Origin of the sequence: Limnoraphis robusta BA-68 BA1 (assembly GCF_034932365.1) — a bacterium.
In the GTDB taxonomy this organism is placed as follows: Bacteria; Cyanobacteriota; Cyanobacteriia; order Cyanobacteriales; family Microcoleaceae; genus Capilliphycus; species Capilliphycus robustus.
Genome location: NZ_JAYGHR010000064.1, coordinates 1 through 57671 on the forward strand (window position 1 = coordinate 1; position 57671 = coordinate 57671).

The window sequence follows — 57671 nt, forward strand, 5'->3', positions numbered from 1 at the left end:
GGGGAGAGGATTTTTTTCCGATGAAAAATAGCTTTTTGTTAATAAAAATTCCCCCCATCTCCCCACCTCCCTACCTCCCCACCTCCCCACAAATCAAGTTTTCGGGTTAGAACGAAACGGCCCTGCCGTTAAGATAGGATAGGGGACAGTCAAAAAACCGATAACGGGTAGGGGTAATTGATGAATTACCCCGACAAGACTGATAACAGTGAAGGGCGGGTTTATATCAGTGATCGCTTAGAGAGATAAAACAATGGAGAACCCGCCCCTACGCTCACGGGTGAGTGTGAACTATCTCCCCCGGAAACCTATTGGCTACTTCTTAGCGAATTAACCGTACTGTCAAACTCAGAGGCGGCTGTGTTTTTTGCATCCCTTGGGAGTTACGAGGGCCAAAGAAATAACACAAAGACTCAGCAGCAGATTTTTGTTTAATATTGATCAAGCCAAAAGGGAAAGGTTCTTGATCGACTTGATCGCAGTCGCTCGAAGCAAGCAACAAAGGGGTGCGAACAGAACGCACTTGAGACTGATCTTCGACGAAAAAATTTGACTGAGCGTGCGAAACTGACGAAATCGCAGCGATCGCACCAACCCAAATAATGCACTCCATCCAAGTCCATCGACTCATCATCACCAACACTCCTAAACAGCTAAACCGATTTGACTCAAAGCAACTCCAAACACAACTGAGAGCCAGATGACTGTCGAGAAACTCTATGCACCCGTCTAAGTTGTCGCACAAGAAGAAGCGTTTAATCCTGATTACTCACCGTGTTCGAGGCTTTGGGCGGCGAATTTCAAGGCTTGCTCGGCAGTCGAAATTTGACCTTCAACCTGTGCCAGTTGAATCTTCATCAGCAGTTGACCGATTTTCGGACTCGGAGACAAATTTAATCCAGCCATCAACTCGTTCCCTGTGATCAACAACTGAGGATGAGCCACCCGATCATCAGGGTTCAAGAAACGTTCAATCAGAGGCGATAGACTTTCAATAGACAGTCCCCAAGCAACAGCTTGGACAGCTAAGGCGGGAAATAGCGTTCCGACTTCTTGGAAGAGAAAATACTGCTGTCTGAGAGAGATTTGCGGGGGAGATGTTTGCTGCAATGAAGATAAACCTTTGATCAAAGCGATCGCCGCCCTAATTTCGGTTTTGCTGTATTTTAACTGGGTTAACTCAACTTCGGCGACGGCGGGATCAGGACTCAGTAAACAGGTGAGTTTGGCTAAGGCGAGTAACGAAGTTTTGAGGGTATCGCGGATCGGATGGGATAATCGGAGTGTTAATGTCGGTGATTGTTGGTTCAACCTCTCAGCCACCGGATCAATTTCTAGCAGTCGATCAAAATGTTGAGAGGCGTTTGGAAAGAAACTCGACAACAAACCGTCTTCTATGGCTTGCTTGATCCACAAAGCCTTCCCAGAGACATTTAATAAATATCCCAACTCAGTTTGGACTCGTTCGACGGCGACTTGAGTTAAAAACGGGGCGAGTTGACGGATAGTGGCTTGGGTTTGAGGTTCGAGTTGAAACCCCAGTTGTGCGGCTTGACGGTAGCCCCGTAGGAGTCGCAACGGATCATCGCGGAGGTTTTCAGGGGAAATCATGCGGATCAGTCGTTGTTTCAGGTCGGTTTGGCCTTGGTGGGGATCGATCAGGTCTTGGGTAAAGGGGTTATAGGCGATCGCATTGATGGTAAAATCCCTTCGTTGTAAATCTTGTGATAGACTGCTTCCCTCAGCTTGTGCAAAATCGACGGTTGCTTGGGGAAAAACCACTCGGGCGATTTGACGTTCTGCATCCAATAAGACAAATCCGGCTTTATAATAATTAGCTATATTCTTTGCAGTTGTAATTGCTTCTTCCAGTAAGACAAAATCTAAATCTAAGTATTCGGCTTTGCGGCCAAGCAGTTGATCTCGGACTGCACCTCCCACTAAATAAGCGGGTTGGGGTAGCCATTCTCGGTCAAACGGCCAGGTATCTGTAGACCAAATTGAGTTAAACGGTTTTGACATTGCAACAAAAATCAACCTATTTCTTTGGCCAGTTAATCTTACCTAAGCTACATTAGCTAATAAAGGACTGTCAATTTATTTCAGTCTGCTGAAATGCACAGAGGGTATTTAAAAATGTGTATTTGTGTCAATTGTCACTATGTTGATCGCTGTTTCACCTACCACGCCGTAGAAACACAGCATCAGGAACGTCACCTCACCGAAGATCCTACATTTGACCCGATTGAACCGACAATCAATGTTAACATTCGTTCCCGAGACAACGAGATCGAGATGGAATGGGATGTTGTGGGTTGTCAGAGTTTTAAGGAAGAAATGGGCAAATGGGCGAAGTTGCGCCCCGGTGAATTGATTCCGACCTAATAATAAATGCCGGACTGGAATCAAAGGATCGAGAAAAACGAGGAAACATCATAGCAAGAGGGATCAATTTTCCTGCAATTCCCAGACTCAAATCTTTCTGAATTTCCGATTCTCTATCCTTTTGTCTCCTGTCTGTTCCCTCCTGTTCTTTCTATCGATATTTTCAATTTAAAATCCATGCTTTTGTGCATTCACTATTCCAATGAGTCATTGCTTTAATCCCAATTGCACTCGCCCGCAGAATCCTAACGATGCCGAATTGTGTCAGAATTGCGGTTCTGTTTTGGTATTGAAATCCCCGGATGAAACGACCGAAATTGCCCGTTATCGAGGGATTCAATTGATTGGAGAAGGGGGCTTTGGTCGTACTTTTTTGGCGGTAGATGAGTCTCAACCTCTTCAACCTCGGTGTGCGATTAAGCAGTTTTTTCCTCAAGGAATGAATGGAAAAAAAGCGGCGGAGTTATTTCAGCAAGAAGCGAAACAACTTAAGCATTTAGGACAACATCCTCAAATTCCTCAATGGTTAGGTTATATCGAACAAGAGGGCTATCAATATTTAGTACAAGAATTTATCGAAGGGAAAAACTTAGCCCAAGAATTGTTTGAGAAAGGGGCTTTAAATGAAGATAAAATTCGACAATTATTAAAGGATTTACTCCCGGTTTTAGAGTTTATTCATAGTCATAAAATTGTACATCGTGATCTCAAACCCGAAAATATTATTCGTCGTCGCGCCCTATCAGAAACGGCAGGAAATCTGGTTTTAGTTGATTTTGGGGCGGCTAAATTAATGACGGGTGGGATGCTTCCCAAAACGGGAACAATGATAGGGAGTGCTGCTTATACAGCCCCGGAACAATTGATGGGGAAAGCGGTATTTGCCAGTGATATTTATAGTTTAGGCGTGACTTGTATTCATCTGTTAACGGAAGTTCCGCCCTTTGATTTATTTGATAGTCAAGAAGGAACTTGGGCTTGGCGAGATTATCTGAAAACACCTGTGAGTGATGAACTGGGAAATATTTTAGATAAAATGTTGCAAGGGGCGACAAGCCGACGGTATCATTCTGCGGCTGCGGTTTTGCGACAACTCAATCCTCCTCCGACTTATATCGATGCGTTTCCGGGGTTAAAAATCACTCCTGAAATGGAGTCAAATTCTTTAAATCAAGGGGATAAAAAGGTTATTCCAGCGTTAAAGGATTTACCCCAAAAACCCGTCAAAACATCTCTAAATATAACTCAATCTCAAGCCGAAAAAGTTCAAGTCACGTTACAAGATGCCTTGAGTTCTTATCCGATTAAAGTTCAAGTCAGTTGGGTGAAAAAACATCAACTTACGGTTGTGATTAATCGCCAAAAAGAGACTAGGGTTAATTATGGTTATTTAGCTAAGATCATTAGTTATGAACTCACTCAACTGCAACTCGAGAATGTGCGTCAAGTCAAGTTACTTGGACGAGTTAAAAATAGCAGTGTTCCTGAGTGGAAAAAACTGTTAGTGATTGATCGCAAAACTCAACTTAAAAATCAATTGATTAGACTGCAAACCCATCCGATTTACTTACAAGTCTCTCAAGTGGGTTCTCGAAAGTTCTGGATGAACACGATTCAACGAAAAGGGTTTTGGATCGATGTTTTGATGGGTTCAATGATTGCCTTTATTTTTAGTTCAAATGTAATTATCTTTTCGCCTTTAATGGCGTGGGTTATTGCTTTTGGTTTTATCCAGGTCAAAAGTCGAGTTTCTCAAACCAGTGAAATTGAAACGGGTGTTTTGTTTGGTACAATAGCCACTTTATTTCTGTTATTTGGTTTGTTGGATATAAAGGAGGAAACGCAAGGCATTTTTGGGATTATTTTAGCCGGAATTTTCATTGCTATGCCGATGTTTTACTCCAAAGGAAATTATTGATTTTTGTCAAATCTATCTATTAACAGTGGAAAGTTATAATGCAGTTTGATAGCAAAGAATATGGTTTAGCCCTTCATACGAGTAGCCCTGAACTTGGGTTAGCTGTCAGTAACTTTTCTGGAGAAATTCGTTCTCAAACGTGGAACTTGGGGCGAGATTTATCGGTGCAATTGCATCAATATTTGGCGGAGTTTATTCAACCTCAAACTTGGTCAGACTTGAAATTTATTGCAGTGGCTAAAGGGCCAGGTAGTTTCACGGGAACTCGCATGGGTGTGGTGACAGCAAGAATATTAGCCCAACAGTTAGAGATTCCGTTATTTTCTATTTCCACTCTCGCCGCGATAGCTTGGCAAACTTTTCAGAAAGATTCTATATTATCTGATAATTTAGCCCTCCAAATGCAAGCCCAACGCGGTCAATTTTTTGTGGCGATTTATGGGAAACAAGAGAATTTAATTGAATGTTTACCGGATACTGTGATGTCGCTGGAAACTTGGCAAACTACGTTAGAAACTTGGAAAAATCCCTATAAATTAGTTAAAGTCTCAGGCGGTTTAGGAGACTCAGCAATTAGTTTATTAGAATTAGCAAATCTAAACTTTCAACAAGGAAACTCTCCTCACTGGTCAGAAGCGTTACCCTTTTATGGACAGCATCCTGTTGAGAATTATATCACAAAAAATGAAACTTAGAACTCCTAAAAAGGAGAGATAAAAAAACATAAAGACACAGAGAACACCAAGAGAAAATCTTCGTGTCTTTGTGTCGAGCGTGGTGAGTTTTTCCATCAAAAAAATCTCGGTTTTATTTACTGCAACTTTACCGTTATCGGAGTTGTTACCGGATAATCTTCACCAATAACCAAGACTTTATAAACACCATCTTGGGTGATAGAAGTCAAAACAAACCCTTCTTTTAAATCCAACAATTGACCCGTTGGAGATTGAATCGCGAGGCTGACCGTATTGGCTTTAACGGTGAGAATTTGACCGCTTTTACAGGTAATTTTTAGGGGTTGAATTTGTTGTGAAAAAAGATTGATCTCCATCTGAATTTCACTCTGATTTGTGCCAATTTCAGCACTACGGCTTCCTTTATAGGCATACTCTGATAACCGCCAGTCGGTGAATTGATGATGGGAAGAATTACCACTCAAATTCTGACTCAAATCTACTTTAATCGCCGAGTGAGTTGATTCCTGTTGCGGATAAACTAATACACGATAAATCCCAGATTCCGGTAAAACACCTTTCCACTCACCGGAATAAAGAGTCGTTAATCCTTGACCTGAAGGGGTTAAAAGTTTCGCTCTGGAAGTACCATCAGACACTCCAAGGGTTAAATGTTGTCCCTGTTTTCCTTCAAAAATATAGAGAGTAGGTTGGTTGAGTGTGGCTTTAATTTCACCGAATCGAGAAATTGACTTGATGGGATAATTCATGGTGATGATTTGGGGTAGGGGTTAGCAAGGAGAGGGTGAACATCAATAGACAAGCAGCCTGTTAAGCCAGTAATATTCTTTTATACTAACAGTCTAAAATTTTCTCAGGGTACCTTAAACTTAGCCGTGATACTTGTTGAAGCTTCACATGAAATCTGTAGTTTTACGGAAGATAACTTGTGAAAAATTGTAGACAGTTGAAAAAGTGACACAATACAGGTAAAGTTTTGTTTATTTTTCCTGAATTTGAACGGTAAGCTTTGAAAAAGAAAAATTGAGGGTAGCCTAAATTTATCGATTAACGCTGCTTCTAAGGTTTACGGTGATTGTTTAGGAAAATACGGATAAAAATCGGAGTAGAATCATGGTTTTGGTACCGGATACTGAATTAGGTTTGTGGATGGGGGACAATTCCTCTGAATTGATTACGCTTTTTCCGGGTCAATTAACAAGTTTTCCACTCGGCGTTTTAACTCTGGGTGGTGAAGATACGGTTGAGGGTTCTGTGGATTCTGAATTAATTATTGTGAATCAAGATGATGATTTGGTCTTGGGGGGAAATGGAAATGATACGATATTTGGCGGGAAAGAGAATGATAATCTAGATGGACAGGCGGGTAATGATCTTTTGTTTGGAAATTTTGGTGAAGATACGCTCATCGGTGGTGAAGGGGATGATAGTTTATTTGGGGGTCGAGAAAATGATATTCTCTCTGGCGGAAGTGGAAATGATACGCTTTACGGCGATTTTGGGGCAGATACGTTAACGGGTGGCTCGGGAACGGATCTTTTTGGATTGCGAGAAAATGGTGAGGGTACTGATTTTATTACGGACTTTCAAGACGGTATTGATTTGATGCAACTTCCTGATGGGATTGGGGAAATTCGAGTTCAAAGTAATGGCTCAAATCAAACTGAAATTAGCGTGGTGGCGACTGGCGAAATTATTGCCTTGCTTGATGGAATTCAACCTTCTGCTATTACGCTAGACGATTTTATCAACGCTGAGGTTGCCAGTATTTCTCAGCCTGCTGATCTTCCTGAGAATTTGATTAATCGAGTCGTGGAATTAACGAATGATTTTCGGGCTGAGAATGGTTTATCGGCTTTGAGTCCCAATTCTCAATTGGTAATAGCGGCGGAAAATCACAGCGAAAATATGGCGTTACAGGATTTCTTTAGTCATCAAGGACTGGATGGTTCTGATATTGGCGATCGCGTTTTGAATGTGGGTTATGATTATTCTAGAGCGGGAGAGAATATTGGGGCGGGTTATCAAACGCCTGAAGCGGTTGTTGAGGGATGGATTAATAGTCCAGGACATCGAGAAAATTTACTCAATCCTGATTTTACCGAAATTGGTGTCGGTTATTATTTCCTGGAAAATGATACCGGAAGTGAAAACTGGAATCACTACTGGACTCAGGTTTTTGGAACGCCGTTAAGCTTATAGAAAACAACAATAAAATAGGGGAAGCGATGACTTCCCCCGAACCCAATTGTAGAGTTGAGATTAATCATCGAGAAATTCAGCTTCACAAATGGTTGAGTCTCGATAATTGAGATCTACTTCATCCCATAATCCTTCTAAAAAGGTGGTGTAAAAGTATTCTCCTCCTTGATTGAGTTCAACTTGAGGGGCTTTTCGAGAATAAGTTTCATTATTGGGGGTTCCTCGCTGTGCTTGATAGTAAACATAGGCATCAGCATTGACACACATGACGTGATAAAAGTCTTTATTGGCTCCGACTTGATCGCCAGATTTGTAACGGGCTAGCCCTCGATTGAGATAGGCTTTGATATAGCTGGGATCGATTTGTAAAGCCTGATCAAAATCATCGATAGCGGCTCTCATTTCTTTCAAGCTGTAGTATACACAACCTCGATTATAGTAGGCGTAAACGTTATAAGAGTCTATTTTTAAAGCGGTGTTGTAGTCTTCAATGGCTTGCTGATGTTCTCCAATTTGATGATAACAAAGACCTCGATTAATATAGGCTTTTGTGTACTGGGGAGCAAGTTCTATGGATCGGTTAAAGTCTTGAATGGCTTCTTGTTTTTTACCTGCAATATAAAAAGATCGACCTCGGTTATAATAGGTCTTGTAGTTTTTGGGATTAAACAGTAGGGCTTTGTTATAGTATTTGAAGGATTCTTCGCAATCTCCACTTTGAGCGATCGCTAACCCTAAGTTGTTGTAAATCGCATCACTGGTGGGGTTAAATTTTAAGGCAATTTTTAAGTCTTTAATGGCTTTTTTGTAGTTTCCTAGATGACGCCAAGCATTTCCTCGATTCAGGTAAGCTTCTGACAATTTAGGATTGATTTGCAGAGCGTAATCTAAATCTTTGATAGCCTTTTTGTAGTCTTTTAAATGGTAGTAGAGTAGGGCGCGATTGTTGTAGGCAATAGCATAATTAGGATGACGATTGAGTACCTCAGTTAAATCGTCTAATGCGCCTCTATAGTTTCCTTGACGGGCTTTTGTTAAACCCTGTTGATAGAGTTTGTTATTTTGCATAAAATGACCTCGAAGATGAATCTGGGTCTTTGAACATTAAAGTTGTGATTCCAATTGTGTAAAAGTCAGGAATTCTCTGACCGATCGCTTATGCTTACCGATTTAAATCTTCCTCTCCGGAAAATTGACTGATCAATCGACAGACGGGTAACTGGACTTGGGTTGAAGAGGGAGCTAATTTTCTAGAGAGTCCCCATCCTCTCTATTGTATTCTCTCAAATCTTTTTAGGCATCCCAACTTGACTGTACAGACTGTTCCTCCTGAATCTATAGACTATTGCCTATAATAATCATACTGCTTCTATGTTCATCTTTCAACTCAAGTGAGAAGAATGCTTAACTTTTTCTATCTATCAAGGGTATAGAACCCCCTAAAATGAAGCCGATCTATAAGCTTGGTGGGTCTAAGCAAGGGGTGAGACGCATCCAAAAATAATGATTAAATCAACGAGAGCGATCGCTTTTTCTTGATTAAATTTATAGCCAGAGAATAGCTTTGGGATTGCCTTTTTTGACGAGGCGATTTAATCCCCCTCCAACGCGACTAACAAGCACAAAAGAAAGGTTTCAGTCCACTCGACAACCGCCCCGTAAGTATCGCCCGTATGTCCGCCGAGTCGAGTATTAAACCAAGCCCCAATCAGAATCGCAACTGCACCTCCGCCTAAAGCCATTCCGACGGCAACCAGCCAACGACTCGGGTTCAGTATAATTTGTAAACCGCTTAAACTCAAGAGCAACAGAATTCCGGGAATAAAGTCAAAGGGAGTATAAGTCGAATCTTTGTGAAAAGCCCCTTTTCCCACGGCTTTGAGATAGGGATAACGGGCAATTGCCACTAACTGTCCCCAGCGTCCCCAACCCGCAACAGCCATCAACGCCAAAGCGCGATATTCATCGAGATCCCTCAAGGCGGTCGTTTTGAGTAAAATAATCGAGATGGCTGCCATCACCCCAAAGGCACCGGTAACGCTATCTGCCATCACCTCGAGTCGGCGGTTCGGGTCAGTCACGGCTAACCCATCGGCTGTATCCATCGCCCCGTCAAGATGCAATCCCCCCGTAATGGCGATACCCCCCACGACGACTAAAGCCGAACGCAGGAGGGGTGGACACCCTAAGAGGTGTAACCCTGCATCCATCAGTCCGAGTAGGGCGCCTATCATTAAACCGATCAAGGGGGCGAGTCGGGCAATTCCGCGAAATTCTAGCGTCCAGGAGAGGGGTACAGGTAAGCAGGTATAAAAAGCGATCGCGGCGGCGAAGGCGGTACTCTGCTGTTGCCAAAATTGTTTGATAGACTCAATTTGTCTGTCGAGTGCCATAGAAACATCAGGGTCGGGTCGATTTTCTCTACTTTACCTGATATTTTTCCCGTCTCTGTGATGGGTTTTGAGGGAGTCTCCAGCATTTTCTCAGAAGATCGGATGAATATTTTCTCAGCTATGCCACAATTTAAATAATACCCCTCTATCGTTTGCTCTCGTTTGGGAGTTGTCAGATTTTCCTCTCTCCAAAGGGTGCTAATTCGATCAATTTTGTGAAATTCTATCCCGATTTTCTCATTAGCATGGAAGTTGTTGCGATCACCGCAGCCAAAGCAGAGTAATCCAATTCATTGATTAGATTTCTCTGTCTGAGCTTTGCTACAATTAGGGCATTGGCTGTACTGTTATCACCAGTAACACCCAGTCAAACTCTCTAAGCCTAAATTCTGTATAGATTTTAGGCAGCGCTCTAAAGGAGGAAGGGATGATTATTTTTCGGACTGAAAAAAATAAATTCAGTCTGAAGTAAAGATAACTTCCGTAACAATGACCTACAGAAGCAGTATTTTGCAACTGCGACTCAAGATAGACAACTTTTATCTCAATTCGGATATACTTAAGTGTGGGAAAAAATTTCATGTTAAATCTTTTTCCACAATGCTGAATTGGACTAGATAGAGTTGCCACAAGGGGAACTTATCACACCAGAGGCTTTTGCTCCATGAGTTACGATCATTTGAATTGCAGGGTGTCTGCTCCGTGTATCATTGATACAGGCATAGTTGTTAACAAGCTTGATATGCAAAAACTGCTTGTTGATCTCGGCCGCGTCCGTTATCTTCATATCCAAGATGGACAGGTGTGTAGCGAGGCAGAAGGCTATGTCTTAGAGGTGTTCTCCTCGGAGCAGCAAGCAACTTTAGTGGCAAATCATGCCCTCTACTTAAATGTCAACAGTTTCGACTACCTCGAACTGAAACAATCTCCTGAGAAAGAAACCTATTTCGATCTCGTGGAAGATGGCCGTTTACTCCGCTTAATTCCGCTTTCTAGCCCCCTAGAAGAACACGCCAGTCGCACGTTCAATGCCGCCGCACTTGATGCCGTCATGGATCAAGTATTGTCGGGAAGCTGGGATAGTCAGCTTGATGATGACTGCCCTTTTTAGAGACAATGAGGAATGAGAAATTAGAAGGAAACCCGGAAAAGAAAGGCAAATTTTAGTTTTTTTGACCCTCCATCCTCTCTAATTGCTAGTCCCTCATCTGTTATTCGATGTCAGAACCTTTCTCTTTTCAGATTCAAGCTCGCTGTAGTCAAACGCAAGCGCGAGCAGGTGTTTTCTCGACTCCACACGGATTAGTCGAAACGCCGCGATTTATGCCAGTCGGGACGTTAGCCAACGTTAAAACCCTGACTCCAGCTCACTTGGAAGCGGCAGGCGCTCAAATGGTGTTGTCAAACACCTATCACCTGCATCTGCAACCGGGCGAGAAAATTGTTGCCAACGCAGGCGGGTTGCATCGATTTATGGCATGGAACGGGCCGATTTTAACTGATTCTGGTGGATTTCAAGTTTTTAGTCTCAGCGAAATTCGCACCATTAACGAAGAGGGCGTGATCTTCCGTTCGCCTCACGATGGTCTAATGATTAACTTCACGCCCGAGCGCTCTATTCACATTCAAAATGAATTGGGCGCTGATGTGATCATGGCGTTTGATGAATGTCCTCCCTACCCCGCTAGTCGAGAACAGGTACTCAACGCCACAGAACGCACTTATCGCTGGTTAGAACGCTGTATAACGGCTCATCAACGCTCTGATCAAGCTTTATTTGGCATTGTGCAAGGGGGTGTTTATCCTGACTTGCGACAAAACGCTGCAAAACAACTCGTGAAACTCGATCTCCCCGGTTACGCTATCGGGGGGGTGAGTGTGGGAGAACCCTCCGAACTCATTGAAAAAATCGTTCAAGTGACGACGCCTTTTCTTCCTCCCGATAAACCCCGCTATTTGATGGGGGTGGGAACTTATCGGGAAATGGCGCAAGCGATCGCTTCGGGAGTAGACTTATTTGATTGTGTGATACCGACTCGTTTGGCGCGTCATGGGGCGGCGCTAGTTCAAGGAGAACGTTGGAACCTGAAAAATGCACAGTTTCGAGAAGATTTTCAACCCCTTGACGAAACTTGTCCGTGCTACACTTGTCAAAACTTTAGTCGTGCTTACCTGAGTCATTTAGTTCGAGCAAAAGAACTCTTGGCTTATACATTGCTTTCCATTCATAATGTGACTGAATTAATTCGGTTTACTCAACGCATTCGAGATGCTATTTTTCGCGATCGCTTTTCTGAAGAATTTGCCGAATGGATAAAGCCTTCTGAATCCTCTACTCACACTTTAGAAGAAGTGGGTTTTTCTCGTCAAGATGATCCGTAATTTTGAAACACGATGACTCTAACAACTCCAACTTTAACAACTCCTCCCCTCGAAAGCGGTGACTCTCTGACTCGTGCAGAATTTGAACGGCGTTATCAGGCGATGTCGGATATTAAGAAAGCGGAATTAATAGAAGGAGTTGTTTACATGGCTTCACCTTTACGTTATCGTAATCATGGAGTACCTCACGCTCAAATTATGGGTTGGCTACTCACCTATGTCGCAAATACGCCTGGTGTTGGTATTGCTGATAATACAACAGTTCGCCTCGATGCGGATAACGAACCCCAACCCGATGCACTACTTAGAATTGAAGTTGGGGGACAGTCGAGAATTAGCGAAGATGACTATGTAGAAGGTGCGCCGGAATTAATTGTAGAAATAGCCGCCAGTAGTGCATCAATTGATTTACATGATAAACTCAAAGCGTACCGTCGCAATCAAGTTCAAGAGTATTTAGTTTGGCGAGTGTATGACGGTGAATTTGACTGGTATCGTTTAACGGAGGGAGAATACAAACTTCTAAACGTTAATGCTGACGGGATTTTGTGTAGTCAAGTTTTTCCGGGGTTATGGTTAGATGTTTCGGCGTTGTTAACGGGGAATTTAGCGCAGGTGTTGGCAGTTTGTCAACAGGGCTTAACAACAGTTGAACATCAGCAGTTTATTGAACAGTTATCTGATTAATTTCTGCTTGCAATAGACTTTTTTTGCTCATAATAATCGGTGTCTTCTAACTTAAACAAAGACAATTCAACTCCATAATATTCATTCGTTAAGCCTAACGGTTTCATTCCCAGTCGTTGGGTAACGTTAATTGAACGTCTATTTTCAGGCTTAACAACCGCATAAATAACAGGTAAACGTAAAATCGTAAAGCCATAACCCAGAATTTTTTGAGCGGCTTCTGTAGCGTAACCTTTTCCCCAACTCGCTTTGCGAAAATGCCAACCAATCTCGTAATTTGTGGTAGGAATTCCATCATTATCCGGGAGAGAAACCAGCAAAATAGCGCCCACAATTTCTTCTGTTTCTTTGTCAATAACAGCCCAAGAACCTGTTACATTTTTGCGAATATTATCCTGTTCAACTCTTTCTTGTAGGCGAGAACGAACCATTTCTACCGTTTCTAAAGGCGGGCTAATAAAATACATAACCTCTGGATCACCATAAATTTCAAAAGCTTGAGAGGCGTCTTGTTCCGGTTCCCAGTTGCGGATAATTAAACGATCAGTTTGAAATAAAATACTCATGTTATCTTAAGCAGAAAAACAACTAGATTCTGACCTCTCCCCGTCCTATCGGACACCCCTCTCCTAGCAGGAGAGGGGAAGGGGGAGAGGTTTTTGATGCTGATAGAAAATATTTGATTTTTAAACATAATGGCTGGCTTGACGGTTGAACATTTGATAATATTGTTGACCGAGTTCCATGAGTTGAGCATGAGTTCCGGTTTCTATAATTTTACCTTGTTCTAACACAATAATCACATCTGCATTTCTAGCGAGGGCGAGTCGATGGGTTACAACAACTGCGGTTTTATTTTGAGAAATATCGGCAAATAGTTTATAAATTTCATCTTCTGTTTTGGGATCGAGGGCGGCTGTCGGTTCATCGAAAATCAATAATTCTGCTTGGGGTTGACGCATCAATGAACGTGCGATCGCAATTCTTTGCCATTGTCCACCTGAGAGATCAACGCCTCCTTCTAACTGCTTTCCGAGGGGGGTATCAAGTTGTTTAGGTAGACTGTGAATTTTACGAGTCATTCCTGCTTTTTCAATGGCTGTTAAAAGTGCGCTATCGCAGTTTAATTGTTCTAAGTTTCCAAAGGCGATGTTTTCACGAACCGTTAGAGGAAAACGAGCGTAATCTTGTAAAACAACAGCAATTTTTTGACGTAAATCATCTAATTCAAAACCTCGTAAATCTTCACCATTCCAAAGTATTTTACCACAATCAGGATCATAAAGCCGACATAAGAGTTTAGCAAGGGTGGTTTTTCCGGCTCCATTTTCACCGACTAATGCTACAGTTTGACCGGGATAAAGGGTTAGACTGACCCTATTTAAACTGGTAAAGTTGCTGTTAGGATAGGTAAACGAAACATTTTCAAGTTGAATTTTTGCGGAGGTTTTAGGAGAAGATAAAGTTAGAGGAGATGAAGAGTTTGATAAAGATTGAATTGTATTTAATTGCAGTTTAGATTCTAATTCTAAGAGTTGAAAGAGGGGAACCGTTCCTAAAGCAACATCATACAGTTGAGATAAGTTACCCATGAGAAAATTTAGACCTCGACGTAACTGTATGACTAATCCTGCATAAAGGGCTAAATCACCAATGGTGTAGGTTCGATCCAGAGTACCAAGAATTACATAAATGTAAGGAATAGCGGCTCCAAATTCACCAAAAATAGACCAAAATAAAACTTGGCTTGTTCCTTTGATTCGCATTTTTTCCATCTGCTTAAAAGTGTTATGAAATAAATTAAACCACCGACCCAGTAATAAATTTTGCAACCCAAATAAACGTAACTCTTTGGCATATTCCGGCGCGATTAGCATTTGTTTATAGAGTTGCATTTCCCGATGAGCAGAGGCTTGAGTTTTTTCAATATCCCAACTTTTGCGAACATAATAAAGCTTGACATAAATCGCAGGTGCGGATGCGAATAAAACAATTAATGGAACCCACCAAACAATCGTAAAAGAAACAGCAACCGCAGGAATCAGCATAAAAATTCCCATCAAACCGATGCCCAAAAGCATCGTCAGAGTTTGCAACCGTTCAACGGCTTTTTCTGCCAGTTGAACAAGATTGAGAAGTTCGGGGTTTTCAAACAGAGAAATATCGGCGAATGTAGCGACTTTATTAAAAAATTTATGCTGAAAATAACCTTTAACTCGTTGTTCTAACCCTGAAAAAATAATATTGGTAATCGTAGAAAGGGCATCAATAGACAAATTTAAAACAATGACACTGATGATACTCCCTAAAAGTAGGGTATTTGAGAGTAATGCTGTTAAAACTTGCTCGGTTGAAATCGTTCCCGTTTGTAATAAACGAGTAATTTCATCAATGATCGTTTTATCAAGAAATAAAACCAGTGTTGGGCTGCCATTTTGTAGTAAACTGAGTAGAATAAAGAAAAAAATCGCTTTCGGTGCCGCTTGTACGACAGACCAACTACTGCGTAAGATTGCTTGCAAAGGTGAAAGCTGAAGCGTTGTCATGGTGTCACCCTGGCTGAAAGGATCAGTGTTTATAGGTTAACCGGGAAGTAGACCCTGTGAATAGTCCCATATTTGAGTGACATTGAATTGCCAAAGCTGAAGTCGATATTGCCGCCAGCCAAGTGAGAGAAAAAGTTCCAAGCAACTGCATGATCAAACTATATCTAGACACCAGTGTTTATAACCGTCCATTTGATGATCAAACTCAGCCTAAAATTTTTCTAGAGTCACAAGCTGTTGTCATCATTTTGCAAATGGTAGAGGCAAAGATAATTGATTTGGTTAGTTCGTCAGTGCTGGACTATGAAAACAGTCGTAATCCCTATTTTATAAAGCAGGAAGCCATGACTTTTTATCTTCAGATGGCTAAATCAAAACAAACAGTAGATGAAGCAATCCGACAGAGAGCCGAGCAATTGGAACATAATGGACTTAAGGCAATTGATGCGTTACACGTTGCTTGTGCTGAAGCAGCGAATAGCGACTATTTCATTACCTGTGACAAACGGCTAATCAATCAATGTTCAGGGTTAGTGTTGAAAGTGGTGAATCCAGTCGATTTCGTGTTGGAGATAAACAGTGATGATTCAAGTCAAGAGTGAGCAAGAAGTTTTACATGAAGGGTTGCGGATTCTTTTGTCGAACATGGAACCGTCGAAGGTTGCTCGATTCTGGGCGGCTTGTAACTTGGGTAGCGGAGATTACCTGAAACTTAAAGATCAGCTTTTTGAGCAAGAATCGGTGGCAAGTTTATACTCTGAGGTTTTAGAGTTTCAGGAGTCAAAGCGTAAAACCTAAGCATCGCATGGGAACAGAGGATGTTAAGACGTTGTTGAGCATGACAGTTCCAAAACGGGGTTGAGGGGTCAAGTCCTGTTCGCTAGAGAAAATTCAGTGAGAAGATGATCCTCATGTTAAAATACGTGAAAATTATGAAAATAAAGTTAGTGAGGTAGACTGATTCATGGAAGCAGCGTTGCTGTTGGCTAAACTGCCGGAAGCTTATTCAATCTTTAGCCCGGTTGTTGACATTTTGCCTGTGATCCCCGTGTTTTTCCTGCTGTTGGCTTTTGTTTGGCAAGCGTCAGTCGGATTTAGATAGAGACAAAAAAGCTATCAGCGTGATTATTCAGGTGACTGGCTGATTGACTCGCTTCGGCTGAGGATAACCAGTTGTTTGAATAAAACGCTGATAGCTCAAGTTAGATTTTTGAGATTTTAGGTGTTGCGAGCGCCAATTGTTTTTTGGAAGGCGGGTCGTTCACAAACGCGCTTTGTGTAGTCGATAACAGCCGGGTACGCGCTTAAATCAAGCTTTAACATCATCGGAATATAGGCTAAAATCGACCCAACAGCCACATCCGCGACATTAAATTCATCTCCCATAATATAGGGTTGTTTTTGGAAAATATCGTTAAGCGCAGTCATCAAACGAGGGGTTTCTTTTTCCCGGTTTGCTTCTAGAAAAATACCATTAGCAAGAGTGGAATTCGCAAACAAAACCCATTGATAAATTTCACCTCGTTTTTCGGCAGAATCAGGAATATTACCATATTTGTCTGCCAAATAGAGCAGAATTCCTCCTGATTCCCATAATTTAACGTCTCCATCGACAATAGCAGGAACCTTTCCGATGGGGTTAATGGTCAGATAATCGGGTTCAAGATGAGCGCCTGCTTTCATGTCCAGCATGACAAACTCATAGGGAACACTGATTTCTTCTAAGTACCATTGAACAATTGATGCGCGGCTAAAAGCGCCACCGTATAGTTTTAGCATCATTCGACTCCTGTAGTGATGTGTTTCATAAAACCCTCAAGAAATCAATTTCTCGGCTGATCGCCTAAATCGCCAGAAACCAACGGATAGCTATTTTCTTTCTTGGCGTCCACAGAGCCGATTAATACTCTGCACTAGATTATCATAATCTATAATCGGCTTGGGATAAAAGTCATCTGCTTTAGAAATATTCAGCAGAGATTGACGCTCACTTTCACCCGCATAAGCCGTGACTAAAATAATCGGAATTTTAGCGGTTTGAGGATTGCTCTTGAGGAAGCGAGAGATATCAACGCCACTCACATTATTCTTCTCGTAATGAGCCTCCGGTAGATGAATATCCATGATAATCAAATCGACTTCTTTGCCCTGACAAAGTTGAAAAACCTCATCTAACTTGTCAGTAATGCTTACTCTGAAACCGCTCAGGCGTTGAATTAACTTCGCCATTCCCTTGGCTAAAAAGTAGTCATCTTCAACGATTAAAATTCTTAAATTATCCTTTTTTAAATTCACAATCTGCCAATCTTGAGCAACATTGCTGACTCGATCATTGCTGATAAAAGCCGAGACATAGGTTATGTGTTAACACATACGACGGAGAACTTCAACCCACCTCGGCCATGAACAGACTGATGTTCATCAGCTATTCTGTTGGGGAAGGGAGTGATTGCCCCTCTTGAATAATCGCCCAACTTTAGAAATTGAGACAGCCCCATGAAAGGCCACCAGGTGTTGCAGCTTTATGCCCAAGGTCGTAGAGACTTTCGAGGTCAAAACCTCCGTCGTCAATCCTTACAAGGTCAAAATTTGTCCGGTGCAGACTTTAGCTATGCCGATATCCAAGGGACGAATTTCCAAGGCGCAACTTTGTCTGAGGCGAAGTTTCGAGGCGTGAAAGCTGGACTTCCCAAAGTTTGGATGATCATCGTTTCGGGAGTGGCGTGGTTGTTGTTGGTTCTGTTGGGACTGGCTTTGGTGCTAGTGGGTTATTTTGTCTTGGTGTTTTTCAATATGTCTACTCCCGAAGACTCTAACACGGGTTGGGCGGCTCTGGCCTTAATGCTGGTACTGGTTTTGATTGCGGGGCGTCGGGGAATTGAACGGGGTTGGGGAGCGTTTGTTGATGCGATCGAAATTGCCGTTGTCGGGATTATTATCGGGGTGGTGTCTGGACTAGCGAATGTCGTCACCTTGCTGGGTACATTGGCAATTGCGGGGGTGTTAGCGGGGTTTGCGGGGGCGATTCTGTTTGCGTCAGCCGTCGCTTTTGGGGTGATTTTTGTGATTGCTGAACGTATAGCCTGGGTGATGAGTGTGGCGAAAGTATTGATGGTGGCGGCGATTGCGAGTGCCATTGCGGGTTATATTTCGGGAGGGGTGAGTGCGATGGCGATCGCAATATCTGTTTTAGTAACGTTTTGGTTTGATTATATCGGTTGGCGGGGGATTCAAGGGGATCAAAAATATGTTTTAATTCACAACTTGGCGGTTAATTTAGCAGCGACGGGCGGAACAAATTTTCGCAATACGGATTTAACGGATGCTAGTTTTACCAATGCTATCTTGAAAAGTGCTGATTTTCGCCAAGCTAAATTGACGCGCACACGTTGGCGGGGGGCGAAGCAACTGGATCAGGTACGATGCGGAAATACTTATTTAGAAAATACTCAAATTCGGGAATTGTTGCAAACAGGTCTAGGCGAAAACCAGAATTTTGATTATCAAGATTTGCGGGGACTGAACTTACAAAATGCTAATTTAACAAAGGCGAGTTTTATTGGGGCTAATCTCAGTTCGACTAATTTAAAAGGGGTTGATTTATCCAAAGCTAAACTGGTGAGAACGAAATTAAGTCAAGCCAATCTGAATGGTTCAACGTTAACGGGGGCTTTTATTCAAGATTGGGGTATTACGTTAACGACTCAACTGAGAAATATTACTTGTGATTATTTGTTTTTGCGTCTTCCGGCTGAAAATAGTGATGATCCAAATCCCTATCGTCAACCAACTGATTGGAGTAAAACTTTAAAACCCCAGCAATTTACAGCTATTATTCGTTCGTTCTTGCAAAGTAAACAAAGTTGGTACTCGACGATTTTAGATTCCGAAGATAACCCTTCAGAATTTTCAGGAACAATTGTTCAAGTTTCTCTCAAAGGAGAAAGAGATATTCTAGAAGCTGAAAATCGCGACAATTCTCTCAATTCGACAAGGGTTGATCATTCACCAAAAGAAGCCCCGGAAACTCCTAATAAACTGCCTACTAATTTAGCGGCTATTGTGTCAGTGATTGAACAGTTTATCCAAGAAATAGAAGCGGTTTATCCGATTAATACCACGTCTGAACAGATGAAAGCGGCGGCGGAGATTGTCGAACAACTCGAAAGTGATCCGGTTTTAAAACAAAGTTTGATTGAGACTTTAACTTCAGAAAATTGTCAAAAGATTGAACAAGCAATTAATCGCCCGATTGGTCATTTTATTATCACTGCAATTGAGTCTTGGGGAACGTTTAATATTAACAATTCTCACAATTCTTCTAATTCTCCTCAGTAGTAGGGTGCATCAAATCACGTAAATCTTGATGGAGTTTAACAACAATAACCCGTTTGATGCACCCTACTGATTTAATCTTAAAGGACTTGATGAGTATAAGCGTGCTGTTTAACGTTATCTTCTGTGCTGATAATTCGCTCTGAATTTAAAATGCGTTTGCGTTCTAAGGAATAGTTTAAGTCTTTAAAAACTGTCCCTAAAGCAATATGAGATTGAGCGTTTGGACGACTTTTATAAGTTCGGGCGGCAGCGAAAACCCGTTGGTTAAAATCATCAGCTAACTGCACCTCGGGTGGAAACTCAGCAGGAATTTGGGCAGTCTCGCCTGTGAGAACCGCTCCGACTGTTGTGGCACAAGCCATTTCATAAGACGTGGGAATTCCTTTGAGTAAAGCTTCGAGGGCGGCTGAGGGAATGGGTTCAATAATTTGAACTTGATGAACTTCCCCTTCTTGTTTGATGAAACAAGTTGCTAAACCAATGATCACATAGTCATCAGCGCAAAGATCAGGAGCGTTAGGATATGCAGCGCTTGAGGTCATAGGGGTTTAATGAAATTTCCGACGAATTTAATCTCGATGAATTTATTTAATCGTGTGTGCGATCGCTAAACTCACAAACTGCATTTTACCAAGTTCTGATCATCTGCGTGAACGGGAGAATAGATAGCCTTTCAGGAGTCTAAAAATCCTCAAAGCAGTCACTAGACTCAAGTTTGATCATTTCTTTGGCCTGGAAACAGCCCCAATGATTTTGATAAATCTTAATAGAAGGGGAAGCGGGGGAGAAACTGATAACTGTTCACTGATAACTGTCTTCACTGTTCACTGATAACTGTCTTCACTGGTCACTGGTCACTGTTCACTGGTCACTGTCTTCACTGGTCACTGTTAACTGGTCACTGTTAACTGGTCACTGTTAACTGGTCACTGGTCACTGTTCACTGATAACTGTCTTCACTGGTCACTGGTCACTGGTCACTGGTCACTGATAACTGGTCACTGTTAACTGTTCACTGATAACTGTAATAACGCTTCTAAGTCTAAACTAGCGAGTTTGTCGTAAGCTTGTTCAATCACTCGTTTCCCGCGTAACGCTCCGGTATTGGCTCCCGGACAGAGAAATTGTAGCGTTTGTGGGGAAAATCGCTCAATTAACAGTTTGACATTCTGAACTTGTCGTGGCCAGTGAAAGGTTTTCGCTGTTCTTAACGGGACGGGTTCACCCTGAAGATTGGGTAACAAATGACGTCCACTAAACAACAGGCCTCCATTTAAGCTAGAGTAGAAACAGGACGAACCAGGAGAGTGACCGGGAGTCCAAATCATTTGGCTGTGAGGACTGAGGGTAAACTCCTGTTGAAAGGAAGTAACAGTTGCTTCCGGGAGCAGATAAGCCTCCTGTTCTTGGATGAGAAGATGACATTCTGTTGAGTGCTGAATCTCCCGTGCTTGACCAATATTTCCGCGATGGGTAATGACTAACCACTGAACTCCCCCCTGTTGTTCGATAAAATTCCGGTTCACCTCGTCCCAAGCGGGAGTATCGATCAGAATATTAGTTTGATTTTCGACCATCAAGTAGGCTGTTCCCCCTAATGTCTCTCGGTTGGGAGAAAAAGCCCAAATATTTTCGAGTACAGGCTTTGGAGGTTGAGAAACGGGTCGGGGTTGCACCATAGAAAGGTTTGAGGGGTTAATTTAAAGATTGTCATCTTGAGCTAACAGTTTCATCGGCTACAGGTTTTGCTCAGTGTGGGATAATAGCATAGCAGAGAATTTAGTCTAAGCATCAGTTTGAGTCGATGGCTTCTGTTATTTGTTAGTTATACTCATTTCAATTTTTGATTTTAGACTGGGTTTTTAGTCGCAGTGAAATTTTAGATCATGCTTCTTTGGTTGTGGTTGCTCCTATTAGGTTTTATAACGTACTGGATTTTGCGACGGGGTGTCGCTCGCATTACCCGTACACCGATTTGGATATTATGGCTGGTGATGATGACACCTGCGTTGATTTGGAGTACCTGGCAGCTTGTCTACGGTGAACAGAGGCGTATTCCACCTGAACTGATCATTATCCCTTTTATTCTTTGTCCTTGTGTTTACTGGTTGCTGGTTCAACTCGGACGCCAAATGCCGCCAGAAATGATCGATTCGTCTACGACATCTCTCTCAAGCATGACCCCGGAAACAACACCGAAACCGCCTCCTCCCCGAGTGATTACCCCTTCGGAGGAAAACAAACTGCGTGAGTGTTTCCCTTGGTCGGTTTTTCCCTTACAAAAACTTGAACATCGCCCCCAAGCGGTGATTTGTCGGGGCCAAATCCGGTCTAACCCGGAGACAGTCTATCAAACGATTCGAGATAAAATTGAGGCGCAATTTGGCGATCGCTTTATTGTCGTTTTTCAAACGGATTTGAATGATAAACCTTTCTTTGCGTTGGTTCCTAATCCCTACATTGAAACCGCTAAAAAGGGGACTGACAATGACCCTATAACGCGACCCCTGTTAGCGTTGGCATTGTTGGTGATTACCTTATTTACAACGACGTTAGCGGGTGTAGCGATGGCAGATGTGCCTCCTGAAACTTGGCAATCTGATCCGAATTTATTGCGCCAAGGATTGCCTTATGCGCTGGCTTTGATGGCAATTTTGGGGATTCACGAATCGGCTCATTATCTGGCGGCCAGATGTTATCGCATTCGCACAACTTTACCTTATTTTATGCCCGTGCCGTTTTTCCTCGGGACTTTGGGCGCTTTTATCCAAATGCGATCGCCGCTTCCCAACCGCAAAGCTTTATTTGATGTTAGTGTGGCTGGCCCCTGGGCGGGATTTATCGTCACGTTACCGATTTTGATGTGGGGATTGGCTCATTCAACGGTGATTTCGGCGCCCCCTGATGGCGTGGGAATTTTAGATTTTGATGCGATTAATCCCAGTTTTTCTCTATTGTTAACGGTGTTGAGTAAGTTAACCTTGGGAACGGAATTAACCGCTACTGATGCGATTGATTTTCATCCGGTTGCGATCGCTGGATATTTAGGTTTAATTGTCACTGCGTTTAATTTACTTCCGGTTGGTCAACTTGATGGCGGTCACATGATTCATGCGATGATGGGTCAACGCACGAGCATGGCAATTGGTCAAGTTTCTCGCTTTTTAATTCTGATTTTGGCGTTGACTCGACAGGAGTTTTTGATCTTAGCGGTTTTGCTGTTCGTCTTACCCCTCAATGATGAACCCGCCTTAAATGATGTCAGCGAATTGGATAATATTAGAGACTTTGTAGGATTGCTGACGCTGTGTTTATTATTGGTGATTCTTTTACCTGTTCCTCAGATGGTGGCTCAGTGGTTAAATTTTTAGAAAAAGCCGGAAATTCAACACCTAAATTCAGCTAAAAGCGGCGAAGTGAGTTGATCTTCTCTTAAAAGAGTTGCAACTAATCGACTCAGACCAAGTATCAAGGATGAATCTAATAAGATTTTAATTCAAAAATCGAGTTAAATCAAATTCTTGATCGGGTTCGGGTTGATTATAGCGATCGCGTTCCGACATCAACAGTAATAAGATTCGATCTGAATAATCGACTGCTCCTCGACATTCTTCGAGTAATACTTCTAAACCCCCATTGGCATACTCTTCAAAAATTTCCGCCCGTTTTTCTTCGGATTCCGCATCAAAAGGGGATAGAATTTGCGGGTCATTCACTTCCACAAAAGCCATGAGTTTTATCACTAAATCATAGCCGCGAGAAATAAAAACTTCTAAGGAAATGGGCGAAGGTTCTCGTTTAGAAATGGCTTCTAGAGGCACTCGTTTTTTGCGCCCCATTCCTAATGTTGCGGCAAATACCATCACATCTGCATAGGTTTGAAACGGCCCTGTTTTGCCTTCTGATTCGGTTAAGGCTTTGACAAAATCTGCTTTATCTTTTGCGACTCGAATTCGATTAAACGCCATAATCAATCAATATACTTTTACTTTTAAAGGCTAATTCCCATTATAATTTACATGAACTTTACACGCAATCGATTAAATTTTACAGAAATCACTTGTTCAAACAAGCCGGAAACTGTAAAATCAGTTCTCAAAGACTAAAATTCAAGGATTGGGTGTCTAATTTTATGTATGACTTTGCAATTATTGGGGGCGGAATTGTCGGTTTATCAACGGGAATGGCGTTAGCTGAACGTTATCCTGATGCAAAAATTCTGCTTTTAGAAAAAGAAAACCGTTTTGCCCCTCATCAAACGGGAAACAATAGCGGTGTGATTCATTCAGGGATTTATTATAAACCCGGAAGTTTAAAAGCCAAACTCTGTCGAACAGGCTGTATTTCGATGGTGGAATTTTGCCAAAAATATGGCATTGATTATGATGTCTGTGGGAAAGTCATTGTTGCGACTGAACCGGAAGAATTACCGCTCTTAGAGAATCTCTATAAACGCGGTTTAGAAAATGGTTTAGACATCCAAAAGATTACCGCCGAACAGGTCAAAGAAGTTGAACCCTATGTACGGTGTTTAGCGGGAATCAAGGTCAATTCTACCGGAATTGTCAACTATACGCAAGTTTCCCAAAAATACGCCGAACTGATTGCCCAACAAGGTGGAAAACTGCAACTCTCGACGAAAGTTGAGAATATTAAAAACACCTCAGATGGTTCAATCCTGGAAACAAACAAAGGCGAATTTCAAGCGAAATATTTGATTAACTGTGCAGGATTGTATAGTGACAGAATCACTCAGTTAGGCGGCGTTAAACCCTCAGCAAAAATTGTTCCCTTCCGAGGCGAATACTATGAACTCATCCCCGAAAAACGTTATCTAGTCAAAACCCTAATTTACCCCGTTCCGAACCCCAATTTTCCCTTCTTAGGCGTTCATTTTACCCGGATGATTGATGGCAGTGTTCATGCAGGGCCTAATGCTGTTTTAAGTCTGAAGCGAGAAGGCTACAAAAAGACAGATTTTGACTTAGCAGATACCATTGATACACTGACTTATCCGGGGTTTTGGAAACTCGCCACCAAACACGCAAAAGATGGGATTGAAGAAATTATTCGCTCTTTTAGCAAAGCAGCATTTGTTCACAGTTTACAACGTTTAATTCCTGAAGTTCAGTCAGAAGATTTGATTCCAACTCATGCGGGAGTACGGGCGCAGGCGTTGAAAAATGACGGGAAACTGGTGGATGATTTTTTAATTGTAGAAGGACGTAACGCCATGCACGTTTGTAACGCGCCTTCTCCGGCGGCTACTGCTTCCTTAGAAATTGGTAAAGCCATTGTCGAAAAAGTCGCAAATAGACAGCAATCAACTCTCAAGGTTTAACGAGTGTTTGCTGAGTTGAGGAAAAAAGCTTGACCAAAGGGACGCTAAAATACTAGATTTAGAAAGGATAACATCAAGGAGACATCAAAATCTATGGCTGCTGAAATCATTTATGTTTCAGTCTTGTGCTTTTCTATCGTTTTAGTGGGTTTAGCAGGCGGTTTCCTGTTACTCAAACTTCAAGGCGGCGAATAAGTCAAGTCACTGATCTGAAAACCGGATAAAAAAATGCGATCGCCGTTTTGGTTGGTGCGATCGCTTAATTTTTAAGAAGAAGATTTTCTCTCTTTGTGTCTGGTGTGTCTTAGTGGTGGTTCTTGCTTCTTTCCAACTCTTCGGTATCCCCTCACTCCAACAAATCATAAAAATTACAGTTGAGAAAAATGGTGTTGAAGTAGACGATGAATAAACCGATAACGATCACCCACTTTCTGTAAAAGTAAGCGTTTGGTTGCGACATTTAAAAACTGTTTAGTTTTCCAAGGAAGATAGCCTTTATAAGACAAAAAACCGCGTAAAATAAACTGTTCTATCCAGTCACTAATTGCCAACTTTCGATAGATAAACGCCCAGATACAACCCAGAATTATTCCCCCAAAAACGAGCAAAATTGAACTCAAAATGACCCCGAGAGCAATTAAAGCAATAATTCCCCACCAAATCAACCCGGAAACGAACTTAACCCCAATCTTATATTGATTTTCTTGTTGAGAATCTTGCAACCAACTGGGGGAAATTTCTTGAATCGAAAACTCAGACTGATTTTCTTCTTCCAAACGTTTGGCTAACCATTCTAAGCCCTGTCTAACCTTTTCTAAATTTTGTTCTTCCCAGTTTTTTCGAGAGGTTGACGGTTTGCGATGGGGTGCAATTTGAGTGCGAATATAAGCATTAAATAAATATTGGCGTTGTTCTTCTAACGTCCCTAACCGCTTCCAAGAAGAGATTAAAATTTCTTCATAGGCTAAGGTCATCATACTAAGAAGTAGGGGTTTTTTCGCTAATTTTAATAAATTTTCATCTTTTTCAATATTATTCCAAAGTTCTCGACTGCGAGCATTCATCAAATAAGTTCTAATTTGTTTTTTAGTGAGCGGACGCAGTAAAATAGCCCCATTAAGCTGCAATACTGCTTCACAATTATGATAAGCTTCTACACTGCTACAAACCACTAAATGTAAAGGACAAATCTGACTGGATAAAAATTCATTCAGCTTAAGAATACAGGAATTATGTTGATTTTTTTTGACTTCATCTAACCCATCTAATAACGGTAAAATTTGTAATTTTTCCAGCCAATCTTTCGCTAAATCTGTAGGAATATCATATTTAATATTGAGTTGATCAATCATCCAACTGTCAATCGATTGTTCACTATCCGTCCAACTTGCTAAATTTAATAATATCGGTATGGGTTCTCCCTGATCGCGTAACGCTCGTTTAACCAATACCTTCGTTAACCCGATTAACGTTGTTGTTTTTCCTGCCCCGGTTCCTCCAAGAATCAACAACTTTCCGCCGATGCGATCAAAAACCGGAATAATCCCACACTCAGGCGATAATCGAAAACTCGGACGATTTCCCACCTTGGCTTCGATATCCCAAATTCGCCGCATTTTTAACGGGGGAGTTTCCTGGGCTAAATGGGTTAATACAGCTCTGTGAGGTGATTGTAACCGATATTGCTTAACTTCGTTTTTGACGTGCTGAAGCAGTTGATAACGTTTCTGATGCGGGAGTCGATTGGAATTAAATCGTAACATAGAAGTATAGGATATTGGCGATCAATTAAAGCCAGCTCAAGTTTAATTTAAAATATACAGGGTAGACGAACATTTAAAATCTGGATGTCAAATTTCCCGAGAAAGTCCTGAAGTTTCAGGTACTATCCCGAAACTGCTTACACGAAATTGCTACGATCAATTTTTCCTGAGAAACGAGGTCTATACTGATGTCCTTCAAACCTAGCCAGTTGATGATTGCAGGGGCAGCCGGACTCGCCACAGCCGTAATAGTCGCTTATATTACGGCGATGCCCTCTTCTCAACCTCCGACTGAGGAGACTTTAAACTCCCAGAGTCCACCGCCAACGACGCCTTCTCCGGTCGCTGCTGCACCCGCTAACGCCCCGATTTCCCCGCCGTCTTCTGAAACTAACCCGGTGGTGATTCGACCGCCTGTAGAGAATTGTCGGATTAATATGGCGGTGGTTAATGATCCAGAAGCACCTCTGAATGTCCGTTCATCCCCTGAAGTCAAGGATGATAATATTGTCGCTCAACTTGATAATAATACGTTTATTTCTGTTGTTAGTGAACAGCTTGGTTGGTTACAAATTAGTAGCCCCGTAGAAGGATGGGTGGCTAAAAATCGCACCAAAAGCAGTTGTGCCAATGTAGAGAAACCGATTAACTTTTTACCGGGGGGAAATTCGGCGATTATTAAAGGTGAAATTATTGGCGGGGGAAGTCATCGTTATCTTCTCAATGCAGAAGCAGGTCAAACCCTAACGGTTGAAAGTCGCGAACAGGTTTTTCCGCGTATTGTTACCCCAGACGGGCAACTTTTAGCCGGAGATCCTTATACTGATAGCCGCAGTGAATGGACGGGAGAACTTCCCACAACCGGACAATATACTTTAGAATTGGATTCTAACTTTCGGGGATATCCATATGAATTTTTGGTGAAAGTTGAATAACCGTTAAAATCTTAAATAAAACTTCAGATGTAGAGAGGTGATTTCCTAATTCTCTACAATAGAATTGATGAAGTAGGCATCACACTTTGTTGTTGGGCGGAGAGTCCAAAGCCTATCATGCTAAAGCACAACAGCGAACTGAATTATTTTTCTGCGCCTACTTCAATACATTTTAAATGGATTTACCATGAACAACTTAATTTTTAATCCTCCCGCTTTATTGGCAGAAATTCCCCCCGGATATCTGAATATTATGGGTTATGTTGATGAATCTGAAGTCAATGGCCCCGGTTGTCGGGCGGTGGTTTGGGTACAAGGCTGTCAACGAGAATGTGGGGGATGTTTTAATACTCCCTCTTGGTCTTTTGAAGCCAATCAATTAATCAAAGTTGAAGAATTAGCAGATAAAATTGTGAGTCATTCTCGCAACCAAGGCGTCACATTTTCCGGCGGAGAACCCTTTTGGCAAGCCCCCGCTTTAACTCAACTGGCAAAACTTTTAAAAGCAAAGGGTTTTAATGTAATGTCATTTACGGGGTTTACCTTAGAAGAATTGCGATCGCCCAAAGCCCCTCCAGGTTCTCAAGACTTGTTAGATCAGTTAGATTTGTTAATTGATGGGCCGTTTGTCGAATCTTTAGCCATTCATTCACCGGATTCTTTGGTGTCTTCCCGGAATCAAAAAGTGCGGGTTTTTAATCCCGATTTTGCGGATAAACTGACTTGGGCGAGTGATCAAATAGAAATTCATGTTCTCAAAGATGGCAGTCGAATTGTTACCGGATTTTGGGGTCAAATGAATTTAGGGGAATAAGCCAGTCACGGAACCCGATCAAGTTGTACATCTAAGAGGGAATATTGATTCCAACCTACCGCATCAAAATGCCACCATTCGGTAATTAAAGAACTAAAACCGTATTGTTTCATTTTGTATTCTAATAAGTCACTATTGCGGCGAACTTGTGGGGAATTATGGGGATAATCTCGGGCGGCTTTATCGGTAAAATCATCAAAATCAGTGGGCATTTCTAGTTCTTTTCCGTTGCGTAAATCAACTAAGGTTAAATCTACCGCCGCCCCCCGATTATGACGAGAACCTCTTTGGGGGTTTGCAACATAACGGTTATCGGGTAAAATTTCCCACATTTGTTTGGTGACAGACCAAGGACGATAGCAGTCAAAAACTTTCAATCCTAAGCCCATTCCTTCGAGATCTTGCTGCACTTTTGAGAGGGATTGTGCAACATCAGCCCGCAACAAACAGCGAGGAACAGAATAGAGTTTTCGTTTTAAAAAGTTCTGGGTTGTTGCGTAACGAATATCCAGTTTTATATTGGGATTAATATCACGAATATCAACTAATTTTTCTCGTTCTTGAACCGGAGAATAAACTTGAATTGGTGGAGACTCGGGAGGATTTTGTGCCATTTCAACCGCAATCGCTTGATTAGAGTTTCCCTGAAGTTCAGCCGAAGGAATAGCCGTTAGATGACATCCCACAATCGACAATAATACCGTAATAAATAAAATCAATTTTCGAGTCATATTCTCATTTTTAGAACTCGATAAGAGTGGAAATAAAATGAGCAAATTGGGGTCAGATGAAAGACGGTGAACAGTTCCCTGTACTGCTAACTGAAACAGCAGTTTCCTGAAGTCTCGCCCAACTCACCCCGAAGATTCTGCGTCAAATTCCTAAGCGTTGATACACTTCTTCTAAATGCCTCAAATGGTATTGAGGATCAAAACAAGCATCAATTTCTGATCGTGAAAGTGTCGCCATTACTCGCTCATCTTGGACAATTAAATCATAGAAATTTCCCCCGGTTGTATTCCAGGCTTGATGGGCGCAAGATTGTACAATCGTGTAAGCTTCTTCACGGCTTAAACCCTTTTCAACCAATGCCAATAAGACACGCTGGCTAAACACAACACCTCCATAGAGATTCATGTTACGGGTCATGTTTTCAGGATAAACTAACAGGTTCTTGACTAAATCGGTGGTTTCCACTAACATAAAATGAGCCAGAGTTGAAGAATCCGGTAAAATCATCCGTTCAACTGAACTGTGAGAAATATCTCGTTCATGCCACAAGGCTACATTTTCTAAAGCGACAACCGCATGACCTCGCAAAATTCTCGCGAGTCCGGTTAAACGTTCACTGCGGATCGGGTTGCGTTTGTGAGGCATTGCTGAAGACCCTTTTTGACCTTTAGAAAAGAATTCTTCAACTTCTAAAACATCGGTCCGTTGCAAGTTGCGAATTTCGACTGCAAATCGTTCGATAGAGGCGCCTAATAATGCTAAAATTTGGGAGTATTCGGCATGGCGATCGCGAGAAATCACCTGAGTCGAAGCGGTATCCGGTTGCAGTCCCAAATTTTGACAGGCGATCGTTTCCACACGCGGATCGATATTGGCATAAGTCCCCACCGCCCCGGAGATTTTACCGACAGCGATATCGTGACGCAGACGCACCAAACGTTCCCGGTTGCGACAGACTTCTGCTAACCATCCGGCGAGTTTGAAGCCAAAGGTAATCGGTTCAGCGTGAATCCCATGCGATCGCCCCACCATAACTGTATTACGATGTTGTTGGGCTTGATAACGTAGGGCTTGACTCAAACATTCAACCCGTTCTAAAAGGATATCGGTACTGGCGACCAATTGCAAGGCTAAAGCCGTATCCAAGACATCGGAACTGGTTAAGCCCAGGTGAATATAGCGTCCTGCATCGCCGACATATTCGTTAACGTTAGTCAGAAAAGCAATCACATCATGGCGGACTTCGGCTTCTATTTCTTGAACTCGTTTCAGGTCAAAATTTGCCTTGGCTTTGATCTGTTCAACAGCTTCCCAGGGAATGTATCCTAATTCGGCTTGGGCTTCACAGACGGCAATTTCAACCTGAAGCCAAGTTTTCAGTTTGTATTCATCTGTCCAAAGATTGCCCATTTCGGGCAGTGTGTAACGTTCAATCATCTTAATTTATTGGAATTTGACCTAATTTTGAAGGATTCAGTGGGTTTACAAGCGCCGAACCGCGAACAGATTATGATCTGTGTATTGGCAAGCACAACCGTTTTATTTTACACTGAATTTTACACTTTGAGCCGCTAGGATGTCTTCTCAAGAATAAGAGTTTTAATTTTAAGTTTGCCAAGAATTCAAGTTTTGTAAATCTTTATTTTACCAGGTTATCTTGTGATCAAACTTGCGTCAAACTCGCCTAAAATGATAGAATAGTTACTGTATGAAGCTTAGAATCAAGCTAGAATATTACCGAAAGTTCTTCGTCTCTATAAAGAAAATACAAAGGTGCTGTTCAGTGTAAATCCGTTGAATTGGTTTCGCCAATCCCTAAAATTAGATGGGGGAGTTGTCAAGACAATTTTACCTCGATCATTGATTTTTGCCAGTTTAGGGATAGGAGTTGCTTATGTTCATGTTGTTCAACCGACATTACAATTAAATGTCGTGGGAAGCTTAACGACGAATGGGGCTTGTAACTTGGTGTTAGGTTTATTGTTAGTTTTTCGGACAAATGCCGCTTATGATCGCTTTTGGCAAGGACGTCAAGCTTGGGGAATGATCACGGTTGAAATTCGGAATTTATCCCGAGAAATTCAGATCACAATTCCCGCCATTGATCAAAAGACTCAGCAGGAAAAAACGGATCTGTTCAAACTCTTAATAGCGTTTGTGATCGCAACCAAACTTCATCTACGACAACAAACCCTTACCACTGAATTAGATCAATGGGTTTCACCTAAAATTTTAGATCAATGTCGTCAAGCTTCAAATCCACCCCTGCAAATTTCATTGTGGATTAGACATTTCCTACAACAATTTAGCCAACGCCATTCTATCACGCCCATACAGCAGATAATCATGCTCAATCAACTCAATAAGCTGGTTGAAGGGTTGACTTATTGTGAACGAATTGCTACCACACCTACACCCCTAGCTTATGTGAGTTTTTTGAGAAAATTAATTCTAATTTACTGTTGTTTGTTACCCTTTCATTTAGTCGCACAATTAAGCTGGTGGGTGGGATTTGCCATGATGGCGATCGCAACGGTTTTGCTGGGACTTGATGAAATTGGTAGTCTGATGGATAATCCTTTTGGGAATGATCCAACAGATCTGCCTTTAGATGCGATTTGCGATAAAATTATTAGTAATGTAGAAAGCACAAAGGCTTTTGTTGCCGAGGATCAAGGCGCCACTTCAGAGACGACCTCTTCTTCGCATTGTTTTGAAGTCGCTGTCTCATCAGAGATCGCTTTCCCACAAGCGAATTCCGCCTAAAATTCCGGTGACGTTGGGAATAATTTCGATAAAGTTGGGTAACTCAAAGTTGATTTTCTTCGTATTGCCCCCTCCGAGATAAATTCGGTCACAATTTAACACCCGATGTAGGGTTTTTAGGGCTTTTTCTAAACGCAGATTCCACCGCTTTTTGCCAATTTTTTCTAAGGTAGCATTTCCGAGCTGTTGTTCGTAGGTTTCACCCTTGCGAAAAGGATGATGTCCGCCTTCTAAATTCGGAACTAAGCGACCATTTAAAAATAAAGCAGTACCAATTCCGGTGCCGAGTGTGATTACAAATTCTACACCATGACCGGAAATCGCCCCTAAACCTTGGATATCCGCATCATTTGCCACTCGCACAGGTTTTCCAAGCTGGTGAGAGAGTTTCCCGGCAAAATCTAAATCTAGCCATTCTGGGTGTAAATTAACGGCAGTTTTTGTGACTCCCCGCACAACAACCCCCGGAAAACCCACAGAAACCCGTTCAAATTCTCCCTGTTGACGGGCTAATTCGCTGACGGCGGCGATCACTAATTCGGGTGTTGCGGGTTGAGGTGTTTCGACTCTAGCTCGTTGAGTTAAAGGTTCACCTACGAGGTTCAACACCATCATTTTAATACCACTCCCCCCGATATCAATGGCTAAGGTTCGAGGCGGTTCAGGACTGTATTCAACCATTTAAGCCTTGCTGAGATCTGACTTTAGTCTTTATCTTACAATAGATTTCGTTTTAAACATCTAAAATAAATCTAAATTGTATTGGATTTCTTGCCAAATTTCTGGTAGAACATCTCCCAAGGTATGATCGCTTTCCAGTTCAACCAGCTTCACCCAAGGACGTGAGGCGGCATAGTTGCGGCTGGCTTGAATGGGGATAATGTCATCCTGTTTTCCATGTAAAATTAACGTCGGCAGAGAACGCTGTAATTGTTGATCATCATACTGCTCAAGGTCTTCGATAAAGTGATAGTTTAAAAGAATCTCGCGTTTTTCTCCGTGATGATAAACCAATAAATCACGTTCAATTTGCCATTTTTTAAGCGGTTCATCTCCTAACTTGGGTAACACATGAATCAGAAATTCAAAGGCAGGTGCCAGTAAAATTAACCGTTCAACTGATGGATTTCGTTGAGCGAGCCAAGTCGAAGTTAAACCGCCAAAACTCGAACCGATGAGAACTTTTTTCTGCTCCGATTTGAGATTCAATTCCGTTTCGATTTGTTGAAGTTGTCGCGTTAGAGTTAAATGATAAAAATCACCCTGATTCAGATCGGGAACTTGTAAATTAATGTGTTTTTCTCGAAAGCGATCGCACAAAAAATCGGCTTTGGCTGATTTCGGACTCGAGGCAAACCCATGTAAATAAATATAAGATTTATTCATTGAACTGAGCAATAACAGGAAAATGATCAGACGGCCAAACGTGATCAATTTGAGTGCGATCAACGCTAACCTGATTTAAGTGTAAACGGCTATCATAATATATCGTATCGACTGCGGCAAACCCTTTTCCGGTAAATTCGTGATAACTCATTTGTTCTTCTAACTCCAGATCAGCCAGTGCATCATAGAGTTGTACACCATTTGTTAGAGGTTGAAGGAGGGTTTTGCGGGCTAGACTTTCAGGTTCGGCGTTAAAATCACCCGTGACAATAAACAAGTATTCATCAGCATTAAACTGACTCAAGCGATCGCCAATTAACTTAGCACTTAACTCTCTAGCTTGCTGACTCTGATAGTCCAAATGGGTATTAAAAATTATAATCGGTTTAGTGTGAGTATTATTAGAAAAAATGCCCCAACTCACCATCCGAGGAACTGGATTTTTCCACTCCGACGTTATACTTCCCACCATTTTGGGCGTTTCACTCAGCCAGAAATCCCCCTGTTGAAGACACTGCCATCGCTGTTGATCATAAAAAATAGCACAATATTCACTCAAGCCATTTCCTTGACGATCAACCCCGACACTCTGATAATTGCTTAAGCGTCGATGCAAATCCAATAATTGATGAGCTTTTCCTTCTTGAGTCCCGATCAGATCCGCATCCCATTGAGCCAGGAGTTGAGCAATCACCGGACGGCGCCACACCCAGGCGTTGTTACCCGGATCAGGTTTATCAAAACGAACGTTAAAAGTAACGATTTTCATCACGCCAAAAAAGCTGAACAGAGAGCGTTATTAGTATAGTAGTCATTGATGAGTTAAGACACTGATTTAAAATGTCTTAATTCCCAATAACTTTTTCTTGCCAGTCAGCTTTTCACCAGAAAGAAATTCTCGCTCTTAGAAGGGAGGCGCCGCCGGAGATCTCGGTTCAACTAAGCAATTCACCACCTGATTGAGAATACAGACAATAGGGGCGCCTTCTGTTCCTTGAAGCAACGCATTCGTTAGATCTGTATTCGACAATTCCGCTTGAGCGATATTGGTGTTGATCAAAATGGCGGCTTGTAGATTAGCGTTAGAGAAATTCGCACCATTAAGGTTGGCTTGGCGAAGATCCGCCCCAAATAGATTGGCATCTTCAAAGTCAGCATCGGCTAAGTTTGCTCTGAAGAAGGTAGATAGTCGCAGATCGGCGTTTTGAAAACTCGCTTCAGTCAGGAAAGCTTCACTGAAGTTGACTTTAAATAGATTAGCATCCCGCAGATCGGCTTTGCGAAGGTTCGCTCTAGCAAAAGACGCTCCCGATAAATCGGCTTGTCGCAGATCGGCACCTTGTAAATCAGCATATCTGAGATTTGCCTCATAAAGATTGGCATCTGCCAGGTTAGCTCGAAATAGATCCGCTTGATAGAGATTGGCGCCGTACAAGTTAGCGCTTCGCAGGTCTGTATCGCGCAGAATAGCCCCTTGTAGTTTAGCATTGAATAGGTTCGCCCCTCGCAGATCGAGTCCTCGGAGGTCAGCGTAGCGTAAATCGCATTCTGGACAGCGATTGGTTGATCGCAAGATGGCGATCGCGTCGTCATCGGCCGCCAGAGTTTCGGTGATCAACCACAGTGGAGAGAGTAGAATTGTGGTTGCTAGAGCTTGCAGTTTCATTATTTTTTTCCCCAATCAGCCAAAACAAATCAATTTAGGAACGCATGAGGGCTTGTGCAACCGATTTTATCATGGGTTACAGCAATTGCAAGGATGATGCAACTTTTGTTGATTTTTGCAAGCCGAAAAGTTAAAGAATGTCTTTCGGTTTGCACCTTGACAGTTTTCTGAAGAAAGACTAAAACGAATCAGCCGTAAAACCCTGATAAATGGACAGTATCTGGTCGATTAAACTATTTCTTGAGCGCCGATTGACAGGAGAGCATTTTCTAAAGTATGTTAAGCCAAGCTAGCTCTAAGTGAAGATGGTGCGATCGCCATCAAAAGTTGTCCAATTTTACCAGGCTGGACAAAAAGTTGTTGAATTCCTGTCTGTCCTTGACTCAAAGTAAAACTTTAGAGTTTGGAGTCAGCCCCCCTGGTCGGAAGTGATTCAAATGCACTATACTTCCTGAGTGGGAATTGGTTCTAGTTCAAGGAGGGGCTAGGAAAAAACGAAGGGTTTAGCATTGAAATTCAAGTCTTTATAGTTAGAGTGGAATGGTGGCGTGAAGCAGAAGGGAATGAGTCAAACGACAGCATTTATGGGAGGGTGTATGTTTACGGTGATGACCGCCCTCTTACTGCTCATTGGGTGGCTATTGTTCGGCGATCTGCCTTCTAGCAACTCAAAAGATGCTTCTGAATCTAACAGTAATAATCAGCCTTATGGAGTGTTACCTTTCAGTCCTCCTCAACCGAATCAGCCATTTGGTACGCTTCCATTTAGCCCAATACAACCCAATCAACCTTACAATTCATTCCAACTTCCACCTCCGCCGCCTCTAACTGCGACACCGACTAATCCCAACGACTCTCCAAATTCGGACTCGCAGCTTCAAAACCAACTTCAGCAGCAGCAAAGCGCAACCCAACAGCTCACCACTCAACTTGAGCGCCATCGGATGCAGATTGAGCAGTTGACGACGCAAACGGAACGTCAGCGAATGCAAATCGAGCAGTTGACCTCTCAAACGGAGCAGCAACGCATCAAGAATGAGCAACTGTTGATGCAAATCAATGAACAGCAACGGATGATGGCCTGGACTTCTGGCCCGTCTAAAGCGTTTCCGGTTCAGTCTGTTGCCGGAAGCAGCTCTAACATTCAAGCGGCTGTACTTTGGGTTTTGGTGGGGATTGTTGTCGCTCTATTTTTAGGCGGTAGTATTTTTATCTTGAGTTTGATTTTTGTTCTGACTCAACCCCAGCGACGTTCCTCCAGCGTGAAAAAGTATCCCATGCAACCCATTAACTTTGCTTGGCCCTATGCTTTCTATGATGAGCAAACGGACTTTCTTCCGCCCCAAGTGAAAACGAGACGCAATCGTTAACTTCTCTGCAATTTTCAATGGGCATTCGGCGCATCTGGACTCGATTGAGTCAACCTTTTTCTGACTCTCCTTTACTGCGGAATTTGGCGAAAGGTGCGGGAATTGCCTTTTTAGTGCAGGTTTCAGGGGTTGGACTGACAACTTATATTGTGCAGATTTTTCTGGCTCGTTGGTTAGGAACGGCAGAATTTGGGATTTATGAATATGTTATTTCCCTAACATTATTACTGGCAATTTTCGGTGGGCTGGGTTTACCGACTGCGGTATTGCGGTTTATTGTTGAATATCAAGTGACTCAACAATCGCAAAAATTAAGGGGTTTAATTCGAGGGACTTGGCGGTTAACTGGGGTTGTTAGTATTGTCCTAACGTTAGGAACAACTGTTTTAATTTTCATCTTTCAAGATTCCCGTTGGATCTATTTTACTCCTCTGTTAATTGGAGTTTGGCTAGTCCCTTTTATTGCTTTAGCAAAACTGCAATTAGAAATTGCTCGGGCTTTTAATAAAATTCTTTTAGCCTATGCTCCTTTTCATTTAATCGAACCCTGCTTAGTATTTTTAGGAGCTTTTATCCTCTGGAAAATTAACCCCGATTTAACCAGCGAGTGGGTTTTGAGTCTATCTGTTTTCTCTCTGATGATTGTTGTGGGAAGTCAGTGGTATTTTCTACAACATCAACTCAAGCGTGAATATCAGTTACCAACTCCAGATTATCAGACCCTTGAATGGTTGCAGGTGGCTTTTCCTTTGTTACTACAAGGGGTATTTTCTATTGTTCTCAAGCAAACTGATATTTTGATGATTGGAACAATGGTTAGCCCGGAAGCAGTGGGAATTTACAGTGCAGCCGCGAAAACTTCAGTTTGGACAGAGTTTGTTTTACAAGCGGTTAATACCGTTGTTGCACCTGTTTTTACCACGCTTTACACCCAAAATGATCGCTTAGGTTTACAATCATTAGTGACAACTGTTGCTCATTGGATTTTTTGGCCGTCTTTAATTCTTTCTATTGCGATTATAGCCTTTGCTAACCCGATTTTAAGCTTATTTGGTTCAGAATTTTTAGCCGCTCGTATACCCATGACCCTTTTAATTTTAGGACAGTTGGTAAATGTCGGTTCGGGTTCGGTGGGGTATTTGATGGTGATGACAGGACATCAAAATAAATCGGCTATTATTTTTGGATGCAGTGCCGTAATGAACGTTATTTTAAATGCCATCACCATCCCCTTATTTGGAATTGTCGGTGCTGCCATTTCCACAGCCTTAACGATGGCATTGTGGAATATTTTACTGCATATTTTAGTTGTTCGCTATTTGAACGTTTACCCTTCGATTGTTTACGCTATCTTTGCTAAACCGAACCCCAATTAAGCCTAAAAGTTAGTTTCTATTCCAAGGTTCTTGCTGAACACTTTGAGGTTGCAGACGCAAAGAAGAACGCAGGATAAACCGCCACAAAACTAACAGAATTAAAAAGATCAGCTTAAAAAACAGTTGAATGGATTCAGGAGTTATCGTCAAAAACAACAGGAAGAAAAATAACCCCATCGAAATTAGGGCAATGCGATGAACATCATCTTTTGTCTTAAAACCTGCCCACGTCGTCACCAGAGCAATTATTAACCAAATTAAGTAGATCCCAGACATGAAAGGTAGAATAAGTGAGTAAGTTTCCAAATACGGTCTGAGAACTTGAGTACGTCTCTGATTAAATTATATCACAAATCCCCGACAGATGAGTTATGAAAGGGTTATCAACTGCTTAACTTTTGGTAATATTAACCCATCTGATCAAGAATCAATTCCGGTTGAGTCACTTCATCAGACATCTCTAAAATAGCACGCAAAACAGGCTTGATTTCAGAAGCATTCGGGTTATCAAAATCTTCATAACGAAATCGTTTCGCCCGTTTCGCAATTTGCACCGTAATCTGATAACGACTACTCGAACCATTCATTAATGTCTCTGCCAAACGGTTAATTTCACCTGCATTCACGGGGGAGATTTTGTTATACATGACAACTCCGTTCTCTCTACGGTTCCATCCTAAAGAACTCAGGTAAAATTGCTGTTAATAATAGGATAAATTCATGTGATCCTTGCAAATCTTCGTGTCTTTGTGTCTTCGTGGTGACATTCCCCATAAAAAAAGAGAGATTAAACATCTCTCCCTGATAATTACCGCAAAATTTTAGGCGATTCTAATTGTCAGAATAAGCCTCCATGGGTAAACAAGAACAAACGAAATTGCGATCGCCATAAGCATTATCAATTCGTCCAACACTAGGCCAAAACTTATGGTTTCGCAACCAAGGCGCCGGATAAGCCGCCTGTTCACGGGAATAGGGATGATTCCACTCGCCCACAATTAGCGATTCTGCGGTGTGTGGCGCGTTCTTTAAGGCGTTGTTTTCGCCGTCCATGTCTCCCGACTCAATCGCTGAAATTTCACGCCGAATCGCAATCATCGCTTCACAGAAACGGTCTAATTCTGCCTTGGACTCGCTTTCAGTCGGTTCTACCATCATGGTTCCCGGTACTGGCCAAGAAACCGTCGGCGCGTGGAACCCATAATCCATTAACCGTTTAGCGATATCATCGACCTCAATATTCGCAGATTTTTTCACGCCTCGCAAGTCTAAAATACATTCATGGGCAACTAAATCATTTTTACCCTTATATAAAATCGGGTAAGAATCCTGTAAACGATGGGCGATATAATTAGCATTTAAAATCGCTACTTTTGTCGCTTCGGTTAACCCTTCCGCCCCCATCATGGCGATATACATCCAAGATATTACCAAAATACTCGGACTTCCCCAAGGTGCCGCAGAAACAGCCCCTAAAGATTGAGAATTTTCATCCTGCATTGGGACAACTGAATGTCCGGGTAAAAAGGGAATTAAATGAGATTTAACGCCAATTGGCCCCATTCCAGGCCCACCGCCACCGTGAGGAATACAGAAAGTTTTGTGTAAGTTTAAATGGCAAACATCCGCCCCAAAATCAGCCGGACGACACAAACCGACTTGGGCATTCATATTTGCCCCATCCATATAAACTTGACCACCATTGTTGTGAATAATATCACAAATTTCCTGAATTCCTTCTTCAAAAACGCCGTGAGTCGAAGGATATGTTACCATCAACGCGGCTAAATTTTTACCGTGTTTTTCGGCTTTGATTTTGAGGTCATCAATATCAATATTTCCCTCAGAATCACATTTCACCGGAACCACTTTTAAGCCACACATTACCGCACTAGCCGGGTTTGTACCATGTGCAGATTCAGGAATTAAACAAATATTGCGGTTGGTTTCGCCTCGTTCTTCATGGTAACGACGAATCACTAATAAACCCGCATATTCGCCTTGAGAACCTGCATTTGGTTGTAAAGAAATGCCATCAAATCCAGTAATTTCTGCTAACCAATGTTCGAGTTGTTGGAACAGAATTTGATAACCTGTGGTTTGATATTTCGGGGCAAAGGGATGAATTTTCCCAAATTCCGGCCAAGTTACAGGTAACATTTCTGCTGCCGCGTTTAATTTCATCGTACAGGAACCCAAGGGAATCATCGAAGTGGTTAACGATAAATCTTTGGCTTGTAAACGATGGATATACCGCAAGAGTTCGGTTTCGGAATGATAACGATTAAAAGCGGGATGGGTGAGATATTCACTCGTGCGTTTTAAAACATCTGGTAGCGTTGAATTCACCGAAAGTTCATCAATTCGGAAGGGCAATTCATCGGTTTCTGAGAAGATTTCCCACAAGTCAATTAAATCTTGAATGGTTGTGGTTTCATCTAAACTAATGCCAACAGTATTTTCATCAAGGGTTCGCAGGTTAATTTGATGAACTTTGGCTGCATCGAGAATCTCTTGTAACGGTTGAGAACCTAAGTTAACTCGCAGGGTATCAAAATAGGCTTCACTGCTGATTTCATAGCCTAAGCGTTGTAATCCTGCGGCTAATAATGTGGTTAACTGATGGATAGTTTCAGCAATTTGTTTTAACCCATTCGGCCCATGATAGACGGCATACATTCCCGCAATAACCGCTAACAAAACTTGGGCGGTACAAATATTACTGGTGGCTTTATCGCGGCGAATATGTTGTTCACGGGTTTGCAAAGCTAAACGCAAAGCCGGGTTTCCATTGGCATCTTTTGACACCCCAACTAAACGTCCGGGGACTTGGCGTTTATAGTCTTCTTTGGTGGCAAAATAAGCCGCATGAGGGCCGCCATAGCCGAGAGGAACCCCAAACCGTTGCGTATTTCCCACGACAATATCTGCCCCAAATTCACCAGGAGGCGTTAACAGCGTTAAGCTTAAAATATCAGCCGCTACTGTTACTAATGCGTTGTGTTTGTGGGCGGTTTCGATAAATTCTCGGTAGTCGTAAATTGCCCCATCAGTTGCGGGATATTGTAGCAACGCCCCAAAAATAGGAGTCTGAAAATCAAAGGTTTTAAAATCTCCGACAAGAATTTCAATCCCTAACGGTAAAGCCCGAGTTTTCACCACATCAATCGTTTGAGGATGACAATCTTCAGAGACAAAAAACACATCCGATTTCGCTTTGGAAACGCCATAACTCATACTCATCGCTTCCGCCGCAGCCGTCGCTTCATCAAGTAGAGAAGCATTGGCAATTTCCATCCCCGTCAGATCAATAATCATCGTTTGAAAGTTTAACAATGCTTCCAAACGACCTTGGGCAATTTCCGCTTGATAGGGCGTATAAGCGGTGTACCAACCCGGATTTTCGAGAATATTGCGTTGAATCACCGGAGGCGTGATACAGTTAGAATATCCCATCCCAATAAACGAGCGAAAGATTTGATTTTTTGAGGCTATTTCTTTCAGTTGGGCGAGGGCTGCATATTCACTTTTAGCCCCAGGTAATTTCAGGGAACGGTTGAGGCGAATATTAGCGGGAACGGTGCGATCAATTAGTTCATTGAGATCAGAAAATCCCAACGTTTCTAACATCTGTTTGATCGCGTTGGAGTCGGGGCCTATATGCCGTTTTGAAAAAAGATCAGTTAAGGTAGTCAATTGTTGCTCATCCTTAGAAGCTGAAGAAGTTGAAGAAAATTGATGAGTTTCCGTTGAGACAGAGGGACAATTCGGATCTTCTGTTTTGGACATCGAATGAAAATCTAACATGAAATTTTGGTAAAATCCAAAAGGTTAATAGTATGCGGTTGATCTCTCAGAGTCAGAACGATGCACATTAAAATAACTTCTTAATCAACTGGAAGAGTACACCTCACCCAATATTTCTGAACCCTGTTACATGGTGATGGACTACCCCAGATTAGAAGTACAACTTCTTTATTCATTTGTAACAAATTCTATCATTCAGGGACTAGGAACAGTTACTTATGATACACTCAACCCAGATGACGGCTAATAGATGGTACTCTGTTCATCGTTTCCGAAATTAGGGGTCAGGAATTGTCATCGATGCTTTGCCGTTCCTAGTCCTGATCGCTTAAGTCCTACTCCCCTTCAACAAGCTGACGATACTCCTCGGCTGACAAAGATTCATCCAAGTCATTGATTTCATCAATACGGACTTTGATGAGCCATCCCTCGCCATAGGGATCATCAGCCAGGTCTTCAGGAGAATCTACAACAGCGTCGTTACATTCGATGACAGTACCGCTAACTGGGGCTTTCAAATCTTCTACGGCTTTAACAGACTCTACAGTGCCAAAAGATTCGCCTTTTTCAACGGCATCGTTGACACCCGGCAATTCTAGAAACACAATATCCCCAAGTTGGCTAATTGCAAAACTGCTAATGCCAATCGTTGCAATTTCGCCATCAAGTCTCACATACTCGTGAGTATCAGTATATCTTAGATCTTCAGGATATTCAATCGCCATTATCGTTCCTCACAAATTGAAAAAAATTCAGCCTAACACTGCAAACTGAGTTATCTAATGATCCCAGCAGAATTAGCCAGAATAATGAACAAAGTAACTCTCAAACGCCTCATTATAGGAGAATTTTCTGTGAGCCGCTTGCTAAAATCAACCTTGATCATCTATGCTCTGGTTGGTATTTGGGCTATCTTCGGGACTGATCGCCTGATTTTTCTTCCGCCATCTGCTAGTTACACCCAGTCTGATGATTTTATCCAACTTCGGGCTACAAATGGCGATCAGATTACAGCCCTCTACTTACCAAACGCTCAAGCCCAGTATACAATCCTCTACAGTCATGGCAATGCTGAAGACTTAGGACTGACTCGCCGACGCTTACCAAAAAGTTGGGTTTAAAGCCTCGCCCTTGCAGGCCGACTTTTAATATGTTATACTATTTTGCGTGGGACTTGTTCACGCAAATGATAGTTTTAGAATTTAAAGTACAAGGCAAAACATCTCAATATACGGCTATTGATGAGGCGATAAGAACGGCTCAATTTGTCCGCAATAAAGCTATCTGTTTTTGGATGGATAACAAAGGTGTAGGGCAAAAAGAGTTGTATCGTCTGAGTAAAGATATCAGACGTGAGTTTGCTTTTGCTAACGCTTTAAATTCTAGTGCTTGCCAAGCTGCCATAGAAAGAGCGTATAGCTCAATATCTCGTTTTTATGAGAATTGCAAGAAGGGTATTCCCGGGAAGAAAGGTTATCCAAAATTCAAGAAAAATAACCGTTCGGTGGAATATAAAACCTCGGGTTGGAAGTTATCAGAAACGAGAAAGCAGATCACTTTCACCGATAAGAAAGGAATTGGCAAGTTAAAACTAAAAGGAACATGGGACTTAAATTTCTACCCAATAGAACAGATAAAACGGGTTAGATTGGTACGTCGTGCTGACGGATATTATACCCAATTCTTAATTAGTGTAGACAACAAAGTAGAAACACAACCAACGGGTAAAATTGTGGGTTTAGATGTTGGACTTAAAGAGTTCTACACAGATAGTAATGGGTATAGTGAACCTAATCCTAGATTTTATCGAACAGGAGAAAAACGATTAAAGTTTTATCAACGTCGTGTTTCTCGCAAGAAAAAAGGCTCTATCAACCGTAAGAAAGCCGTTAATAGATTAGGTCGAGTACACCTCAAAATAAGTAGGCAACGTGAAGAACACGCTCTTAGAGTGGCGCGTTGCGTAATCCAATCTAACGATTTGGTAGCCTACGAAGATTTGAGGATCAAGAATTTAGTTAAAAATCACTGTCTCGCTAAATCTATTAATGATGTTGGCTGGTATCAATTCAGAAAATGGTTGGAGTATTTTGGTGTTAAGTTTGGCAAGATAACCGTAGCCGTTAATCCTGCTTATACTTCTCAACAATGCTCTAATTGTGGTGCAGTAGTCAAAAAATCTCTATCTACAAGAACCCATGTTTGTGAATGTGGTTTTGAGATGGATAGAGATTGGAATGCCGCAATTAATATTCTGAAATTAGCCTTGAGTACGGTAGGGCATACCGGAACTTGGATCTTAAATCCTCACGCTTTGGGAGATTCGACCTCTACTCAAGTTGGAGAAATCCTGCCTGAGCAAGTTGGGTCTGTGAACAAAGAATCACCGTGCTTCTAGCGCGGTGAGTGTCAAAACAGCTACAAAAAATGGGTTTTTCTGTCTTAGCTTATGACTATCCCGGTTATGGGATGAGTACCGGAAAACCAACGGTAAAAGGAACCTATCACGCCATTAACGCCGCCTACGACTACCTCACCCAAACGTTAAATAGACCTCCCCATAACATTATCGTTTATGGTCGTTCTGTGGGGGGAAGGCCGTCTGTTGATTTGGCTTCTCGTCAACCCGTTGGCGGGTTAATTTTGGAAAGTTCGTTTGTCAGTATTTTTCGCGTTGTTACTCGTATTCCCCTGTTTCCCTTTGACAAATTTCCCAATCTCGCCAAAATTCAACAAGTTCGTAGTCCTGTATTAATCCTGCACGGAAATCACGATCAAGTCATCCCCTTTTGGCATGGACAACAACTTTACGCCAAAGCCAATCAACCTAAAATAGCATTTTGGGTAGAAGGGGCGGATCATAACGATTTATTAGAAGTCGCCGGACAAGGTTATCAAGAAACCCTACAAAAGTTTACCGAAATATTAGCAAAATATCATAGATCAAACTAACCCATTCAGTGTATAATCAGTCCATCTTTGAAGTTCAGTGCGGGTGCATTTACCGTGTTCACATAACACGAGGACGCTTGCACCATGAAACCTATTCAATTTTTGGGAAAATCCCTGCTGATTTTGACGGGAATTTCCCTGACTTCGGTTCCCCAATTTTCCGCCATTGCTACCCTAACCCCTGTTAACCGCACCTCGGAAACTGGACTCAACTCGATACATCTACCTGAAGCCGAATATCAACTCGCCAATATTCGCACTTGTTCCGTTGCCGATCCCACAAATACCCCTCTAAATGTGCGTTCAACTCCCAATGGTAAAATTATCGGCAGTTTACCCGATGGCGTGAAAGTCGAATGGCTGAAAACTTCCGACAACAACAAATGGGCATTTGTTCGGACTTCTATCATGGAAGGTTACGTTTGGGCTGCCTATCTCAAATGTTAATTCATTTCTGCTAACGTCTCACTTCTAATCAACTTTAATTATACTGGAGTTTAGAGTATGTCTTGCTGGTATAGTCCGCATTGCTCTATGCTCCAGTATTTATTGCTAAATTTTATTACACACAATACTAGCAATTGAATATAATAATAGATGTCTCAAGCCCAATCATGTCAAAATTAAAAAAATCATTATATGAGCTTGCCATCCTTAGATCATTTTAGCAACCGAACCGATTTGCAGAAATATGGCACAGATGCTTTACCTCTATTTGCACTACAACTTAGATTTCAGATAGAAGATATTGATACTGTAGCAACAACTTCATTAACTGATAAAGCAACCAAGGGAGATGACAAAAAATGTGATTTGATTTACGTGGATAAAGATTTAGGTCATATTGTTGTTATTCAAGCCTACTTTGCTAACAACCCTAATAAAAATGTTGCACCCTCCAATAAAGCCGCTGATCTAAACACTGCTGCTGCTTGGTTATTCAACTCTCCAATCAACGACTTACCTGAAGGACTTCAATCTGCTGTCGAAGAGGTTCGATCAGCTTTGGAAGAAAATTGTATTAATTTTGTGCAATTTTGGTATGTCCATAACTTGCAGGAGTCTAAAAATGTAAAAAATGAGCTTTCAATGGTTGCGCAAACCGTTAATAACTTTTTAAAAACAAAGTTTCCTCAAACTAATGTTGAAAGCATAGTTGCTCTTGAGGTTGGTCAACAAACCCTAGACGAATGGTATAAATCTTTAGAATCTCCTATCTTGGTAACAGACAGCTTTACGATTCCAATAGCTAACGGTTATACGATTTCAGGGAATGAATGGGATGCTTTTGTCACTGCTGTTCCTTTGAGTTGGTTGCATGAAGTTTTTAAAAAATACGATACCAAACTATTTTCAGCTAATATAAGAGGATATTTGGGGAGCAGAAAAAGTGACAGCAATATTAACAACGGGATTAAAGAAACTGCACAAGCTTCTCCCGATAATTTTTGGGTATATAATAACGGTATCACAGCTCTTGTCTCTCATTTTGAAGAAGTTTTAGATAATGAAAAACCCAGTAATTCAGAGAGTAAATGCTTGCAAATCCAAGGAATTTCTATTGTTAATGGGGCGCAAACAACTGGAGCAATTGGTAGCTTGAAGCATCAGCCAACATCAACTGGAAAAGTCCAAGCTCGATTTGTCAGGTGTAATAATATTAATACTATACGAAGCATAATTGAATATAATAACAGACAAAACGAGATAGAAGCTTCTGACTTTCGTAGTAATGATCCTATTCAGCGTCGTCTGCGTCAGGAATTTGATCAAATTCCTGAAACAAGCTATTCTGGCGGGAGAAGGGGTGGTAGCGAAGATATAATTCGTCGTCCATCTAACTTATTACCTTCTGATACTATTGCTCAATCTCTTGCTGCATTTCATCAAGACCCTGTACTAGCCTATAATAAAAAGTCTGATATTTGGAAAATTGATAAAACCTATGCAAAATACTTTAATGAGCAAACAACGGCTGAACATATAGTCTTTACATATTCTTTGCTTCGAGCCATTGAATCAAAGAACCGTAGCTTAACAGATAAGCAAAAAGAAAATAGGTTATCTGAATTGGAGGAAGAACAGTTAAATTTTTTTCGTAAACGAGGATCTCATTTCTTACTGGAATCGGCTATAGCTAAATGTTTAGAAATATTTTTAGATTGTTCAATCCCTAGCACTTTTAAAGTTTCATTTGGAAAAATATCCCCTCAAAAAGCAGAAGATATCTGGCATGAAATTGTTGATATTACTATACCTTTTTCTAGCTATTTGACTTCTGCTGTTAGCAAAAGCTTAAGTAATAGTGATGAAGCTACGAAAGCAATCAATGCTTTTAGAAATATAGTGGAATCCACAAAAAGATATCACTCAGAGACCACTTTTAGATCCTTCGCTTCTCATGTCAAGTTTTCTTCTTAAATTATTATGAATTTTTAGTATAAACAAAGAAATGATTTGATCTAATTTCCCTGACCAAATACTTAGTCTGGTGTTCAATTTAGAAAAACACGCGATAAATTAAGGAGGGAGATTTCTTTCTCCGCATCTACCCAACCCAACCGCTTATGTCAATTATTGTCGTCCAACAGTTGAGTAAAGTCTTTCCCGTCGCCGTCAAAGAACCGGGGTTAAAAGGAACCCTGCGTCACTTTTTCAGCCGCACTTATCGCCAAGTTCAAGCCGTGCGTGAGGTTTCCTTTACCCTAGAAGCCGGAGAAGTTGTCGGGTTTTTGGGTGCAAATGGGGCGGGAAAAACCACCACCTTAAAAATGCTGACTGGACTCATTCATCCCTCTAGCGGCTTAGTCAAAGTTGCAGGTCATACCCCTTTTAAGCGAGAATCTTCCTTCTTACATAAGATTACCCTAATTATGGGTCAAAAGCAACAGTTAATTTGGGATTTACCCGCCTTAGACTCTTTAAGAATTAATGCAGCCGTTTATGGAATTTCCGACTCAGAATTTCGCTCTCGTTTGGGTGAGTTGAGCGAGATGCTTTCCCTCAAAGAACAGTTAAAACAACCTGTGCGAAAGTTGTCTTTAGGGGAACGGATGAAAGCGGAATTATTAGCAGCCTTATTACATCGACCCCAAGTGTTATTTTTAGATGAACCGACATTAGGTTTAGATGTAAACGCTCAAGTAGCAGTCAGGGAGTTTTTAGCCGAATATAATCAACGGTATCATGCAACAATTCTGCTCACCAGTCATTATATGGCAGATATTACAGCCTTGTGTAAACGGGTGATTTTCATTCATCAGGGTGAGTTAATCTATGATGGCAGTTTAGAAGGATTATTAGAACAATTTTCCCCCTATCGAGAGGTCAAAATAGAGTTAGCAAATCATTCCCCAGAACAGCCGGAAATCTTCCAAAAAATATTAGCAAAATCAGGAGAAATAGAATCCATTCAAGGACAATCTGTGCGGTTGTTGGTTCAACGAGATGCCCTAACAAATACCGTTGCTCAAATTTTAGCGCAAATGGATGTATTAGATTTAACCATCAGTGATCCTCCCATTGAAGAAGTCATTGGTCGTGTTTTTACTGCGGGAACGGTGAATTAAAATGATAATTATTTTCATTGTATTTTTTTAAAAACTTCCCAAAGATAGAGAACAACAACCCTCAGTCGAGCTACAGTATTGATAAAAAGAGTTATAAGTAATAGTTTCTAGAAATTCGTCACTATGAAAGCCAATCAAAAAACTTTATCTGTTCTACTGGGATTGTTGTTGATGCTCATCGTTGTGAGTTGTGATCAGGTTGGCAATTTTCAATCCACTCCCCAAACCAACAATAATGATCAAATTGTAGCAGTTGCTAATATCAAAAGCACAGCCGATTCTAATCTCTCAGGAATCGTCACTTTAATTCAAAATCAATCCTCAAAAATCTTACCTACGGTAGAAGTCAAAGCCGAAGTTACAGGTTTACCACCCAATAGTAAACATGGATTTCATATTCATCAAACTGCAAGATGTGAACCCGATTTTGGGGCGGCAGGCGGACATTTTGATCCGGGTCCTTTTGGAGATACTGACCCCGACGCCAATCATCCTTTTCACATGGGAGACTTACCCAATTTAGTCGCTGATGCCCAAGGAAATGCTGTTTTAACCTATCTTAGCAATCGCGTCACACTCTCACCTGGGCCGTTAAGTTTATTCGATGAAGATGGTAGTGCTTTTATCGTACACGTCGATGAAGATCAAGGCACAACAGGAGTTAAAGGCGGAGCAGGCGGCGATCGCTTAGGGTGCGGTATTATTGAGAAACAAGCCTAAAACAGTTCCCGTTTTTTACCGTGAACTAAAGGCAATGCACCCAAAAATAGGGAGAATTCAATTAATTTTACCAAAAAACGAGCGGAAAGCCCCTAGCTTCAGCTATGGGGATGAACGCGGCAGTGGCTTTAGCCACAAACGAGGCAATCAAGTCACAAAACTAATGTTGCCATTATATGGCGTAGAGCTATACAATAATTTCCCTGAGTAAAAAGTTCAAGTAAAACAGCAAGATCACCTATTCTTGTAAGTCTCAAAAAAATGTCTAAATATGGCTGTCAACAAAATTTAATTCACTTAAGTAAAGACCTTGGAGCAATACTTGAATATATTTGTTCTGAGTCGGCAAAGCTAAGTAATTGCGGTATTTATTATTCGAGGCAATTCTTTTTTCAGACTGGCAAAATTCCGAGTCAGTTTGATTTGCATAAAAAAATCAGAGACAGCCCGCATTTCAAGGCACTACAGTCTCAGGTGGCACAGCAAACTTTAACAACAGTAGCAGAATCCTTTAAATCTTTTATGGGATTATTGAAAGCATTTAACGCATGTGTCATCGCTGATCGTCCCCGACTGCCAAAATATCGTAAAAAAGGACTCGCTCTAGTCACCTATCCATCTCAAGCGATTCAACTCAAAGATGGAATACTTCGATTTCCCTTGGGTAAAAAAGTCAAAGCATGGTTTGGAATAGATGCTTTTTATTTGCCCATGCCAAGCCATCTAGAATACTCAACTATTAAAGAATACAGAATACTCCCCAGAAATGGCTGTTTTTATCTTGAGTTGATCTACAAAAAAGAATCAATTCATTCTTTTTTTGACCCCAAGAAAGTGCTAGGTATTGATCATGGAATTGATAACTGGTTAACTTGTGTAAGCAATACTGGAACGTCCTTTATTGTAGACGGAAAGCATCTTAAGTCCTTGAACCAATGGTTCAATAAACGAATATCAGTTCTCAAGGAAAATCAACCACAAGGTTTTTGGTCTAAGCAACTAGCAAATCTTACAGAAAAGCGAAATAGACAAGTCAGAGATGCGATCAACAAAGCAGCTAGATTGGTGATCAACCATTGTATCAATAACCAAATCGGGACTCTCGTTTTTGGTTGGAACAAAAGACAAAAAGATTCTGCTAACATGGGAGCTAAGACTAATCAAAAATTTGTTCAAATTCCAACGGCAAGATTGAAAGATAGAATCGCTCAATTATGCGAACAATATGGTGTCAATTTTGTAGAAACCGAAGAATCCTATACCTCCAAAGCTTCTTTTATTGATTCCGATCCTCTACCTGCATTTGGCGAAAAACCTAAAGGGTGGAAAGAATCGGGAAAAAGAGTTAAGCGTGGCTTGTATAGAACGGCAAACAATTGGTACATCAATAGTGATTGCAATGGAGCCGCAAATATAATCAGAAAAGTAGCGACAACACTTGGATTAAGTCTAAGTGGAGTTGGTAGAGGCGCATTGACTACGCCATTAAGAGTCCGCATTTGGACTGCTTAAGAATCCCTCGGCTTTAGCCGTAGGGAGTGTCAAATCGCCTCTAACCTTCAGCTTATGTTTCTATTTTCGCACTAAAAATTCTCTTTGCGATAACCAAATCCATACTCGTGACACAGCTTATTCAACTGTTGAGAAAGCCCAGGAGAACCGCAGAAAAACACATCTACTTTCTCCGGTTTATGGGTTTGGGAAACTGAACGAAAAATCTCATCCCAATCCGGGCGTCCGGTATGAGTAGGACTTTTTAAGCCCGTAATCAGGTCAACTTGACTACGGGAGTGTACCATATCCATCGCCATAAAAAGGGTTGAAGACTTCATATCTGACTTTTTCTGCGCCCCAGTTAAATAGAGATTGAGATCAAACAAGTTTTCAGTATCTTCTTGTTCGAGTCTAGATAGAATTTCGATAAACCATTCAAAGGACTTTTGATCTCGATTTAGCCAGTAAAAATACACTTTTTTCAAACGCATATTTTTAGAACCCTGCTTTTGACGTTCCAAAATACTTCTGAGAATTGAAGCAAAAGGAGTCACCCCAATTCCTGCCGCAACGAGCATCACATATTTAGACTCAAAAATGTGGGTACTGGGTGTACCGTAGGGGCCATCAATATACACTTGGAGACCGACTTCTGGTTTAGAAGAACCGGAGCGAATCCATTCTTCTCGTCTTTCTTTAAACAGTTGATAAAGGCGACCCGTCCAACTCCCAACCGCTCGGATATGTACAGATAAAACATCGGGTTGTTCAGGAGCGCTACTAATCGTAAAAGGATGCCATTCAAAATTTGAAAGACTCGGGCATTTGAGAAACAAATAGTCACCCGGTTGATAATTCATTGAGGGGGGACGTTCAATCGTTAAACCCAGAACTTTTGAAGGTAACAAAGACGCATTCAAAATCGAGGTGGGTTCTTTGGTTTTTACCCAGCGCAAAACCTGTTCAACCGCATATCCAATAATCGGAACTAATGCCCATTTCCAAAACACAGGGCCATGAATTAACGCTAGGATAAACCACAGCACATAAGCCATATGAGCCATGTAGAAGAGGGCAAATTTACCGCCTTTGCGAATGGGTTCCTGTGCAGTTACCCACATCAGACCAAAAACAATCAGCAATAGTAAACCCGAAAAACCTGCTTTGGTTCCAAAAAGACTTTGTAAGAAAGGAACAGGTAAAGTCGTGTAGTTGAAAAAATGAGCAATCGTATGTACAATTGCTGAGGCAAACATCACTTGACCAATCAGCTTGTGAAACTCAATATGTTCATCGAGGGGAAGATAATTATTCAGAGGGCCTTTGCGTAACCAAGTGATAAAATGGCGCATGACAGGGATTAAAATCAAAGCACCATTGAAGTTGAGAGTCGCCCCACAACCTCGCGCAATTTGAACATAAAAATTTGCGCCATTATTTCCATATCGGATAAAAGCCTCAAAAAACAGAAAGAGATTAATCCCAATATACAGCCCCAGAAATGCGAGTGCGACCCAGTTATTCTGAAGATAATGCTTGAACCGGGTTCGTTGTATTTGCTTGAGTTGTTCAGTTGAAAGTAAGTTATCATCGGGTTTGTGAGGTGTTAACCAAGTCACAGGGCTAACCGCCATTGTCTCCATTAAAGCTGGCGATTTTGCCATTAACACTTGAAATTCTTCAAAGGAAATTTCACCATCATCGTTGATATCGGCTTCCAGAAATAAAACATCCACTAACTCTACGACTTGTTCAGGCTGCAAATCTAAATTGTTCTCTTTTAAACTTGATATAATTAATTGATGTAGCTCTCCTTTGGAAATGCCACCATCACCATTATGATCGTGAAGCAGATAGGAAAATTTTAACTTTTCTTCAGTCGTTCCAAAGACGAGATTTTCAACAGAACGAATAAACTCTCTCACACAAACTGTGCCACTTTTATCGGTATCAAATAGTGTAAAAAGGCGATTACTAATATACTCATCTCTGAGTCCTAAACCTTTTTGAAACTCTGATTGATCAATGTTACCAAAAATCGCCGTAAAGCCCCCGGATTTATCTGTGGGGATATAAGGCGAGTGAGCGTAGCGAACAAATCTTGCACTACCCAATGTTTTATCTACATCTTTCTGTGATAAGATAGCAGAATGCTAGTAAGAGAAGCCAAGCTATTGACGGGGCTAAAGGAGCAATACAAAGCTCTTGATGAAGCCATTCGCACCGCACAGTTCATTAGAAACAAGTGCGTTAGGTACTGGATGGATAACCGGGGAGTAGGAAAACCGTCTTTGTATGTTCATTCCAAAGACCTAGCCAAAGAGTTTGATTTTGCTAAAAAACTAAACTCAACAGCCCGTCAAGCCAGTGCAGAGCGTGCTTGGAGTTCTATATCTAGCTTTTATTCTCGTTGCCGTAAAAGTGACAAGAAAAAGGGGTATCCCCAATTCAAAAAACATTGTCGCTCTGTTGAATACAAGCAATCTGGCTGGAAGTTATCTGATGATTGTCTACAAATCACATTCACCGATGGCTTTAAGGCTGGAACATTTTCTGTATTCTGTAACGGAGAAACAAGGGAAGACCTACACCGATTAAAAATTAATCGTGTCAGGGTAGTCCGTCGTGCCGATGGGTATTACGCTCAATTTTTGTTTGATGCAGATCGCAAAGAGGAAGGCGATTTTACCGGAAATGTCATCGGACTAGATCTGGGTTTGAAATATTTTTATAAGGATCAAAATGATAACGCCGTTGAATATCCTAAGTTTTTGCGGAAAGCTGAAAAACGGTTAAAGCGTCAACAGCGACGACTTAGCAAGAGGTTCGTAAAAGGTGCTAAACCTCAATCAAATAACTACCACAAAGCAAGAAAAAGACTGGGTAAATGCCATTTGAAGGTTCAACGCCAACGTAAAGACTGGGCTGTGAAGTTAGCCCGGCGCGTAGTAGCATCTAACGATGTTGTGGTGTACGAAGACCTCAAGATTCAAAATATGGTCAAGAACCATCATTTGGCTAAGTCAATTTCAGATGCGAGTTGGTATCAATTCACTCAATGGTTAGACTATTTTGGAAAAATCTGGGATAAAGCGGTAGTTTCTGTTAGTCCAAATTTCACATCTCAAGATTGTTCTAACTGTGGATTTCGAGTAAAAAAAACACTCAGTACCCGTACTCATAAATGTCCGAAATGTCATACAGAAATTTGTCGAGATACTAATGCGGCACTTAATATTCTGAAGAAGGGCATGAGTATTCTGGGTAGCGAGTATCAACAATACAGTACCCAAGGGCATTGGGAAACTGCCTCAAACGAGGAAACGCTTGGGGAGACTTCCGCCTCTGTTAATGAGGAGAAATCTGAATTAATAAGTGGTGTCACTGAACCAGGAATTAACTGTAGTTAAGAATCCCCTAGCTTTAGCTATGGGGAGTATGTCAACATCTTCTCCAGCGATCTTTGTGAAAACCTCTTGCAGTTCTTGTAGTCGGCTAAATACCTTTTGGGAATCCATAATCAAGATAATGGGGTATACTAATAGAATCTCCTCAAGTTGACATGAGGAGACTCAATAGAATCTATAGCAACATCTATGACTGCTTTCTTTCGGCTTAAAAGGCTATGTAAAGCAATTTTTGCAGCCAAAATATCCCTTGAGGCTGCTGAGATGGTCAGATTATATCACAAAATTATAAAAGAGCAATTTTTTTGTTCTGACTTTTTTCGTAACTTTCTGTGAAGGTTGATACTTCAACACTCTCGCCTCAGTTAAAGGACTGTCCTCTATTTCTTCGGAAAATAGCATCCGTAGCCAAATCTCTGCACATATGCCACTCCACCAAATAAGCCAACATACATAAAAAGATTGAAGCTCTGACTACGTGCTAGCGCACACGCTGCGCGAACGGGTATCTTTATAATAGCGGAAGTTCCGTTTTAGCAATCCAAACTCTCTAATTCAGCCCATAATTTTTTCATATACTCATCGGTATTTTTTAACTCCATTTCACCGAAAGCAGCGACTTCTTCCTTACCATATTTATGATCGCTTTTAATCACTTCTTGAATCCAATAAGGTAAACTAGAGGGGTCTTTCATTAGTTCGCGGCTCATCTCCAAAGAATCCTTCCCTAAATTGTCCCCATCATACTTAGCTGCCAAACAAAGCTTGAGTAATTTAGCGAGATTACTTTCCGGTGGAATAGACAATAAAAAAGCCATGTGTTCTGCTAAGATAGACTGTTTTAATTTCATAGAATCCTCTTCAAAATAACTGACTGGTTTGTGTTTTATCGAGATTAACTTATCTATGGATGTTTGGAACCATCCGGCATAATTGCGCCTTTGAGATAAGCACCCCGCAGGTCAAATTCGCTCACATTTGCACCTTGAAGATTCGCTCCTGTTAGATAAGCGCCATCGAGGTTCGCTCCACTCAGTTGAGCGCCTTGGAGGTCAGCACCGCTCATTTGAGCATTACGCAAATCTGCACAAATTAGATTAGCATGATTTAGATTCGCTAAACTTAAATTGGCATAACTCAACTTGGCAAAACTAAAATTAGCATGGCTGAGGTTTGCACCACTCAAGTCTGCACGCGCCAATAAAGCTTTATCAAAATTCGCTCGACTCAGATTAGCTTCTTTGAGAATTGCTTTGGTTAAATTCGATGAACTTAAATCAGCTTTGGGTAAATTAATCGCAGTTAAATCTGCATCCACAGCATCTAAACCCCGCAAAGGTATCCCATCTTCGTTCAAATCTTGTAACGCCATCATCCGAGCATAACTCACTTTAACCCCCTTGGCTGCATCAATTGTACTCCAAGCTTGGTAGTGAGATTCTTTGCGATTTTCAGGGATTTCTTTAATATATAAAATCAACGCAACGAGAATACTAACAGTTTCAACTTGATCGATAATTTTTGCTAGAATACTGTCTTCATTTTCTTCCACTAATAAAATAAAAGCAATCAGCGCTAAAGCCGAACCCCCCGCAACAACTCCTGTCGGAAGTTCCCAGAAAATATTCAGCAGTTTATTGAGAAAGGCTTTAACTTTTTCATGGATAGATTGGTAACTCTCGGATAGTCGTTTTTTCGGATTAAATCCACCCGTAAAATTCAAGCCTTTTAAAACCTATTTTGACTGTTTTTTCGCTGGCTCTGTAGCTGGTTCTGTTTGTTGTTTCATCTCAGCCGGAGCCGAGACTTGAGTTGCACCTTCCAGCATTAATTGAGTAATAACCTCATAGGTTTCTACCCAAGCCTGTTCGGTTTCTGCTGTCCAGTCTTCTTTTAAATACTGTGCAAATGTTGTTAATAACGCTTGACCAACTGCGGGATAATATTCGGGTAAGGTTCCATAACCTTTGTGTCTGGCTCCCAAGTCTTTTAAAACCGGTTTCAAGACATCCGGTTGACGAATATTTTCCACCAACAAAACCAAAGAATTTAGCAGCTTTTGATGTTGCTTTTTTATATCAGTTTTATTAAAAAGTGGCTCGGTTTCTGGGTTTTCTTTAAAAAGATTATCATAAAAACTGGCGACAAATTCGTTAGCTTCGGGTTTAATTTTCTCAAAGCTACTTTCGACTAATTCAATCCGAGATTGTTCGGAGAGTTGAACAGCAGGAACCGCTACAATTTGGGGTTTAACTTCCGGTTTTTCTAAATAAACAACAACCTTTTCAACTGGAGTAGATACTATTAATTTAACGGTTTCAGGTTGAACAGTTGCTCCCGCTCCTTCTAACATGATTTCAGTAATCACTTGATAAGTTTCTAGCCAAGCTTGTTGAGTTTCGGCTGTCCATTTTTCTTGTAAATACTGTGCAAATGTTGTTAATAAAGCTGACCCGACTGCGGGATAATATTCAGGTAAGGTTCCATAACCTTTGTGTCTGGCTCCCAAGTCTTTTAAAACCGGTTTCAAGACATCCGGTTGACGAATATTTTCGACTAATAAAACTAAAGAGTTGAGCAGCTTTTGTCCTTGCTTGCTCATGTCAGTTTTCTTAAATAAAGGTTGTGCTTCTGGATGAGCTTCAAATAGGTTTTTGTAGAAACTGGCGACAAATTCGTTAGCTTGAGGTTTAATTTTTTCAAAGCTATTTTCAACTAATTCAATTCGAGATTGTTCGGAGAGTTTAACAGCAGGAACAGCTACAATTTGGGGTTTAACTTCCGGTTTTTCTAAATAAACAACAACCTTTTCAACTGGAGTAGATACTATTAATTTAACGGTTTCAGGTTGAACAGTTGCTCCCGCTCCTTCTAACATGATTTCAGTAATCACTTGATAAGTTTCTAGCCAAGCTTGTTGAGTTTCGGCTGTCCATTTTTCTTGTAAATACTGTGCAAATGTTGTTAATAAAGCTGACCCGACTGCGGGATAATATTCAGGTAAGGTTCCATAACCTTTGTGTCTGGCTCCCAAGTCTTTTAAAACCGGTTTCAAGACATCCGGTTGACGAATATTTTCGACTAATAAAACTAAAGAGTTGAGCAGCTTTTGTCCTTGCTTGCTCATGTCAGTTTTCTTAAATAAAGGTTGTGCTTCTGGATGAGCTTCAAATAGGTTTTTGTAGAAACTGGCGACAAATTCGTTAGCTTGAGGTTTAATTTTTTCAAAGCTATTTTCAACTAATTCAATGCGTTTTAATTCATCGGGGGAACGAGCTAAAGACATTTTTTTATAGGAGATGACGATATTAATCAGTATTATAGGCGATGAATCCAGCATATTCTGTAAAAACAGTTTTACCGAAACTTCCGTCTAGGAAGCCGTTTTAATTTTTGGCGCAACGGAAGTTCCGTTTTAAGTTGCAAATAATCTGTGCGATCGCCTCTGTCGTACACCCCAAAAACCCACTTTCTCAGAGAAAGCAGGTTTTTAATCCCCCGTCTTGATCGCAATTTCTCGACTTACCCGACCCCCAAGCCTAAAGACTGAAGATTTATTACTGAATTCCTAACACCTGACCCATATAATCTCTCCACAACTGAGCCGCATTCCCACTACTGCCATTCGTCGCTGAATTATCATCATTTCCCAACCAAACGCCAGTTGTGAAGTTATATTCGGGTACAAACCCAATAAACCAGAGATCAACATTATCATCCGTTGTTCCTGTTTTCCCCGCTTCTCCGACTCCGAGCGACGCACCTTGACCCGTTCCCCCTCTGATCACACCCTGCAATAATTGAGTCATTGTACTGGCAACTAACGGCTGTAAAGCTTGAGGGCGAACCGGGTTTTCACGATCATAAGAATAAATCACCCGACAACTGGTAATATCGTTAATATCCGTACAATCACTACTATCTAAAATGCGTTTAATCGCGTGGGGACGATTGAATATTCCTACATTAGCAATCGTACCAAATGCACCTGTCATTTCTAACAACGTTACTTCACTTTGACCGATGA

General features: G+C 41.5%; 56 protein-coding genes (1 of these 56 running past the window's edge). 28 read left to right on the forward strand and 28 right to left on the reverse strand.

Going from position 1 to position 57671, the window contains the following annotated elements; all coding sequences use genetic code 11:
* Positions 1-322: 322 nt before the first annotated feature.
* Positions 323-634 carry a hypothetical protein gene (locus tag VB836_RS15850; RefSeq protein ID WP_152964917.1) on the reverse strand — a complete coding sequence of 104 codons (312 nt, stop codon included), beginning with the start codon at positions 632-634 and terminating at the stop codon, positions 323-325.
* Between the two features lie 131 nt (positions 635-765).
* Positions 766-2022: a CCA tRNA nucleotidyltransferase gene (locus VB836_RS15855; RefSeq protein WP_323220575.1), complete on the reverse strand. Its 1257-nt coding sequence runs from the start codon at positions 2020-2022 to the stop codon at positions 766-768.
* Between the two features lie 114 nt (positions 2023-2136).
* Between VB836_RS15855 and VB836_RS15860 the strand changes: the two genes are divergently transcribed.
* The 3 genes from VB836_RS15860 to tsaB all read left to right on the forward strand — a co-directional run bounded on the left by VB836_RS15860 (position 2137) and on the right by tsaB (position 4998).
* A complete protein-coding gene (locus tag VB836_RS15860) occupies positions 2137-2385 on the forward strand; it encodes a Ycf34 family protein (RefSeq protein ID WP_046282116.1) in 249 nt (82 codons plus the stop codon).
* A gap of 202 nt (positions 2386-2587) precedes the next feature.
* The gene (locus tag VB836_RS15865) at positions 2588-4303 is read left to right on the forward strand and encodes a serine/threonine-protein kinase (protein WP_323220577.1); all 1716 of its coding nucleotides are present in this window, start codon (positions 2588-2590) and stop codon (positions 4301-4303) included.
* 38 nt (positions 4304-4341) lie between these two features.
* Entirely contained in the window at positions 4342-4998 is a 657-nt protein-coding gene (tsaB, locus tag VB836_RS15870) for a tRNA (adenosine(37)-N6)-threonylcarbamoyltransferase complex dimerization subunit type 1 TsaB (RefSeq protein WP_046282118.1), read from the forward strand.
* A gap of 116 nt (positions 4999-5114) precedes the next feature.
* On the opposite strand, the gene VB836_RS15875 is transcribed toward tsaB, so the two are convergent.
* Positions 5115-5747: a hypothetical protein gene (locus VB836_RS15875; protein WP_046282119.1), complete on the reverse strand. Its 633-nt coding sequence runs from the start codon at positions 5745-5747 to the stop codon at positions 5115-5117.
* A 364-nt stretch (positions 5748-6111) separates the two neighbouring features.
* Between VB836_RS15875 and VB836_RS15880 the strand changes: the two genes are divergently transcribed.
* Entirely contained in the window at positions 6112-7200 is a 1089-nt protein-coding gene (locus VB836_RS15880; protein WP_046282120.1) for a CAP domain-containing protein, read from the forward strand.
* Positions 7201-7260: 60 nt separating this feature from the next.
* Here VB836_RS15880 and VB836_RS15885 read toward each other — a convergent pair whose 3' ends face one another.
* Positions 7261-8268: a tetratricopeptide repeat protein gene (locus VB836_RS15885; RefSeq protein ID WP_323220583.1), complete on the reverse strand. Its 1008-nt coding sequence runs from the start codon at positions 8266-8268 to the stop codon at positions 7261-7263.
* Between the two features lie 524 nt (positions 8269-8792).
* The gene (gene cobS / locus VB836_RS15890; protein WP_323220585.1) at positions 8793-9593 is read right to left on the reverse strand and encodes an adenosylcobinamide-GDP ribazoletransferase; all 801 of its coding nucleotides are present in this window, start codon (positions 9591-9593) and stop codon (positions 8793-8795) included.
* Positions 9594-10257: 664 nt separating this feature from the next.
* Between cobS and VB836_RS15895 the strand changes: the two genes are divergently transcribed.
* From VB836_RS15895 to VB836_RS15905, 3 genes are all read left to right on the forward strand, one after another.
* Positions 10258-10704, forward strand: a complete 447-nt coding sequence (locus VB836_RS15895; RefSeq protein WP_046278744.1) for a hypothetical protein — start codon at positions 10258-10260, stop codon at positions 10702-10704.
* A 107-nt stretch (positions 10705-10811) separates the two neighbouring features.
* Positions 10812-11975 (forward strand): tRNA guanosine(34) transglycosylase Tgt, encoded by a 1164-nt coding sequence (tgt, locus tag VB836_RS15900; protein WP_046278745.1) that lies wholly within the window; start codon positions 10812-10814, stop codon positions 11973-11975.
* A gap of 12 nt (positions 11976-11987) precedes the next feature.
* On the forward strand, positions 11988-12662 hold the full coding sequence (locus VB836_RS15905) for a Uma2 family endonuclease (protein WP_323220588.1): 675 nt from the start codon (positions 11988-11990) through the stop codon (positions 12660-12662).
* Here the strand turns inward: VB836_RS15905 and VB836_RS15910 are convergent.
* Together VB836_RS15910 and VB836_RS15915 are read right to left on the reverse strand one after the other, a co-directional pair.
* The gene (locus VB836_RS15910) at positions 12659-13228 is read right to left on the reverse strand and encodes a GNAT family N-acetyltransferase (RefSeq protein WP_323220590.1); all 570 of its coding nucleotides are present in this window, start codon (positions 13226-13228) and stop codon (positions 12659-12661) included. The genes VB836_RS15905 and VB836_RS15910 overlap by 4 nt on opposite strands.
* 120 nt (positions 13229-13348) lie before the next feature.
* Entirely contained in the window at positions 13349-15208 is a 1860-nt protein-coding gene (locus VB836_RS15915; RefSeq protein WP_323220592.1) for an ABC transporter ATP-binding protein, read from the reverse strand.
* 149 nt (positions 15209-15357) lie between these two features.
* Between VB836_RS15915 and VB836_RS15920 the strand changes: the two genes are divergently transcribed.
* The 3 genes from VB836_RS15920 (at position 15358) to VB836_RS15930 (ending at position 16310) form a co-directional block, all read left to right on the forward strand.
* Positions 15358-15810 carry a PIN domain-containing protein gene (locus VB836_RS15920; RefSeq protein WP_046278749.1) on the forward strand — a complete coding sequence of 151 codons (453 nt, stop codon included), beginning with the start codon at positions 15358-15360 and terminating at the stop codon, positions 15808-15810.
* A complete protein-coding gene (locus VB836_RS15925) occupies positions 15791-16006 on the forward strand; it encodes a hypothetical protein (RefSeq protein ID WP_046278750.1) in 216 nt (71 codons plus the stop codon). Before VB836_RS15920 ends, VB836_RS15925 begins: the two co-directional genes overlap by 20 nt.
* A gap of 166 nt (positions 16007-16172) precedes the next feature.
* A complete protein-coding gene (locus VB836_RS15930; protein ID WP_009787676.1) occupies positions 16173-16310 on the forward strand; it encodes a photosystem II reaction center protein K in 138 nt (45 codons plus the stop codon).
* 116 nt (positions 16311-16426) lie between these two features.
* On the opposite strand, the gene VB836_RS15935 is transcribed toward VB836_RS15930, so the two are convergent.
* Positions 16427-16987 carry a glutathione S-transferase family protein gene (locus VB836_RS15935; protein WP_046278751.1) on the reverse strand — a complete coding sequence of 187 codons (561 nt, stop codon included), beginning with the start codon at positions 16985-16987 and terminating at the stop codon, positions 16427-16429.
* A 90-nt stretch (positions 16988-17077) separates the two neighbouring features.
* On the reverse strand, positions 17078-17503 hold the full coding sequence (locus VB836_RS15940; protein WP_323220595.1) for a response regulator: 426 nt from the start codon (positions 17501-17503) through the stop codon (positions 17078-17080).
* 201 nt (positions 17504-17704) lie between these two features.
* Here VB836_RS15940 and VB836_RS15945 point away from each other — a divergent pair, with 201 nt between their 5' ends.
* Entirely contained in the window at positions 17705-19546 is a 1842-nt protein-coding gene (locus VB836_RS15945) for a pentapeptide repeat-containing protein (protein WP_323220597.1), read from the forward strand.
* A gap of 77 nt (positions 19547-19623) precedes the next feature.
* On the opposite strand, the gene VB836_RS15950 is transcribed toward VB836_RS15945, so the two are convergent.
* Both VB836_RS15950 and VB836_RS15955 read right to left on the reverse strand, forming a co-directional pair.
* Entirely contained in the window at positions 19624-20088 is a 465-nt protein-coding gene (locus tag VB836_RS15950; RefSeq protein WP_046277638.1) for a hypothetical protein, read from the reverse strand.
* Between the two features lie 462 nt (positions 20089-20550).
* Entirely contained in the window at positions 20551-21225 is a 675-nt protein-coding gene (locus VB836_RS15955) for an MBL fold metallo-hydrolase (protein WP_323220599.1), read from the reverse strand.
* Positions 21226-21432: 207 nt separating this feature from the next.
* Between VB836_RS15955 and VB836_RS15960 the strand changes: the two genes are divergently transcribed.
* Positions 21433-22917 carry a site-2 protease family protein gene (locus tag VB836_RS15960; protein WP_323220601.1) on the forward strand — a complete coding sequence of 495 codons (1485 nt, stop codon included), beginning with the start codon at positions 21433-21435 and terminating at the stop codon, positions 22915-22917.
* Positions 22918-23037: 120 nt separating this feature from the next.
* Here the strand turns inward: VB836_RS15960 and VB836_RS15965 are convergent, their stop codons facing one another.
* Entirely contained in the window at positions 23038-23514 is a 477-nt protein-coding gene (locus tag VB836_RS15965; RefSeq protein ID WP_046277635.1) for a DNA phosphorothioation-associated protein 4, read from the reverse strand.
* Positions 23515-23678: 164 nt separating this feature from the next.
* Here VB836_RS15965 and lhgO point away from each other — a divergent pair, with 164 nt between their 5' ends.
* Entirely contained in the window at positions 23679-24887 is a 1209-nt protein-coding gene (gene lhgO / locus VB836_RS15970) for an L-2-hydroxyglutarate oxidase (RefSeq protein ID WP_323220603.1), read from the forward strand.
* A gap of 93 nt (positions 24888-24980) precedes the next feature.
* Entirely contained in the window at positions 24981-25082 is a 102-nt protein-coding gene (petM, locus tag VB836_RS15975; protein WP_046277633.1) for a cytochrome b6-f complex subunit PetM, read from the forward strand.
* A gap of 173 nt (positions 25083-25255) precedes the next feature.
* Here petM and VB836_RS15980 read toward each other — a convergent pair whose 3' ends face one another.
* A complete protein-coding gene (locus VB836_RS15980) occupies positions 25256-26650 on the reverse strand; it encodes an NACHT domain-containing protein (protein ID WP_323220606.1) in 1395 nt (464 codons plus the stop codon).
* Positions 26651-26838: 188 nt separating this feature from the next.
* On the opposite strand from VB836_RS15980, the gene VB836_RS15985 reads away from it, so the two are divergent.
* Together VB836_RS15985 and VB836_RS15990 are read left to right on the forward strand one after the other, a co-directional pair.
* Positions 26839-27585: an SH3 domain-containing protein gene (locus tag VB836_RS15985; protein ID WP_046277631.1), complete on the forward strand. Its 747-nt coding sequence runs from the start codon at positions 26839-26841 to the stop codon at positions 27583-27585.
* Between the two features lie 187 nt (positions 27586-27772).
* Positions 27773-28399, forward strand: a complete 627-nt coding sequence (locus tag VB836_RS15990) for a 4Fe-4S single cluster domain-containing protein (protein ID WP_323220608.1) — start codon at positions 27773-27775, stop codon at positions 28397-28399.
* A gap of 5 nt (positions 28400-28404) precedes the next feature.
* Here VB836_RS15990 and VB836_RS15995 read toward each other — a convergent pair whose 3' ends face one another.
* Both VB836_RS15995 and purB read right to left on the reverse strand, forming a co-directional pair.
* Entirely contained in the window at positions 28405-29130 is a 726-nt protein-coding gene (locus VB836_RS15995; RefSeq protein ID WP_323220610.1) for a M15 family metallopeptidase, read from the reverse strand.
* A 142-nt stretch (positions 29131-29272) separates the two neighbouring features.
* Positions 29273-30568: an adenylosuccinate lyase gene (gene purB, locus VB836_RS16000; RefSeq protein ID WP_323220612.1), complete on the reverse strand. Its 1296-nt coding sequence runs from the start codon at positions 30566-30568 to the stop codon at positions 29273-29275.
* Between the two features lie 336 nt (positions 30569-30904).
* Between purB and VB836_RS16005 the strand changes: the two genes are divergently transcribed.
* Positions 30905-31897, forward strand: a complete 993-nt coding sequence (locus VB836_RS16005) for a bestrophin family protein (protein ID WP_323220613.1) — start codon at positions 30905-30907, stop codon at positions 31895-31897.
* Here VB836_RS16005 and VB836_RS16010 read toward each other — a convergent pair.
* The 4 genes from VB836_RS16010 to VB836_RS16025 all read right to left on the reverse strand — a co-directional run bounded on the left by VB836_RS16010 (position 31862) and on the right by VB836_RS16025 (position 34949).
* The gene (locus VB836_RS16010) at positions 31862-32578 is read right to left on the reverse strand and encodes an ROK family protein (RefSeq protein ID WP_323220615.1); all 717 of its coding nucleotides are present in this window, start codon (positions 32576-32578) and stop codon (positions 31862-31864) included. The genes VB836_RS16005 and VB836_RS16010 overlap by 36 nt on opposite strands.
* A gap of 60 nt (positions 32579-32638) precedes the next feature.
* Positions 32639-33283, reverse strand: a complete 645-nt coding sequence (locus VB836_RS16015) for a YqiA/YcfP family alpha/beta fold hydrolase (protein ID WP_323220617.1) — start codon at positions 33281-33283, stop codon at positions 32639-32641.
* Positions 33276-34052 (reverse strand): endonuclease/exonuclease/phosphatase family protein, encoded by a 777-nt coding sequence (locus VB836_RS16020; RefSeq protein WP_323220618.1) that lies wholly within the window; start codon positions 34050-34052, stop codon positions 33276-33278. The genes VB836_RS16015 and VB836_RS16020 overlap by 8 nt, the downstream gene beginning before the upstream one ends.
* Before the next feature lie 135 nt (positions 34053-34187).
* Entirely contained in the window at positions 34188-34949 is a 762-nt protein-coding gene (locus tag VB836_RS16025) for a pentapeptide repeat-containing protein (RefSeq protein WP_046277624.1), read from the reverse strand.
* A 563-nt stretch (positions 34950-35512) separates the two neighbouring features.
* On the opposite strand from VB836_RS16025, the gene VB836_RS16030 reads away from it, so the two are divergent.
* The gene (locus VB836_RS16030) at positions 35513-36319 is read left to right on the forward strand and encodes a hypothetical protein (protein WP_323220620.1); all 807 of its coding nucleotides are present in this window, start codon (positions 35513-35515) and stop codon (positions 36317-36319) included.
* Positions 36320-36336: 17 nt separating this feature from the next.
* On the forward strand, positions 36337-37695 hold the full coding sequence (locus VB836_RS16035; protein WP_323220621.1) for a flippase: 1359 nt from the start codon (positions 36337-36339) through the stop codon (positions 37693-37695).
* A 9-nt stretch (positions 37696-37704) separates the two neighbouring features.
* Here VB836_RS16035 and VB836_RS16040 read toward each other — a convergent pair whose 3' ends face one another.
* The 4 genes from VB836_RS16040 to gcvH all read right to left on the reverse strand — a co-directional run bounded on the left by VB836_RS16040 (position 37705) and on the right by gcvH (position 42227).
* Positions 37705-37971: a hypothetical protein gene (locus VB836_RS16040; protein WP_046277621.1), complete on the reverse strand. Its 267-nt coding sequence runs from the start codon at positions 37969-37971 to the stop codon at positions 37705-37707.
* A gap of 131 nt (positions 37972-38102) precedes the next feature.
* Positions 38103-38342, reverse strand: coding sequence for a DNA-directed RNA polymerase subunit omega (locus VB836_RS16045; RefSeq protein WP_046277620.1), 240 nt, complete (start codon positions 38340-38342; stop codon positions 38103-38105).
* 184 nt (positions 38343-38526) lie between these two features.
* Positions 38527-41484, reverse strand: coding sequence for an aminomethyl-transferring glycine dehydrogenase (gcvP, locus tag VB836_RS16050; RefSeq protein WP_323220625.1), 2958 nt, complete (start codon positions 41482-41484; stop codon positions 38527-38529).
* A 353-nt stretch (positions 41485-41837) separates the two neighbouring features.
* On the reverse strand, positions 41838-42227 hold the full coding sequence (gene gcvH, locus VB836_RS16055) for a glycine cleavage system protein GcvH (RefSeq protein WP_046277619.1): 390 nt from the start codon (positions 42225-42227) through the stop codon (positions 41838-41840).
* Between the two features lie 84 nt (positions 42228-42311).
* Here gcvH and VB836_RS16060 point away from each other — a divergent pair, with 84 nt between their 5' ends.
* The 8 genes from VB836_RS16060 to VB836_RS16095 all read left to right on the forward strand — a co-directional run bounded on the left by VB836_RS16060 (position 42312) and on the right by VB836_RS16095 (position 50255).
* Entirely contained in the window at positions 42312-42623 is a 312-nt protein-coding gene (locus tag VB836_RS16060) for a hypothetical protein (RefSeq protein ID WP_323220627.1), read from the forward strand.
* A 65-nt stretch (positions 42624-42688) separates the two neighbouring features.
* A complete protein-coding gene (locus tag VB836_RS16065) occupies positions 42689-43900 on the forward strand; it encodes an RNA-guided endonuclease InsQ/TnpB family protein (RefSeq protein WP_323220629.1) in 1212 nt (403 codons plus the stop codon).
* Between the two features lie 8 nt (positions 43901-43908).
* A complete protein-coding gene (locus VB836_RS16070; protein ID WP_323220631.1) occupies positions 43909-44454 on the forward strand; it encodes an alpha/beta hydrolase in 546 nt (181 codons plus the stop codon).
* An 84-nt stretch (positions 44455-44538) separates the two neighbouring features.
* Complete coding sequence (locus VB836_RS16075) at positions 44539-44901, forward strand: SH3 domain-containing protein (protein WP_323220634.1); 363 nt, start codon at positions 44539-44541, stop codon at positions 44899-44901.
* Between the two features lie 192 nt (positions 44902-45093).
* On the forward strand, positions 45094-46875 hold the full coding sequence (locus tag VB836_RS16080) for an AIPR family protein (RefSeq protein ID WP_323220636.1): 1782 nt from the start codon (positions 45094-45096) through the stop codon (positions 46873-46875).
* Positions 46876-47021: 146 nt separating this feature from the next.
* Positions 47022-48023: an ABC transporter ATP-binding protein gene (locus VB836_RS16085; protein WP_323220637.1), complete on the forward strand. Its 1002-nt coding sequence runs from the start codon at positions 47022-47024 to the stop codon at positions 48021-48023.
* A 123-nt stretch (positions 48024-48146) separates the two neighbouring features.
* A complete protein-coding gene (locus tag VB836_RS16090) occupies positions 48147-48743 on the forward strand; it encodes a superoxide dismutase family protein (RefSeq protein WP_323220639.1) in 597 nt (198 codons plus the stop codon).
* A gap of 261 nt (positions 48744-49004) precedes the next feature.
* The gene (locus VB836_RS16095) at positions 49005-50255 is read left to right on the forward strand and encodes an RNA-guided endonuclease InsQ/TnpB family protein (RefSeq protein ID WP_323220641.1); all 1251 of its coding nucleotides are present in this window, start codon (positions 49005-49007) and stop codon (positions 50253-50255) included.
* 71 nt (positions 50256-50326) lie between these two features.
* On the opposite strand, the gene VB836_RS16100 is transcribed toward VB836_RS16095, so the two are convergent.
* Entirely contained in the window at positions 50327-52351 is a 2025-nt protein-coding gene (locus VB836_RS16100) for an EF-hand domain-containing protein (protein WP_323220643.1), read from the reverse strand.
* A gap of 36 nt (positions 52352-52387) precedes the next feature.
* Here VB836_RS16100 and VB836_RS16105 point away from each other — a divergent pair, with 36 nt between their 5' ends.
* Positions 52388-53647, forward strand: a complete 1260-nt coding sequence (locus VB836_RS16105; RefSeq protein ID WP_323220644.1) for an RNA-guided endonuclease InsQ/TnpB family protein — start codon at positions 52388-52390, stop codon at positions 53645-53647.
* Between the two features lie 530 nt (positions 53648-54177).
* On the opposite strand, the gene VB836_RS16110 is transcribed toward VB836_RS16105, so the two are convergent.
* The 4 genes from VB836_RS16110 to VB836_RS16125 form a co-directional block, all read right to left on the reverse strand.
* Positions 54178-54495 (reverse strand): hypothetical protein, encoded by a 318-nt coding sequence (locus tag VB836_RS16110; protein ID WP_323220647.1) that lies wholly within the window; start codon positions 54493-54495, stop codon positions 54178-54180.
* Between the two features lie 53 nt (positions 54496-54548).
* Positions 54549-55367: a pentapeptide repeat-containing protein gene (locus VB836_RS16115; protein WP_323220649.1), complete on the reverse strand. Its 819-nt coding sequence runs from the start codon at positions 55365-55367 to the stop codon at positions 54549-54551.
* Between the two features lie 12 nt (positions 55368-55379).
* Positions 55380-56930, reverse strand: coding sequence for a globin family protein (locus tag VB836_RS16120; protein ID WP_323220650.1), 1551 nt, complete (start codon positions 56928-56930; stop codon positions 55380-55382).
* 271 nt (positions 56931-57201) lie between these two features.
* Positions 57202-57671 carry the end of a transglycosylase domain-containing protein gene (locus VB836_RS16125; protein ID WP_323220652.1) on the reverse strand. The gene runs 1792 nt beyond the window's last position, so the window shows 470 of its 2262 coding nt (coding positions 1793-2262); its start codon lies off the right edge, out of view; its stop codon occupies positions 57202-57204.

Bases quoted from the DNA above. Each gene is read 5' to 3' on its own strand.
- VB836_RS15990 (WP_323220608.1), top strand. From the start codon at position 27,773: ATGAACAACTTAATTTTTAATCCTCCCGCTTTATTGGCAGAAATTCCC.
- VB836_RS15875 (WP_046282119.1), bottom strand. From the start codon at position 5,747: ATGAATTATCCCATCAAGTCAATTTCTCGATTCGGTGAAATTAAAGCC.
- VB836_RS15925 (WP_046278750.1), top strand. From the start codon at position 15,791: ATGATTCAAGTCAAGAGTGAGCAAGAAGTTTTACATGAAGGGTTGCGG.
- VB836_RS15955 (WP_323220599.1), bottom strand. From the start codon at position 21,225: ATGGTGCAACCCCGACCCGTTTCTCAACCTCCAAAGCCTGTACTCGAA.
- VB836_RS15965 (WP_046277635.1), bottom strand. From the start codon at position 23,514: ATGGCGTTTAATCGAATTCGAGTCGCAAAAGATAAAGCAGATTTTGTC.
- VB836_RS16020 (WP_323220618.1), bottom strand. From the start codon at position 34,052: ATGAAAATCGTTACTTTTAACGTTCGTTTTGATAAACCTGATCCGGGT.
- petM (WP_046277633.1), top strand. From the start codon at position 24,981: ATGGCTGCTGAAATCATTTATGTTTCAGTCTTGTGCTTTTCTATCGTT.
- lhgO (WP_323220603.1), top strand. From the start codon at position 23,679: ATGTATGACTTTGCAATTATTGGGGGCGGAATTGTCGGTTTATCAACG.
- VB836_RS15865 (WP_323220577.1), top strand. From the start codon at position 2,588: ATGAGTCATTGCTTTAATCCCAATTGCACTCGCCCGCAGAATCCTAAC.
- VB836_RS16065 (WP_323220629.1), top strand. From the start codon at position 42,689: ATGATAGTTTTAGAATTTAAAGTACAAGGCAAAACATCTCAATATACG.
- VB836_RS16035 (WP_323220621.1), top strand. From the start codon at position 36,337: ATGGGCATTCGGCGCATCTGGACTCGATTGAGTCAACCTTTTTCTGAC.
- VB836_RS16075 (WP_323220634.1), top strand. From the start codon at position 44,539: ATGAAACCTATTCAATTTTTGGGAAAATCCCTGCTGATTTTGACGGGA.
- VB836_RS16120 (WP_323220650.1), bottom strand. From the start codon at position 56,930: ATGTCTTTAGCTCGTTCCCCCGATGAATTAAAACGCATTGAATTAGTT.
- VB836_RS16030 (WP_323220620.1), top strand. From the start codon at position 35,513: ATGAGTCAAACGACAGCATTTATGGGAGGGTGTATGTTTACGGTGATG.
- VB836_RS15895 (WP_046278744.1), top strand. From the start codon at position 10,258: ATGAGTTACGATCATTTGAATTGCAGGGTGTCTGCTCCGTGTATCATT.
- VB836_RS15880 (WP_046282120.1), top strand. From the start codon at position 6,112: ATGGTTTTGGTACCGGATACTGAATTAGGTTTGTGGATGGGGGACAAT.
- VB836_RS15915 (WP_323220592.1), bottom strand. From the start codon at position 15,208: ATGACAACGCTTCAGCTTTCACCTTTGCAAGCAATCTTACGCAGTAGT.
- VB836_RS16085 (WP_323220637.1), top strand. From the start codon at position 47,022: ATGTCAATTATTGTCGTCCAACAGTTGAGTAAAGTCTTTCCCGTCGCC.
- purB (WP_323220612.1), bottom strand. From the start codon at position 30,568: ATGATTGAACGTTACACACTGCCCGAAATGGGCAATCTTTGGACAGAT.
- VB836_RS16015 (WP_323220617.1), bottom strand. From the start codon at position 33,283: ATGAATAAATCTTATATTTATTTACATGGGTTTGCCTCGAGTCCGAAA.
- gcvH (WP_046277619.1), bottom strand. From the start codon at position 42,227: ATGGCGATTGAATATCCTGAAGATCTAAGATATACTGATACTCACGAG.
- VB836_RS15995 (WP_323220610.1), bottom strand. From the start codon at position 29,130: ATGACTCGAAAATTGATTTTATTTATTACGGTATTATTGTCGATTGTG.
- VB836_RS16080 (WP_323220636.1), top strand. From the start codon at position 45,094: ATGAGCTTGCCATCCTTAGATCATTTTAGCAACCGAACCGATTTGCAG.
- VB836_RS16105 (WP_323220644.1), top strand. From the start codon at position 52,388: ATGCTAGTAAGAGAAGCCAAGCTATTGACGGGGCTAAAGGAGCAATAC.
- VB836_RS16025 (WP_046277624.1), bottom strand. From the start codon at position 34,949: ATGAAACTGCAAGCTCTAGCAACCACAATTCTACTCTCTCCACTGTGG.
- VB836_RS16095 (WP_323220641.1), top strand. From the start codon at position 49,005: ATGTCTAAATATGGCTGTCAACAAAATTTAATTCACTTAAGTAAAGAC.
- VB836_RS16060 (WP_323220627.1), top strand. From the start codon at position 42,312: ATGAACAAAGTAACTCTCAAACGCCTCATTATAGGAGAATTTTCTGTG.
- VB836_RS15980 (WP_323220606.1), bottom strand. From the start codon at position 26,650: ATGTTACGATTTAATTCCAATCGACTCCCGCATCAGAAACGTTATCAA.
- VB836_RS15935 (WP_046278751.1), bottom strand. From the start codon at position 16,987: ATGCTAAAACTATACGGTGGCGCTTTTAGCCGCGCATCAATTGTTCAA.
- VB836_RS15850 (WP_152964917.1), bottom strand. From the start codon at position 634: ATGATGAGTCGATGGACTTGGATGGAGTGCATTATTTGGGTTGGTGCG.
- VB836_RS15985 (WP_046277631.1), top strand. From the start codon at position 26,839: ATGTCCTTCAAACCTAGCCAGTTGATGATTGCAGGGGCAGCCGGACTC.
- VB836_RS15950 (WP_046277638.1), bottom strand. From the start codon at position 20,088: ATGACCTCAAGCGCTGCATATCCTAACGCTCCTGATCTTTGCGCTGAT.
- VB836_RS15885 (WP_323220583.1), bottom strand. From the start codon at position 8,268: ATGCAAAATAACAAACTCTATCAACAGGGTTTAACAAAAGCCCGTCAA.
- VB836_RS15930 (WP_009787676.1), top strand. From the start codon at position 16,173: ATGGAAGCAGCGTTGCTGTTGGCTAAACTGCCGGAAGCTTATTCAATC.
- gcvP (WP_323220625.1), bottom strand. From the start codon at position 41,484: ATGTCCAAAACAGAAGATCCGAATTGTCCCTCTGTCTCAACGGAAACT.
- VB836_RS16090 (WP_323220639.1), top strand. From the start codon at position 48,147: ATGAAAGCCAATCAAAAAACTTTATCTGTTCTACTGGGATTGTTGTTG.
- VB836_RS15960 (WP_323220601.1), top strand. From the start codon at position 21,433: ATGCTTCTTTGGTTGTGGTTGCTCCTATTAGGTTTTATAACGTACTGG.
- VB836_RS15920 (WP_046278749.1), top strand. From the start codon at position 15,358: ATGATCAAACTATATCTAGACACCAGTGTTTATAACCGTCCATTTGAT.
- VB836_RS15905 (WP_323220588.1), top strand. From the start codon at position 11,988: ATGACTCTAACAACTCCAACTTTAACAACTCCTCCCCTCGAAAGCGGT.
- VB836_RS16040 (WP_046277621.1), bottom strand. From the start codon at position 37,971: ATGTCTGGGATCTACTTAATTTGGTTAATAATTGCTCTGGTGACGACG.
- cobS (WP_323220585.1), bottom strand. From the start codon at position 9,593: ATGGCACTCGACAGACAAATTGAGTCTATCAAACAATTTTGGCAACAG.
- VB836_RS16110 (WP_323220647.1), bottom strand. From the start codon at position 54,495: ATGAAATTAAAACAGTCTATCTTAGCAGAACACATGGCTTTTTTATTG.
- tgt (WP_046278745.1), top strand. From the start codon at position 10,812: ATGTCAGAACCTTTCTCTTTTCAGATTCAAGCTCGCTGTAGTCAAACG.
- VB836_RS16010 (WP_323220615.1), bottom strand. From the start codon at position 32,578: ATGGTTGAATACAGTCCTGAACCGCCTCGAACCTTAGCCATTGATATC.
- VB836_RS15910 (WP_323220590.1), bottom strand. From the start codon at position 13,228: ATGAGTATTTTATTTCAAACTGATCGTTTAATTATCCGCAACTGGGAA.
- VB836_RS15855 (WP_323220575.1), bottom strand. From the start codon at position 2,022: ATGTCAAAACCGTTTAACTCAATTTGGTCTACAGATACCTGGCCGTTT.
- VB836_RS15945 (WP_323220597.1), top strand. From the start codon at position 17,705: ATGAAAGGCCACCAGGTGTTGCAGCTTTATGCCCAAGGTCGTAGAGAC.
- VB836_RS16045 (WP_046277620.1), bottom strand. From the start codon at position 38,342: ATGTATAACAAAATCTCCCCCGTGAATGCAGGTGAAATTAACCGTTTG.
- tsaB (WP_046282118.1), top strand. From the start codon at position 4,342: ATGCAGTTTGATAGCAAAGAATATGGTTTAGCCCTTCATACGAGTAGC.
- VB836_RS15860 (WP_046282116.1), top strand. From the start codon at position 2,137: ATGTGTATTTGTGTCAATTGTCACTATGTTGATCGCTGTTTCACCTAC.